The following is a 57,671-nucleotide window of genomic DNA, read 5'->3' on the forward strand; positions in this document are numbered from 1 at the left end:
CTGCGCATCAGCATCAGCGCGGTAAACAGTGAGAGCAGCATAATCAGCACCAGCAGAGGCAGCAATCCGGTCAGCAGCGCGCCGCCAGGATTTGCGCTGCGCCAGACCAGCGCAACGCGCTTGTCACCCACGGAGAGCAGCAGAGCGGGAGAGGCTGGCTGGCCGGCAGGCGAGGTATCCAGATGGAGGTTCTGAATACCATACTCATGACCCAGCTTAAGCAGCTTCTGTGGCGTCAGGCGATCGGTGAAAATCATCAGCGAAGGCGGACCAGGCAGCGCCGTTACGCTGCGGTCGCCTCCTGGGGTGATCCACGCCGCGCTGTAGAGTGTGAGCTGCCCCTTTGCCAGCACGTAGTCGCTGATCGCTTTACCCGCGCTCGCCTGCAGCTGCGTTTTAATCCGGGGCAGGGGATCGGCGCCCAGCCAGAGAGAGAGCGTTCTCTCTTCCGGCTGCCCACGGATTACGCTGTAGCGCGTTTCATCCTGCGGTGAGATAACAAATACCCCCTCATAGGCAAAGGTATCAAACAGCGAGGCGCCAAGATTCTGATTATCCCATGCCCAGCTGCGATTCAGCGTACGATGCAGATTCTGGTACGCCTCGCCCCACTCGGCGTTATCAGAGAGGTGAAACTGCATGACCGCCTGCCGCGTCTGCAGTGCTTTGTCCAGCAGCAAAGATTGCTGGCGATCGGATTGGCGGTTTAAATCGCTGGCGATAAATATCAGGCTGATAAACGCGCCGGCAAATGCCAGCAGGATCAGCAGTACCATCATCATCATAGGCTGACGGATAAGACCACGCATTTGCCCGCGTGTGGGAGAATCGACAAGAGAGGTCTTCGCTATCATAGGCTTAATACGCCAGTTAAAATGACATTACAAAAGTATGTTCAGGTTATCGGCACAGGCTGGCAAAACCTGATGCGTGAACGTGATGTTGCGCTGTGACAGCCCTGCCGGAGAGCTGGTGCATAAAAAGATGCAGGCAGTAAAACTGAATCTGTCGGGTGATATGTAATAAACGGACCTGAATAAATGGGCGTTTCAGTGCTCAGGTTCAAGTATAGCCAGCTCTGAAGGCATAGCAGAGGTATCAAATACCCGGAATGGGTAGCCAGAAATTTTTATAACATTTTGCTGTTTACTTAATATAAATTTAATCTTAATAGGAATAAGCCTTATTGAATGTAAATCTGCGTCAATGTTAATTTGACTTATGTCTATTTATTATTGTCACTGAGAACATCATGCAGGCTCGTATCACTCACCTCGACGGTATGCGCGGTTTGGCTATTCTGATGGTTATCGCCTATCACGCCTGGGCGCGCTGGCCAGAACTGCTGCCTTATGTCGCCACCACTCAGCATCTGCCGCTCTTTTCTTTTGGCTGGGCTGGAGTACAGCTCTTTTTTATGATCTCGGGCTTTGTTATTTTTATGACGCTTGACCGATCGGAGAGCTATTCGGGCTTTCTGCAGAAGCGCTGGCTGCGGCTCTTCCCGGCGATGCTTATTGCCAGCCTGCTGCTTTTTCTGGCCGGCGGATTTTTTCCGGAGTGGTCTCTTATGACCCCCTATGTGAAAAATCTGCTGCCGGGTCTGCTGTTTATTAATCCGGAAACGCTGACGCAGCTGACCGGCATTTCGTTTCACTCTATGGCAGGTTCTTTCTGGTCGCTTTATGTTGAAGCCCTGTTTTATCTGATTATCGGCGCTGTCTATTTCACTGCGGGACGTAAATATTGCCTGCCGGCGCTGATTTTACCGATGCTGTTACTTTCCGGTGCGTCAGTCATTAAGTCACTCGGCTATCCGCTGCTGGTGGATATCATCTCCAAACTGGGATTTATTCATTACGCCTGGTTTATGGTGGGCTGTCTGGTCTACGAGCGTCTGCACGGGCGTGACAGGCGCTACCACTATCTGCTGGTAGCCGTTGCGCTGCTGATCAACTTTAGCTATTACGTGAAAAACAGCGGGGCACTCGCGCTGGTGCCGCTGGTAGCGATGCTGCTGTTTTTCATCGCCAGCTTCAGGCTGCAGCGGATCCAGCACTTTCTTTCGCTGCGACTCTTTACCGCTATGGGCTTTGTCAGTTATGCGCTCTATCTGATTCATGAAAACCTGATGATTGCGATGCTGATTAAGCTTAACCGCTATGTCAAAAGTGACACTGTCATGATAATCATGCCGCCGGTGATGGTTATCGTGCTGGCCGGTGTTGCGTATGTCATTACCCGATACGCGGAGCCGGCGCTGCGCCGGGCGCTGCAGAAAAAACGGCAGCCGGTCGCACCGGCCGCAGGCAGCGGCATAGAGTAGCGGGCGGGAGGCGAAAGCCTCCCGCTGGTTTCAGACATCCAGGCGGTGGATAACGTTAACAAATTCGTGAACGCCGCTGTTAATTTCCCGCAGGCTGCGCGACAGCATGCCGATTTTTTCCTGCTCAGCTACGACAAACTCACGCACCTCATCCAGCTGCTGATACATCTCTTTTATCAGCAGGCTGTTTTGCTGCACCACTTCGGTAATTTGCCGGGTCGCGGCAGCGGTGGAAGCAGCCAGACGACGTACTTCAGCGGCAACCACGCTGAAGCCGCGGCCTGCGTCACCGGCACGCGCAGACTCAATGGCGGCGTTCAGCGCCAGAATATTTGTTTGTGACGCGATGAGATTAATCGTGTTAACCACCTCGCCAATATTTCTGGCAGACGCATTAAGCTGAACGCCAATTTCCGTCGCAGCATTAACCCGCTGGGCCACCAGACCTGAATTGCGTACGGTTTCGTCCAGAACGTCGTTGGCGTTGTCGGTGATTTGCGACGTTTCACCTGACGTGGTGAGGGCTATATCTGCCACACGCTTTGCGGCCTCCACGCGCGCGGTGATATCAGAGGCAATTTTAATAACTTTATAGACCCGCCCATCCGCATCCACTACCGGGTTATAGCTCGCCTCCAGCCAGATGCGCTCACCGCTGGCGGTTTTACGCTCAAAACGACCGACAAAATGTTGCCCGCGCGCCATTTTTTGCCAGAAATCGGGCTGAGCGTGATAAAAATCGTCATAGCAGAACAGTCGGTGATGCTGACCAACAATCTCTTCACTGCTATACCCCATATGCTGCAGAAAATTGGCGTTGGCGCTGAGGATCTCGCCCTCAGGTGTAAATTCAATCACCGCCATGGAGCGATCCAGCGCGGTGATAACCGCCTCTTTATGCTCCAGCTCCTGATGGCGCGCGGTGATATCGCTGGCGACTTTGATCACCTTATACACCCGGCCTTTATCATCGCTGACCGGAAAGTAGGTCGCGCTCAGGTAGAAACGCTGCTGCTGACGATCGAAGCGCTCAAAAATGCCGGTGATTGACTCACCCCGCGCCAGCGTTTGCCAGAAACGGCGATAGCCCGCTGTCTGACTGTAAAGCGGTGAACAGAAGAGGCGATGGTGCTGGCCCTGGATCTCCTGCAGCTGATACCCCGTCAGCGTCAGAAACAGCGCGTTAGCATCAACAATTTCACCATCCGGCGTAAATTCAATCCAGGCAACATGCTGTCTGATAGCATTGATATCACGATGAACGCTGGCGCTGTGGCTGAACGGCAGCGCCAGGCGTGAAGTTTTCACCCCAAACATAGATGACCTCTGTCAGATAGTGTGCAGTTAAGTAGCGCGATCGCCTTACAAAGGGTCGCGTAATTTCATTCAGCGCAGAGCCTGTGCCGCGCCGGATGTTTCCCCCCGATTTCCATGTTGTCCTGAGCGCCGGCAGCCGTTAAGCGTAAACGGGCATCAGTCAGGGGGATTTTTTTGAAGTTCAGATTCCCGGTGCTGGCAATAAATGTGGTGCTGAATATATGTTATCGACGGCGGAAAACAAAAACTGAGTAAATTTTCTAATTAAAACGCAGCGGGGGGATTTTACCGTCAGCGGTCTGAAATCAGCCGGGTGCTGCGCTGTCAGGCAATATGTCGCTGCAGCAGAGTGGATCAGGCTGCTTGTTAAAGATGTAAATAAAATATAGGTTATCTCTGCTACAGAGAGCGGATAAGCAGAATGGCAGCTACTGACGGAGAGCTTTGTGATGACGACATCCCTGTGTAAAGAATTAAATCTGCGCTATCCGATTATCCAGGCTCCGATGGCAGGCGTTTCAACTCCGGAACTGGCTGCTGCAGTCAGCAATGCCGGTGCGCTTGGCTCGCTGGGACTGGGCGCCTCCTCTGCGGAAGAGGCTGCACGCCTTATACGGCAGACTCAGGCGCTTACCCGGCAGCCTTTTAACGTCAATCTGTTTTGCCATCCGCCCGCCCTGCGCAACGACGCAGTCGAAAAGGCGTGGATAGCACGTTTCGCCGATCGTTTTGCTGCTCTCGGCGCTCAGGTTCCCGTGAATCTGGAGGAGATCTATCCCACTTTTTGCGGTCATGAAGCGGTGCTGCAGGTCATTGAGGAAACGCGTCCGGCGGTCGTGAGTTTTCATTTTGGTTTGCCATCGGCGGATACTCTGCGACGGCTGAAAGCCTGCCGGATAGTGACCCTGGCAACAGCCACCAGCGTGGCGGAAGCGGAAGCGATCGCGCAGCAGGAAGTGGATATGATTGTGGCGCAGGGCTATGAAGCAGGTGGCCATCGCGGCAGTTTTGCCGTCGATGAGGAGGATCATCAGCTCTCCACGCTGACGCTGGTACAGGCCATCTGTGCGCGGGTTACGCTGCCGGTGATTGCCGCAGGCGGGATCATGAACGGTGCAGCAATCGCAGCAATGCAGGCTCTGGGTGCCAGCGGCGTACAGGCCGGTACCGCTTTTCTTCTCTGCCCTGAATCCGCTACTGCACCCGCCTGGCGTCAGGCGCTCCGGCATGCCGCTGTAACGGGTACTACCATGACTGCGGCAATTTCCGGTCGTGAAGCGCGCGCGCTGCGCAACGCATTCTGCACTATTACGCGCGATATCCCCCGCACCGAGATCCCTGCTTATCCGCTGGCTTATTCACTGGGTAAGGCGCTGGCTAAGGCTGCGCTGGCGCAGGGCGAGGCGGGGTTTGGGGCATAGTGGGCGGGAGAGGGAGCAGCACTGGTACGCGAACTGCCGGCGGCGGAACTCATCCGGCAGCTGGTCACAGAGTGGCATGCTGCCTCTGGTCAGGGTAGCCCGGCTAATGCGACAGAACGGTCGTCTTTATAACGTGGCAGGAATGCATTATAAACGCGATTGCGTTTCGGACATCTGCTGATTAAATAAAAAAAACGGGTGGGACAGCAAATAAGCGCAGCGATAATTTTACCGCTGCGCTTATTTAGCGCAGGTAAGATATCCGGAGATAAACTATTAACTCATCTGGACTGATATAAATTGAATGGCTTCACCATAAATTTTCTTAACGCCATCAATAGCCTGCGCTTCAGACTCTTGTAACTCCGCCAGAATGGCATATTTTTCAACGGGCACGCCCGCTGCAATAAGGGTAGTCACGGCGCGTCCTATCGCCTGATTAATGTCGTTAATAGGTTGTACATCAACCGGTTTCACCAGGTTTTCTCCACAGATAAAATATGCCAGTCAGCACAAAGCCGCAGGCAGTAATACGTTACAGCAATGATTGCTGGTATATATAATGCCATAGAGAAAATAAATTTTAAATATAGATCTGAGTCATGTTTTATTGCCCGCTAAGGCGTCTTTTTAACTTGGCGGTTCGTTAAAAAAACGCGCTGCTTGCTATCAACGTACAATCGGGCTAGCCTGCTGATCGTTGAAATAATCACGCTAAGTACAGGCATACATTAATGGCAGTTATTCCGAAAAACTACTCGCGGCTGGAGAGCGGCTACCGTGAGAAAGCACTTAAAATTTATCCGTGGGTGTGCGGGCGCTGTGCGCGGGAGTTCGTTTACTCAAACCTGCGCGAGCTGACGGTACACCATATCGATCACGATCATACCAATAATCCGGAAGATGGCAGCAACTGGGAGCTGCTTTGTCTCTACTGCCACGATCATGAACATTCAAAATATACCGAAGCCGATCAGTACGGTACGCGAGTGGTGGCGGGAGAGGATGCGCAGGATGAAGTGGGTGCCGCGACATATAACCCGTTTGCCGATCTAAAATCGCTTATCAGCAAGAAGAAGTAGCAGCGCTGCCACACACATTTACAGGTCAGTAAAATGAGACGGCGGGAAACCTGTGTTATAGTGCGTTTGCGTACTTTTCTAAGTCGCGAATTTCACTGGCGCTTGTGCCAACCCGATACGCCCAGCCGGGTGTCGGGCTCTTTTTAGCCCGGTTACGCGCGCACAAAAAAACCCGCACAAGGCGGGTTTTTTTATCAGCAGCATTTAACTGCTCAGACTACTGTCTTCATCGCTATCGTAAGCGCTGCCGATCGTCAGCGCAGCTTACAGTGCGGTAACGTTAGCAGCAGCTGGACCTTTAGCACCATTCTCGATGGTGAAAGAGACCTTCTGGCCTTCGTCCAGGGTTTTGAAGCTGTCACTCTGGATTGCAGAGAAGTGTACGAACACGTCTTTGCTGCCATCTTCAGGAGTGATAAAGCCGAAACCTTTATCTGCGTTGAACCATTTTACTAAACCAGTCATTTTGTTAGACATAGATACTTCCTTAATTGATGAGCCATAAACTATGGCGATGGTGGCCTGTATCAGAGCGTTACTTATTGGGCACTTAGGAGGAGGCTCATGAAGAAGGGGTATCTGTGGATAACACTTGAACTGAGGACTGCTTTACTAAAACTGCTTCATAAGGTCTGTATTCCAAACCGATGACGCTATTAAGCCACACCTGTTCCGGTTTAGCAACACTTATATTACATCCTCTTTAATGCCTCCGCCAGATAAGCCCTGCACCACGTTTTACCTCCCGGTCATCATTCGGGAGGCGGAAAACCACATAGTGAAAGAGGTATTGTTATACGCCTCAAACGGAATTGTGACAAAGATCACAAATTCATCCTTCAGAAACGCTGATGTAAAATTTACTGAAATTACCCTATTGAATGATAATAATTATCATTTATAATCTCATTCAAATTTTAAGGCCGACTTATACAGGTCTGCCCACGTATGCCAACTGATGGCGTATGTTAATGATATTTATAAATTATTGTTTTTTAGATTTTTGCAGAAGCAACAGAGCCTATGACACCTGTTGTCTTATTTGTCAGCAGGATTTAAAGATTTTTAGTAACAGGAAAGGATTATGTTTACACGTTCATCTGCGCAATCATTACCAATCGTAACCTCTGAGCCGCAGTCAGGCGCGCCGGAGAGCTGGCTTTTTAACGATCGTCAGCTTGATGCCTGGGCCGGACAGACGCAGGAGGTGCTTAAGCTACTGACCCAGACGGTGCAGGGCGTAGAAAAGCCGTTTAGCGGTATTCTGCCGCACGAGCTGGCAAACGAGTTCCGCAGTGTGGATCTTAATTCTCCACTGGGCAATAACGAAGCTGCACTGGCCGAGCTGTCTCAGCTCTATCTGCGCGATGCGGTCTGGTTTCACCATCCTAAATATGTTGCGCATCTGAATTGCCCGGTCGTCCTGCCGTCGCTGATGGCAGAGCAGGTGATGGCCGCCGTCAACAGTTCTGTCGATACCTGGGATCAGAGTGCCGGCGGTACGCTAATTGAGCAAAAAGTTATCGACTGGACGCTGGAGCGTATCGGCCTGCCCGCCGCTGCGGACGGTATTTTCACCAGTGGTGGTACGCAGTCAAACCTGATGGCAATGCTGCTGGCTCGCGACAGCTGGTGCGAGGCGCATCATCCGGGGCATCTGATCAAATATCGCGGTCTGCCTGAAACCGCCGGTAAGTGGCGCGTATTCACGTCTAAATTGAGTCATTTCAGTATCCAGAAATCGATGGCGATCCTCGGCCTGGGCTACGATGCCGTTGTGCCGGTTGACCATGATGCCGATTACCGTATGGATGCGGGTATGCTGGAGCACGAAATCCAGCGCTGCCGCGAAGAGGGGCTGATCCCGATTGCGGTGGTAGCAACCAGCGGCACCACCGATTTTGGCAGCATCGATCCGCTGGAGAAGATCGCCGCGCTGTGTCAGCGCAATGGATTATGGATGCACGTTGATGCCGCCTATGGCTGCGGTCTGCTGGTTTCAGAACAGCACCGCCAGCGTCTGCGCGGTATTGAACAGGCGGACTCAGTCACCGTTGATTACCACAAATCGTTCTTCCAGACGGTAAGCTGCGGGGCATTCTTTGTACGTAACAAAGACCATCTGAAACATGTTACGCACCATGCTGACTACCTCAATCCACTGAGCGCGCAGCAGGAAGGGACGCCAAACCTGGTCAACAAAAGTATTCAGACCACGCGTCGCTTTGATGCACTGAAGATGTGGCTGACGCTGCGCGTCATGGGCCCGGCCGCGCTGGGTGAAGCGTTTGACTCGCTGATTGACCTTGCACAGCGTGCGCATCAGCTGCTGCGCGCGCATCCGGCAATCGAGGTGCTGCACGCACCAGAACTCACCACGCAAATCTTCCGCTTTGTGCCGCGCCAGTCGCTCAGCGGCCCGCAGCTCGACGATATCAACGCTGCGATCCGTAAAGCGCTGTTCCGTTCCGGCAATGCAATTGTGGCAGGCACGAAAGTCGACGGCCGGCAGTATCTGAAATTCACCCTGTTAAATCCTGCCACCACCGCGGCAGATCTGGAAGAGGTGATTAACCTGGTTGCGCATTACGGGCGCGAACAGCTGCGCACGACCGCGCTCCACGCGGCAAATCAGTGAGAACTCTGTTATGAATAACACCGTTTACGATTTTATAGGCATCGGTATCGGCCCGTTCAACCTTGGACTGGCCTGTCTCAGCGAACCGGTAGAGGGACTCAACGGCGTATTTCTCGATCAGAATGCGGGTTTTGACTGGCACACCGGCATGATGCTGGAAAGCGCACACCTGCAGACGCCATTTATGGCCGACCTGGTGACGCTGGCTGACCCCACCAGCCCTTACAGCCTGCTGAATTACATGAAAGAGAAAGGAAAACTCTACTCATTCTACATCCGGGAAGATTTTTTCCTGATGCGTAAAGAGTATAACCAGTATTGCCAGTGGGCCTGCGAGCGCCTCAGTAACCTGCGCTGGAACCGTCACGTTGAGTACGTAAGTTATGATGCGGAGCGGGCGGTTTATCGCGTTCAGGCGGTGAATAGTCAGAGCGGCGCGACCGAAGAGTGGCTGACGCGTCATCTGATCCTCGGCACCGGTCCGGTGGCCTGGCTCCCGGAGTGCAGTCAGCCGCATCGTCAGCGTATTACGCACTCCAGCGACTATCTGAAAAACAAAGCAGAGCTGCAGCAGAAGCGGTCTGTCACCGTGCTGGGCAGCGGTCAGAGCGCGGCTGAAATTTACTATGACCTGCTCAGCGATATCGACCGGTTTGATTATCAGCTGAACTGGATCACCCGTGCGCCGCGCTTCTATCCGCTGGAGTACACCAAGCTGACGCTGGAGATGACCTCACCGGAGTGGGTGGACTATTTTCATGCGCTGCCGCCGGCGAAGCGCGACCGGCTGAATGCAGACCACAAGAATCTCTATAAAGGTATCAACAGCAGCCTGATCAACGATATTTATGATCTGATGTACGTCAAACAGCTCGACGGCCCGCTCGACGTCAATCTCTTCACACACTCAGCGCTGACCGATCTGCGCTGGCTGCCGGCAGGGGAGTTTGAACTCTCGCTCTGGCAGCAGGAGCAGGAGTGCGCCTTTACCCGTCGTACCGAAGGGCTGGTGATGGCAACCGGCTATCACTACCGTCCGCCGATGTTTATCGAAGGCATCAGTCAGCGGCTGCGCTGGGACGAGCAGGGGCGCTACGATGTGCAGCGTAATTACAGCATCGATCATCACAATCAAATCTTTGTGCAAAACGCAGAGCTGCATACGCACGGTTTTGTGACGCCGGATCTCGGCATGGCCTGCTATCGCAACTCCGTTATTTTACGCGAAATTACCGGACGCGAAGTTTATCCGGTAGAGCGGCAGATCGCCTTTCAGACTTTCCCGGCACAGACGGAGCGCTGACATGAGCACAGAGATGATTTACCGCGTTCAGCGACCGGCAGGCACCTTTAGCCTGCGCCCGATGCAGGCCGCCGATGCCGCACTGATCCACAGCTGGGTAACGCGCGACTACGCCCGCTTCTGGGGCATGCAGAACGACACCCTGGAGCAGGTCGCCGCTTTTTATCACGGGCTGACCGCAAATAATCCCCACGCCGCCCTGATTGGCTGCTGTGAAGGGCAGCCGGTGTTTCTGATGGAGTGCTACCGCGCCAGCGAGGATGAAATCGGACGGTTCTATCCGGCCGCGCCCGATGATTACGGGATGCATATTCTGATTGCGCCCGCCAGCACACCCATTCCGCAGTTCAGCTGGCAGGTCTTTACCGTTGCCATGGGATACCTGTTCAGTCTGCCGCAGGTCGGACGCGTGGTGGTGGAGCCTGACGTACGCAATGAGAAAATTCACCGGCTGAATAAACGGGCCGGCTTTCGCTATCAGCACACGCTCGATCTCGGGCATAAAACCGCCTGGCTGGCGTTTTGCCAGCGGGAAGATTATCAACAGGCTCTGGAGCAGGATATTTTGACCATGAACACACCCTCTGCGCTGCTGACAGGATGCCACCTTACGGGCGATAACTGGGCACAGGCAAACCGGATGCTGATCCGCAAAGCGATAAGCGAGTTTGCCCACGAAAAGCTGGTTACGCCCGTTGAAAACGGCGCAGGCTGCTATACGCTGGCCGTACCGGGCGGCGAAGCACATTATCAGTTCCGCGCAGAACGTCTGGCGCTGGACCACTGGAATATCGACGCCGCGTCACTGCTGAAGCAGGAAAATGGCCGGCCGCTGACGCTGGATGCGCTGCAGTTTATCGTGGAGTTTAATCAGCAAATCGGCATTCCGCAGGCGCTGCTGGCAACCTATATGGAAGAGATCAGCAGCACGCTCAGCAGCAGCGTCTATAAGCTGCAGAAGCAGAATCCGGATGCGCAGGCTCTGGTGCACGCTGATTTCCAGACCATTGAGGCGGCAATGACCGAGGGGCACCCCTGTTTTGTCGCCAATAATGGCCGCATTGGTTTTGACGCCCGCGATTATCTCGCTTTTGCGCCAGAGGCCGCCGCACCGGTCCAGCTTATCTGGGTTGCGGTACATCAGCGCAACGCCCATTTTTCCAGTCTGAGTACGCTGAGTTATGAGCAGCTGATGCGTGATGAGCTGGGCGCGGAGACTCTGGCGCGGTTTACAGAGCAGCTGAGCGCGCGCGGGCTGAATGCGGATGAGTATATCCTGATGCCGGTGCATCCGTGGCAGTGGCAAAACAAACTGCTGACGGTATTCGCGGCCGATATTGCTCAGCAGGATATCGTCTGGCTCGGCGAGGGCGACGATCGCTATCAGGCGCAGCAATCGATCCGCACCTTCTTTAACCGCAGTCAGCCCGCGAAGCGCTACGTCAAAACCGCGCTGTCGGTGCTTAACATGGGCTTTATGCGCGGTCTCTCACCCTATTATATGGCGACCACGCCCGCGATTAACGAGTGGCTGGAACAGCTGGTCAGCAGGGATGCGTGGCTGCAGCGCTGTGATTTCCGTATTTTGCGGGAGGTTGCGGCGGTGGGCTATCACAACCGTTACTACGAACAGGCCATCAGCGGCGATTCCGCCTATAAAAAGATGTTTGCTGCGCTGTGGCGGGATAATCCGGCAGCCCGCCTGCAGCCGGGTCAGCGTCTGATGACGATGGCCGCACTCCTGCATGTTGATCACCACCAGCAGGCGCTGTTACCAGCGCTGATCGCTGACTCAGGCCTGCCGGCAAAAGAGTGGGTGGCGCGCTATCTGAACTGCTATCTCAGCCCGCTGCTGCACTGCTTCTACCAGCACGATTTAGTGTTTATGCCCCACGGCGAAAACCTGATCGTGCTGCTGGAGAACAATGTGCCGGTCAGCGCCTACATGAAAGATATTGGTGAAGAGATTGCCGTCATGGATCCGGACGCGCAGCTGCCGGAAAAAGTGAGCCGACTGGCAGTGGATGTTCCGGACGATCTCAAGTTACTGTCGATTTTTACCGACGTATTCGACTGCATTTTCCGCTTTATCAGCGCCATTCTGCACGACGCCGGTACGCTGTCGCAGGATCAGTTCTGGCAGGCGGTAGCGCAGTGCGTGAAAGAGTATCAGCAGGCGCATCCGCAGCTGGCAGCTAAATTTGCACGCTTTGATATGTTTACCCCGGCGTTTACCCGCTCCTGCCTTAACCGGCTGCAGCTGGCGAATAATCAGCAGATGATTAACCTCACCGACCCGGCGGAAAATCTCAAGTTTGCCGGTACGCTGGATAACCCTATTGCCCGCTGGCGCTGATAAGGCGTTCGCTGGCTGACATCTGTGACGCGGTTGCTCCGGCAACCGCGTTTTTTATCATTCTGCAACGGGTAAGGATCGGTAATGGCCCTGTATGAACCGGTGTCGCAGCTCACGCGCCGCCGCATAATTTTTCCGCTCTCGCTGGTACTGTTTGAATTCGCCACCTATATCGCGCATGACATGATCCAGCCCGGCATGCTGCTGGTCACTGAGGAGTTTGGTGCCGGACCTGAGTGGGTTTCCGCTTCGCTAACCGCCTATCTGATCGGCGGTATGATGCTGCAGTGGCTGCTGGGGCCGCTTTCCGATCGCATCGGGCGGCGTCCGGTGCTGCTTAGCGGCGTCGCTTTTTTTATGCTGACCTGCATTGCCACTCACTGGGTGCAGAGCATTGAGCAGTTCGTACTGCTGCGCTTTCTGCAGGGAGTCAGCCTGTGCTTTATCGGCTCTGTAGGCTACGCCGCTATTCAGGAGGCGTTCAGTGAAGCGCTGAGCGTGAAGATCATGGCGCTGATGGCAAACGTCGCGCTGCTGGCTCCGCTGGCCGGGCCGCTGGCCGGGGCCGCTTTTCTGACTATCAGCGACTGGCGCACCCTGTTCTGGCTCTTCGGCGGCGTGACGGCGCTGGCCCTGCTGGGCCTGTGGTGCACTATGCCGGAAACCGCAGGGGATCGTACGCGCTCGATCTCACCCGGCGCGCTGGGCAGGGGTTACTGGCAGCTGCTGCGCGATCGCCAGGTTATGCGCGGCTCGCTGGCAATCGGCCTGGTGACCATTCCCTGCCTCGCCTGGGTAGCGCTGTCGCCGGTTATTCTGATGCACGATGCCGGCCTGAGCCGTATGGAGTATGCGCTGCTGCAGCTGCCGGTGTTTCTGGCGATGATCGCCGGTAACCTGACGCTGGGGCGCCTCAGCAGCCGGCTGCCGATCCAGCGACCGCTGCAGCTGGGAGCCTGGCCGGTGGTAGCCGGTCTTGCGCTGGCGGCAGTCGCGACCATAGCCGATCGGCACAGCTATCTGTGGCTGACCGCCGGCCTCAGCCTTTACGGTTTTGGCACCGGACTGGTTAATGCCGGACTCTATCGTATGACGCTTTTTTCCAGCCAGGCGGGCAAGGGCAGCGTGGCAGCGATGGTGGGTATGGTAACAATTCTGATTTTTGCACTCGGCATTGAAGCGGCAAAATACGCCTATTTCAGCTTTTACAGTACCGGCTTTAGCCTGATTAATCTGGCCTGCGGATTGCTCTGGCTGGGGCTGATCCGCGCATTTCTGCGTGAAAACCGGCGGCGGCAGCCCGCGCTGCAGCAGGCCTGACGCATTTATCTAAAGCGAGCTGCGGCTCGCTTTTCAGCCATTCCCCCACTTTTTAACCGGTTTCCGGCAGAAAATTTAACTGCAGACACATCTTGAAATGCCACTATCAAAAAGATAATAATTCTCATTAATATTAGCATTACCATTGCCTCTGGCATCCATCGGCTCTCCGGCTGCACCGGAGAGAACTGCGTGTTTTTAAGGGAATTAACCATGCGAGTGCCTTTTACTCTGAAGCGTTCTGTTCTGTTCTGCTCCGTCGCATTATCTGCATCACCGCTGCTGTATGCAGCTGAGACTCTGGTTGTCACCGCGCAGCCGGCTGAAACGGCTACGACTCCCACCACCGGCTATACGGCGAAAACCAGCCAGGGCGCGACTAAAACCGATCGCCCGCTGATCACTACCGGTCAGGCCGTTTCAGTGGTGACGCGTCAGCAGATGGAAGATCAGGGCGCGATGAGCGTAAATCAGGCGCTGAATTATACCGCAGGCGCCTTTACAAACTTCGCCGGTGCGGCGTCGCGTTACGATACGGTATCACTGCGCGGTTTCCACGGTGGCGATGTCGATAATGTCTTCCTGGATGGCCTGCGGCTGATGAGCGATCCCGGCAGCTATAACGTGCTGCAGGTTGATCCCTGGTTCCTTGAGCGTATCGATGTGATTAAAGGCCCTTCATCTGCGCTTTATGGTCAGACGGTGCCGGGCGGGCTGGTGATGGAGACGTCAAAACGTCCGCAGTTTCGGCAGGAGGGGCATTTCCGTCTCTCGGCGGGTAACAACAACACCACTTCAGCCGCCTTTGACTACACCGATGCGCTGAACGATCAGCTGGCGTTCCGCCTGACCGGTATTACCCGCAACAGCGACACCCAGTACGAACACACGCGGGAGGAGAAATATGCGATTTCACCCTCGCTGCTCTGGCAGCCGTCGGAAGATACCTCGCTGCTGCTGCGCGCCTATCTGCAGAAAGATCCCTCAGGCGGCTACCACAGCGCGGTACCGGGTGAGGGCAGCATCACCGAACACAACGGCTATAAGCTGAGCAATGGCTTCTACGACGGCCAGAGTTCACTCGACCAGTTCAAACGCCGCGAGCAGATCTACAGCGCCGAATTTGCGCACCGCTTTAATGACACCTGGGCGTTCCGCTCTAATGCCAGCTACTCTCACTCAAACGTCGATCTTGATCAGGTGTATCAAATCGGCTGGACAGGGAACAGTTCAGATCTGCTGAACCGCTACTACTCCGGCTCGCGCTCATCGCTGAAAGCGTACGCGATCGATAATCAGCTGGAAGCAGATTTCGCCACTGGCGCAGTAGACCATAAAGTGGTGCTGGGCGCGGAATACCATCAGTATAAAAACGACCTGCATGACGCAAGCGGCAACGCCAGTCAGCTGAATGCGCGGACCGGGGCCTCCGTGGGTGCCAACGACGTGTATACCTTCGAGCGCTCGCAGCGCTACTACTATCAGACCGGCGTCTACCTGCAGGATGAGATGGTCTGGGATAAGTGGCATCTTGACCTGTCGGGCCGCTATGACCGCATTGTGTCGCAGACTGAGAACTACGATCAGGCAACCAAAAACCGGCGTCAGGATGACCACGTGGGCGGTCGTGCCGCGCTGCTTTATGCGTTTGACAACGGTGTCTCACCTTATGTGAGTTACAGCCAGGCTATTACGCCGCAGTCGCTCTCGGGCCAGAACGGCAACCTGCTGAAACCCACTACCGCAGAGCAGTATGAAGCGGGCGTGAAATATCAGCCGCCGGGGACCTCCGATCTCTACACCGCAGCGGTGTACGATCTTACGCAGAAAGATGTCGGCAACCGTATTGTGCAGGGTTCTTATTTTGTGCCTGCCGGTAAAGTGCATTCACAGGGGCTGGAGCTGGAGGCGCATACCCAGCTGACGCCGCGTCTCAGCACCATCGCTAACTACACCCTCAGTCACGTACGGTATAAAGATTCGGTGGATGGCAACGATGGCCACACGCCATATGTCACCCCCAACTCTATGGCTTCGCTCTGGAGTAAATATCAGTTTGACTATGGTCTGAGCGTGGGTGCCGGCGTGCGTTACATCGGCAAACAGTGGGCTGATAATGAAAATACCCGGCGCCTGCCTTCCGCCACTCTGTTTGACGCGTCGGTCCGCGCCGATCTCGGTGCCTGGAACAGCCAGCTGAAAGGGGCTTATGTACAGGTTAATGCCAATAACCTCACCGACCGGGAATATGTCGCCGCCTGCTACGGCACGGGCTACTGCTACTGGGGCGCTGAGCGCTCAATTGTTGCGACCGTGGGTTACGATTTCTGATCGGATAATAGGTGGCCGGCGTACAGCCTGACGCCGGCAAACATACAGCCCGTAAGCTGGTTTATCCGCTTACGGGCTTTTTTCTGGTCGGCGCAGGTTAAAAGCTTTCCCAGCTGGCGTCCGCTGTGGACACAGGCCGGGGTTTAGCCGGCGACGGCGTCAGCACGGGCTTCGGAGCAACCCGGGCGGCATTTTCCTGTTCCGCGGAAAGACGGAAGATGGCCACGGTTTTCTCCAGTTCAATCGCCTGCGACTCCAGCGAGCTTGCTGCGGCAGAAGACTCCTCAACGAGAGCCGCATTCTGCTGGGTGGTGGTATCCATCTCCGACATCGCCTGCGCAATCTGCGAGATGCCCCGGTTCTGTTCATCAGAGGCGGCGGCAATCTCACCCATAATGTCGCGCACCTGCGTCACCGACTGCACAATATCATTCATTGTCGTACCGGCACGATCCACCAGCGCTGAGCCGTCGCTGACGCGATCCAGTGATTCGCGGATCAGCGTCTCAATCTCTTTTGCCGCCACGGAGCTGCGCTGCGCCAGGTTTCTGACTTCGCCCGCTACCACGGCAAAACCGCGTCCCTGTTCTCCGGCCCGCGCCGCTTCAACCGCTGCGTTCAGCGCCAGGATATTGGTCTGGAACGAGATACTGTTGATGACATTGATGATTTCACCAATTTTACCGGAGCTCTGACTGATACCGCTCATGGTAGCGATCACGTCGCGAACAATCTCGCCGCCGCGGCCAGCATTGCCGGAGGCGTCGGCCGCCAGCTGGCTGGCGTGATGCGCATTCTCAGCGTTCTGCTTCACCGTAGAGGTCAGCTGTTCCATACTCGCGGCGGTCTGCACCACGGCAGCACTCTGCTGCTCGGTGCGGGAAGAGAGATCGGTATTGCCGGCGGCAATCTCTGCGGAGGCGCGCGCCACGCTGCTGACGCCGCTGCGCACGTTAGCGATAATCGTCTGCAGGCTATGGTTCATGCTGTCAACCGCCTGCATCAGCTCTCCCAGCTCATCGCCACGGGTGGTTTTCAGCGACGTGGTCAGATCGCCTGCGGCAATGCGCTGCGCCGCGCTGAGCGTTTCACGCAGCGGGTGCGTAATGCTGCGCGTAATGCGCCAGGCAATCAGCAGGCTCAGCACCACGCAGATCGCGGCAGCGATAGCGATGCGCCACTCAGCGCCTTTGATAAACGAGGCAGAAAGCTGCGACTGATAGCTGAACATATCTGCCACGCCCGCATTCAGCCGCTCCGCCGCGCCCGTCAGGATGATGGATTCACTTTTCTCGCTGTTAAAAGCGTTCAGGTAGGGCGCCAGGGCGGGGCGCTGCTGATTGACCGCGGCCAGCACGGCCTGCGTTGCGGTAGTGATATCCCCCTGATTAAAACTGTCGAGCAGTTCGGTCAGGGTGGTGATGGTGATAAATTTATCCGCTATGGCGTCTCTGCTGGTTTCGCCGGGATTTTTCAGGAAGTTCTCTTCAATATTAGCGGTATCGTAGAGGGTCGCCGTAAGCTGCATAACCGGCGGCGCGGTCTCTGGCGTCAGGCCGCGATTCAGCGACTCCAGCTGATGTGCCAGCTTAATCAGCGCGGCAGGCGTAATTGCACTGAAGGCCGTGGTGGTTTCTTTAGCGGCGGCAATAAATTTTTCGCGCTGATCCTGATAGCTGTGCATCAGTTCACCCAGCTGGTTCACTTTCTGCAGCCCCTCTGCGTTCCAGCTAAAGCTTTCCAGACGCTGATAAAGCGCGGTAAATTCTTTCAGCGCCTCAACGTTCCGCACGGCAAACTGCTCATCTTTCGTGTACTGATACAGAGTGCGATTCAGCCGTGCTTTACTGAGCGTATTCACCATCTCAACCGTCACGGTGCGCCGGGCTGAGTTATCTTTAATGCTGCGAAAACAATCAAATGCGATAACAGTGATTGCCAGTGAGGCGGCTATCACAATAATAAAACCGGCTCCCAGTTTCTTTCCGATTTTAATATTTGAGAGGGAGTGAGCAAGGCCCATAAAATTCACCTTTAGTGAGATAATGAAATGCAGGTCAGAGGGAGGCGGAACGCATGCTCTGCCGTCAATTTACTATCGTCACGGCTCACAGAAGCTTGATATCTATTTTTAACGTTCGTCTTTTTATAAATAAATAAATGATGATCCAGAACAATATGGCGTCGGGGAAAACAGGATCGCGCTAAATAAGCGGATCCCCGCCACCGGATACGGCAGCGCCTGGTATCAGGCGGCGCTGCCTGAAAAGCGTCGGGTCAGAATGGCCCCCAGTTGATAGCGACCCCTGTCAGCAGCATCACCACACAGATCACAAACCAGATTGCGATGACCGGGGCAACAAAGCGCAGCCACTGACCGAATGAAACGCCTGCCGTGGCGAGCACCGCCATCAGCACGCCGGACGTCGGGCTCATACAGTTGACGATCCCTTCACCCAGCAGTACCGACTGCACCATCACCTGACGCGTCAGGCCAAGGTTATCGCCCAGCGGTGAGAAAATAGGGATCAGAAGCGCCGATTCTCCCGAGCCGGATGAGATACCAAAGTGGATCAGTGCGGCGCTGATAAACATGCCAATCGTTGCCAGCCAGGCGGGCACCGGCTCCAGCAGATCGGAAAGAAATCCGACGATCGGGTCGAGGACATTGCCCTGCTGCAGCACGAGTGAAATGGCAGCGGCCATCCCCACGATAAACGCCCCTTTGACCAGCGTGGCGCAGCCTGCCAGGAAGGTGTTGGCAATGTCCGATCCTGAGAGACGGCCCATCAGTCCGACGATAATAGTCAGCAGAATAAACATCGCTGACATCTCACGGGTGCCCCAGTGATAGCGCACCGTACCGGCAATAAAGAGCAGCAGCGCCAGCGCCGTGGTCGCCAGAATCAGCTTATGTCGTCCGGTTACCGGAGCAATACTCTCCGCAGCGGCAGACATAGCGGGCCGGCACTCACCGTTTTTACGCGCACGGCGCACGGCGTGGATCAGATAAAGCGCGGCGCTGACCACAAACAGCAGGCAGGTCAGGGCGCGCAGCAGCATGCCGGAGAACAGCGGCAGCTGCGCCAGATGCTGCGTCAGCCCGGTGGTGGCCGGATTCAGGATCGCGACGTTATATCCGGCGGCGCAGGTCAGATAGACCAGCGAGGCCCCAAGCATAGGGGAGAGTCCGAGTGAGCGCCCCACCAGCAGTCCGATCGGCACAAAGGCGACCACCGCATTGACGACCACGCCGGTGGTGCCGAGCAGCGAGAAAATCACGGCGAAAATAATGATGATGCGCGTATCACTCAGCGTGCTGCTGCGCGACAGCGCCTGCAGAGCCGTCGCTATCGCCCCGGTTTTCTCGATTACCGCCAGTACGCCTCCGGTAAACAGGATCAGAAAGATAATGGGGGCCTGTTTAACCATGCCCGCAGCGATCGCCATAAAGATCTCCAGCGGCAGCACACCGCTCTGCGGCACCGCATGCAGACTCTCTTTGACGGCAAACTTAATGCCGTCGCGCGTCTCATAATCGTAGACGCCCGCCGGTATAATCCAGGTCGCCACGGCGGCCAGCGCCAGAATAATAAACAGCAGCAGGTAGGGGCTGAGGCCCTCCCGCTGGCGCACAGCCCTGTCCGGTTTTTCCAGCGATATTTGTGTCATGGCGTCTCTCCGCTCAGCAGGCCAGCCAGCAGCGCCGTACGCTGCACCACCTCCGCAACAATAATATGCTCATGCCGCGCGTGAATACCGGCACCGGTGGCGCCCAGCCCATCCAGCGTGGGCAGCCCGAGTGCGGCGGTAAAGTTGCCGTCGCTGCCGCCGCCCACGGAGGCGCCTTCCAGCGTCAGGCCCAGCTGACGACCGATGTGCGCCGCGCGGGCAAACAGTGCGCGTGATGCCGCGCTCTGGCGCATGGGCGGGCGCCCCTGTTCACCGCTGATATGCAGGGTCACGCGCGGGTCATGCGGCTGGAGCTGCATAATTGCCGCGTGCAGGCGGGCCGCCTCCTCTTCAGAGGTGACGCGCGTATCCACTTCCAGACGCGCGCGATCCGCCACCACGTTCGCCCGGCTGCCGCCGCTGGCAACGCCGACGTTGACCGTAGTGCCACGTTCGGGCGCGTTGAGCGCGTGCAGCGCCAGAATCTGCTGCGCCATCTCCTGCACCGCGCTGGCACCTTCTTCCGGATTGTTGCCGGCGTGCGCCGCCAGGCCGGTCAGCGTAAGGTCATAGCGGCCGGTGCCTTTGCGGGCGACCTTCAGCGCGCCGCTGCCCGCTACCGCTGGCTCGACAACAAATACCTGGGCGGAGCCTCGGGCGTGGGTTTCAATCCACTGCTGCGAACCGGGGCTGCCCAGCTCCTCATCACTGTTGCAGAGAAACACCACATTTTGCCAGCCTGGCAGATCAAGCTGCTGCAGTGCGCGTACTGCCCAGATCGCCTGCACCAGGCCCGCTTTCATATCGAGAATGCCGGGGCCGTACAGGCGTCCCTCTTCTTCACGCAGCGTAAGCTCGCCTTTATTCCAGACGGTATCGAAATGGCCAATAATGGTGCTCTGCGGCGTTTGTCCGCCCAGCGAAAATTTCAGGTTATTACCATAGTGCTGCTGCGGTGTTATTTCCGCACGCACGTTAAGACGCTGCTGAAATAGCTGCTGCAGCACTTCACCGCAGGCGTCAACGGCAGATTTGTCATCAGAGGGAGATTCAGCCGCCACCAGCGTTTTTATGTCCGCCAGAATATCTGCGGCATGCTGTTCCAGATAAAGAGTAATCGCTTTCATTTTATAGTTTTCCTGTCTGTCGGGTTTGCACAGGCAGTATGCGCAGAAAAAACACGGTAGAAAAATAAGCTGCGCTGGCTATTATTGTTGCTCTCAGATCAACAGATAAGCGGAAAGTATGACATTATCCAGCTATCCCGAAAAATCGATAAGCTACCTGTATGAGGTCGGAATGCACGGCGGGATCCGCCGCGCTGCAGATGCGCTGGGCGTCAATGCTTCCGCCATCAGCCGCCAGCTGGCGCAGCTGGAGCGCGCGCTGCAGCTGCCGCTGCTGGAACGACGCGGCAGAAATGTGGTCCTGACCGATGCGGGTAAACTGCTGGCAGAGGATTATGCGCTGACCAGTCAGCGCCGCCGTCAGCTGGAGCGGCAGCTGCAGGATATGCGCCATATGCGCGGCGGCAGCGTTACGCTGCGCGTGGGCCAGGGGATGGCAGACGAAGTGATCCGTCACGTTATTGCCGAGTTCTCTCAGGCTTACCCGGCGGTTTTTGTGAATATTCAGTCGGGAGATATGCAAACCACGCTGACGCTGCTGGCAAAAGGTGAGGTGGATATGGCGGTGAGTTTTGGCCCCTCCGGCCCGCCCGGACTCCGCTGTAACAGCTTCAGGCGCGGTCCGATCTGTGCGGTCGTGCCCCCCTCACATCCGCTGGCCGCGCTGGATAAAGTTACGCTGTCACAGCTGGCTGAGCACCGGCTCATCGGCATGGATGAGCAGTTTGGTCTCCAGCGCTATCTGAATGCCATGTTCAGGAGTGAAGGACTCATCTTTACGCCCGCCTGTAGCTGTAACCTGTTTACCAGCGCCGTTTCTCTGGCGCTGGCCGGGCAGGGCGTGGCGTTTATGACGCCGCAGACGCTGAGAAGCATTCACGATTGCGATCGGCTGGTCGCGATACCGCTCGATCACCGCATTGCGCGCGAGAGTCAGTGTCAGCTGCTGCACAGCGCCGATCACCGCATGACGCCCGCTGCGCACTATCTCTGGCGACTGCTCAACAGCTATTTTGCGCGCTCCGCTAACGGATTACCGGCATAAAAAAAGCCGGACAGTGTCCGGCTCGGGATTCAGGGCTGGTCGCGATTAGAGCGCCATATCCTGTTTAGCAGATTCTTCGCGCGGCTTAGCCTGCATCGGCGCGGCCTGCTGCTCGCTCATATTGATGACAGGTGGTTTGGTCAGCTGCAGTACAGACGCGGTGTTATCCCACACCTGCTGCGTCAGCGCGGTATTGCCATTTAGTTTCTGGCCAAAGCTCGGCACGATAGTACGGATTTTTTCCTGCCACTCCGGTGAAGCAAACTGCTGCGGGAACAGCGATTTCATTACGTTCAGAGTGATAGGCGCAGCGGTTGAAGCACCCGGTGACGCGCCCAGCAGGGCCGCAACGGTTTTCTGCTGATCGGTGACAATTTCTGTACCGAGTTTCAGCACGCCGCCTTTGTCCGCATCTTTCTTGATGATCTGTACGCGCTGACCCGCCTGGATCAGTTTCCAGTCCTCTTTACGCGCGTTCGGATAGTACTCTTTCAGCGCGGCAAAGCGGTCGTCATCGTTCAGCATTACCTGACCAATCAGATATTTCACCAGGTCAAAGTTATCGATGCCCACGTGGGTCATCGGCATAACGTTGCTGGTGGTGGTCGCGCTCAGCAGATCGAACAGCGAACCATTTTTCAGGTATTTGGTTGAGAAGGTGGCGAACGGCCCGAACAGCACCACTTTTTTACCGTCGAGGTTACGCGCATCGATATGCGGAACCGACATCGGCGGTGCACCTACGGAAGCCTGACCATACACTTTCTGCAGGTGACGGCTGGTGATCTCCGGGTTTTCGGTCATCAGGAATGAGCCGCCTACCGGGAAACCGCCGTAATTATCCGCTTCCGGAATGCCGGTTTTCTGCAGCAGCTTGATGGCCGCGCCGCCGGCACCGATAAAGACATACTTCGCATCAACGCTGCGATCTTTACCGCTCTTCACATCTTTAATCGTGACGTGCCAGGAGTTATCACCGTTACGTTTGAAATCGGTCACTTCAGACGACGTTTCCAGCGTGAAGTTCTGATCTTTTTTCAGGCTGCCGATCAGCTGACGGGTAATTTCACCGTAGTTGACGTCAGTACCGACCGGTGTCCAGGTCGCAGCAACTTTCTGTGCCGGATCGCGGCCTTCCATCACCAGCGGTGCCCACTGCTCAATCTGCTTGTGGTCGGTTGAGAACTTCATGCCCTGGAACAGGGTGGTTTTCTGCAGCGCGGCGTAACGTTTAGTCAGATACTCAACGTTCTTATCACCCCAGACAAAGCTCATGTGCGGCGTAGAGTTGATGAACGAACGCGGATCGTGCAGCACACCGCGCTCAACCTGGCTGGTCAGGAACTGGCGGGTGATCATGAATGATTCGTTGATCTCCAGCGCTTTGCTAACGTCGATTGAACCGTCTGCACGCTCTGGCGTGTAGTTCAGCTCCATGTTAGCAGAGTGACCGGTACCGGCATTGTTCCAGCCATTGGACGACTCCATCGCCACGCCGTCGAGACGCTCAACCATCAGCTGTTTCCAGCCCGGTTGCAGCTCCTGCAGCCAGGTGCCCAGAGAGGCACTCATGATCCCGCCGCCAATCAGCAGCACGTCGGTTTTTTCTGGTGCGTTCTCAGCGTGAACCGCTGAAGAAACAAGCAGTGCGGTCAGCGAAAGCGCGGACACAATTTTTTTGGTCTGATTCATGCCAGTCCTGTTCTTTATTCAATGCAGATGAACGTTAAAAATTCGGATGGCAAATTAAAATATTGTTACGGAAAGATTAACCTGTTTTTAGTTATTTAACTATTTACGTGGATTAATTAAGTTACATAATTATATTCAGGTTAAATAAGCAGCAAATAAGGCGGGAGAGGCAATGTCAATATCAGCAGGATAACCGCTTCTGTTGCGCGGTTATTCTTTATAACCACAGGCTGAACTTAAAGCAAATAAAAGTGCGGATAATTGCGCCCGCCGGTTATTCAGCAGGCGCAGAGCGTTAGCCGTTTAGCGCAATCTCATCACCGGTGTGATAGAGCGTCGCTTTCGCCGCCAGCACCGGGTGCCCGTCATGCGCCGGCTCATGCGACTCCACATCACTGATATGATATCCCGCCGCCCCGGCAGCCAGCGTCTTTTTAACCACCGCATCGGTCAGATCTTCCATTGAGGTTGCCCAGCTCACGCTGGTTACGCTGGTGGGGCGCAGCGAAGCGATCTGCTGTGGCGTCAGATCGGCACGCACCAGCACCGGCTGAATATCCTGCGGGGTAAAAATAGAGATAACATCATTGATTAACGCTTTCATAGGCCTGCTCCTGAGAGAATTGCACGGTATGGGTTCGTTATGCATTTTTCTGCCCGGCTTAAAAAGCGCGGGCGACAGAGTGACTAAACACTCTGCCGCGCCGTCTGGTTTAGCTTTAATTGCTAATAAGTTGTTAAGAAAAATTCTGCCACAACTTTGTCACTCTTACAGCAACCTGGTTGCATCTGCTTACAGGTTTATGCTGTGTTTTGGTGCACTTACCCGATCAAAACTCGCGCTGACCACCCAGTTCAATGACGCGGTTGGGCGGGATATGAAACTGTTCATGAGCGCGCAGCGCATTGCGCTGGCAAAAGTGAAAAATGCCGCCGCGCAGGCGCGCCAGACCACGACGCTGTTTCATCACCAGCGTGTCGTGGGAAGTAAAGAAAGACGCTTCATTGACCGAGCAGCCAAAGCCCTCCAGCCCGCACAGGTGCAGGATCTCAGCCATCGACGGCGTTTCACGCCAGCCATAGGCGGCAGTGACCTGCCAGAAGGAGGCGGAAAGCGGCGTCAGCGTTATACGCTGCTGGTTATGCACGCGCGGCGTGTCGACGGTGCGGATATGCAGCAGCACGACGCGACGGTGCAGCACGCGGTTATGTTTAAGGTTGTGCAGCAGCGCCTGCGGGATCTCAAACTCTTTACGCGCCAGAAACACGGCGGTGCCCTCCACGCGGCTGGGCGGGCTTTTTTCCAGCGAGCTGACCAGCGCCAGCAGGCTGGCCTGACTGCTGTCGAGACGCCGGATCAGCCGGTTGCGCTCGCTGCTCCAGATAAGCATCAGCGCCATCATGGTCAGCGCCAGCAGCACCGGGATCCAGCCGCCTGACAGCAGCTTCATCAGGTTTGCGATAAACAGCGGCACGTCGATGCACAGCATCATCAGCAGGAACAGCCCCGCCAGCGGCAGCGGCCAGCGCCAGTTGCGTTGCGCCACCACGCCTGCCAGCCCGGCGGTGATCACCATTGTACCGGTCACGACAATGCCGTAAGCAGAGGAGAGCGCCGACGACTCACGAAAGGCCACTACCACCAGCATCACGGCGGTAAACAGCAGCCAGTTCACGACCGGAATGTAGATCTGACCTGACTCGGTATGCGAGGTAAAGATAATGCGCATCGGCGGCAGAAAGCCCTGCCGTATCGCCTGATGCGTCAGCGTATAGACGCCCGAAATCACTGCCTGCGCGGCGATAACCGTTGCCAGCGTCGAGAGCACAATCAGCGGGATCTGCCCCCACGCCGGCGCCAGCAGGTAAAAAGGATTACTGATCGCGGCGCTGTTCGCCATCACCAGTGCGCCCTGACCAAAATAGTTAAGCACCAGCGCCGGCATAGCGATAACCAGCCAGGCGAGGCGGATAGGGGTTTTACCCAGATGCCCCATGTCAGCATAGAGCGCCTCGGCACCGGTGACGGCCAGCACCACCATGCCGAGCGCCGCCAGCGACAGCGCAGAGTGGCTCAGCAAAAAGTCGAGCGCATAGTGCGGACTCAGCGCCTGAAGCACCTGCGGGTTAAGCAAAATGCCGCGTACGCCGAGCAGCGCAATGGCGGCAAACCAGACAAACATTACCGGCCCGAATATGCGGCTGACCTTTTCAGTGCCCTGGCGCTGAATGACAAACAGCAGCGTCAGAATAACCAGCGCCAGCGGGACCACAAACCGCTCCAGCGCCGGTGAAACCACTTCAATGCCTTCAATGGCGGAGAGCACCGAAATCGCCGGGGTGATCACCCCGTCACCATAAAAGAACGCGCCGCCGATGAGACCGGCCAGCATCACAGCGTGCCCCGCTTTGCTGCTGACGCCGCGTCGCGCCAGCGCCATCAGCGTCAGGATGCCTCCCTCTCCGTCATCATCCGCGCGCATGACGAAACAGACATACTTCAGGGTAACAATCAGCGTCAGCGCCCAGAAGATGAGCGATAAAAAGCCCATGACGGCAGCCGGTGTGACGCTGCCGTCGGGCAGAATCGACAGGCACTCTTTCAGGGTATAAAGCGGGCTGGTCCCGATATCACCAAAGACGATACCGGCAGCAGCCAGCATGCCGGCAGGCAGCGAGGCTTTGTGCGGGTGTTTCATGAATTTCCTGCTCAGGTTAACAGAGAGGCGCGGTCTCTTCAGCGCCGGAGTTATAGCGGCGAAGATAGCGGTTTTCGGCGCAGGCAGGGAGAGGGTGGTGAATATTTACACACCATTTTTACGCCGGGAGCGCAAATTTTTACGCGTTTTTTATATCGCTGCGCGTTTAACAGCCAGATAAACAGCGTGCTGACTCAGTCAGCCTGGAGAGCAGGTACAGGGAGACACGGGACGACCTGTCGGGAGCGTCCTGTGTCTCCGGCCGGTTCAGAACTGCCAGCGTACGCCAGCATTGTAGCGCCATCCTTTGGCACCGTTCCCGTCGAGCGCTTTACGGTAATCCGCTTCGGCATAGAGCGAAACGTCATTGCGCAGCGTCATCGTGCCGCCCGCGCCCGCTTCCCACATCTGACCAAAACGCCCGCTGGTAAACGTCGCGCCCAGCGCCGGATTATCTGCAGCAGCGACCGATGTCCGCGCCGCGCCGCCCCAGCCTTTGTAATAATTTGCCCGCAGCCAGGGCGTATACTGGCGCTGATGCTCATCACTCCAGGTGCGAGCGAGGCGTGCGCCCAGCCGGCCAATCGTCTGGTCATAATCGCCGTAGCGCACTTTGCTGCCATCCTTGTCGGTAAAATCATTCATGTTTAGCTGCATATAGAGCAGCTGCGCCTGCGGTTCCAGCTGATAGCCGTCACCCAGAGCAAACGGATAGCCGCTCTCCAGTGAAGCGGTCCAGCCGTCTCCTTTCAGCTTAGCCACCTGTTTTTGCCGCGCGATGTTGGTGTCACCACGATGCCGGTCAAATGACAACACCCCATCCAGATAAAAGCCGTTATCACGTTGCCAGGTGCTGTAGAGCGCCAGGCTGTCGCTGTTAAAGGTGGTGCTGCTGTAGCCATCCGCTGCCTTCGGGCGCAGGCGCGTATTGCCGCGCGTATACGCTATACCGCCGCGCAGGGAGTCGCTATCGCCATCAAGCCGCAGCAGATTGCCACCGAGCTGGACTGCGCTGTAATCGAGATCAAAATCGTATCCGTAATTGCGGAAGCTGCGATCGCTCTGGTATTTCAGGTCAGAACCAATGTAGCGGAGAAACATCTCGCCGCCGTTGTCGTCAGCGCGCCGCTCTCCGTGGCGCAGCTCACCCAGACGTTTATGCAGGTCATCAACAATGGCAGCGGTATAATAAGCCAGCCCCACGGGCGCTGAAACATAAGAGGGCACCTGTGGTACCACGGCCGGACGCGCGTCATAAGTTTGTTCGCTACCAAATGCATCGGTAATCAGCGCAGGCTGGCAGCTGCTGCTGTTCTCGCAAATGAGATAGTTTGCCAGGCGATAATCCCAGTAGCGGTTCCCGCTGCCGCTGACCAGGCGCTGCGCCGGATCGCTGCTGCCCGGTGCGAAAGTGTATAAACGATACTGCCACGGTCCGGCCCCAAGATAGCCGTCCGCCAGCGCAAAGCTGCCGGCAGCCGCGTTACCACCTACCTGCGCCAGCGAAATACCTTCATTGCCTTCCACGCCACCGTTGCGATTGAGATCGGTCAGCGCACCGCTGCTGGCTGCGTCCGGCTGCACATTCAGCAGCGTGGTACCGCTGGCGTTGCCGGTCACGTTAATGCGATCGGTAAATTGATTGCCAGGCGCTCCCCCTTCGTTCAGTCGGGTGATCAGGTTGGCCTGACCGCCCGCCGACACCAGCGAGCCGTTGATGTCCAGCGTATTGCCCGGTGAACCGGCACCGTTGGTGAGGTCCAGCGTACCGCTGTTATTAACCACCAGCGAGCTGGCCGTACCGCCAGCCAGCAGCGGATGTACATTATTACCCGCGTACAAGGTGGATGCCCTGTCAATGTTGATGGTGCTGCGTGCCAGCTGCAGATTATCGGTCAGAGTCCAGCGCGCATCCGCAAAGTTAATGGTGCTCCAGCCGGTGCCGAGATTGACGCCCTTGCTGCGATCGTCGGCGCTAAAGCTGCCGCCACGCCCGTCAATCTGGCTGAATGTGAGACTGTTGCCGGCTCCGCTGCCGCTGGTGAGATGGTAAGTGGTGCTGAGGCTGACGCCGCTGACGCTGGCCTGATTGTTGTTACCATCGCCCATTGTCAGGCTGCCGTTGAGCGAGCCGCCGCTCCAGCGAAAGGTGTCAGATCCGCCGCCGGGATTGATATCGCCGCGCACTTCGCCTTCGGTCAGCAAAATAACGTCATCGGCATTGCTGCCAGCCACCGCCTGAGTTTGCGGCGTGGCGGTAATAATCGTGCCGAAGTTTTCGAACACCGTCTTACCACCGCGTAAATCCACAACCGGTGCACTCAGGCTGGCGGAGCGGAGCGTTCCGGTGTTCACAATGGTGCCAGCCGTACTGGAGATCAGCGCCGATCCGCCTGCGGCATTATTAATGTTCACGCTGGCAGCGGTGAAAATATCACCGGTGGTATTGGCCCGAATCCCGCTACCGCCTGCGCCGGTGACGTTGAACACGTAGCCCGAACCCAGCGTCAGATCGCCACGCGTCGTGCTGCCGTCGGCATTCACAATGTTCAGACCGTTGCCGTTGCCGCTGACGTTTGCCGTGACGGTGGAAGCGGGATCAAACGCCACGCCGGTACGAATGCCGTTGCCGTTGCTGACGTTAAGCGTCAGGTTGCTGAGCGTGACATTACTGAGTTCTGCCCGGTTCTCTATGCCGTTGCCGCTGCCGGAGACATTGATGCTGGCATCGCGGGCGCTGAGCGCGGCGGCCCCCTCGTCCAGTAAAATGCCGTGGGCAGTACCGCGCGCGGTAATTGCGGTATTACGACCGGTCAGCGCCAGGCTGGCCCCCTCGCTGATACGCACACCGGCTACGCCGTTTTCAACAGTGATGATGCCACCCTGCGCGAGCGTACTGCCGCGACCGGCAACATCCAGCCCGGTGCCGCGGGTGATTGTGACCACACCGTTATTGGTTAAGGTACTGCCGGCACGGGAGCGGATGCCGATACTGTTATTTCCGCTCAGACTAAGCGCACCATTGTTGATCAGGGTAGCGCCATTGGTGATATCGAAACCCGTGGCACCAACGCCGGCACCTCGGATACTGGCGTTGCTGGTAACCCGCGTTGCGGCAGCGCTGCCATCCAGCGCATTACTGAGGTCGCTGCGCAGCGTATTCGCCAGTACGCCAACGGCATTCTCGCCGCTCAGGTTAAGCGTGCTGCTGCGGTCCAGCGTGGCTGTCGCGCCTCCCTCGATGCGAACCGCCGTACTGCCTGCGCCGCTGGCGGTAAAGCTGGCGTTCGTGCTGTTTAGCGTGCTGCCATTGCCGGAAACAATGACGCCGGTGGCGTTTGCTGCACTGGCGTTGAGCGTACTCGCGGCGGTGAAACCGAGCGCTGCCCCCTCGTCAATGCGGTAGCCGGTGGAGCCCGCAGTCGTGATGTCCAGCGCACGTGTTGCCGAAGTGATACGAGAGCCGCTACCCGCTGCGTGGTAAGCGATCTGATTGCTATTGTTAAAGATCGGCGTTGATCCCGCGGCGATATTAACCTGTGCACCGCTGAGCGCTTCAGCACCCATTGCACCGACACCATTCAGGGTAAGCGTGCCGGCATCAAGCGTGGCTACGGCCAGTGCGCCGCTGGCCGTCACGCCGCGCGTGCGATTACGTACGCTGCCGCCATTGACATCAATGTTACCGCTATTGCTGGCGGTGGTAGCAAACGTGCTGCCCGCACTATTAACCACGATGCCGCTGCCGCCTCCGCTGATACTGATATTGCCGCTGTTGCTGCCGCTGGCACCGCTCTCCACGCGCATCCCGGTGGTGCTGGCGCCGCTGAAGATGATATTGCCGCTGTTGGTAAGCCGGGCGCGATTACGCGCCAGATAGCCGGTAATAGCGTCCTGCGCCGAATCAAGCTCTGCCGCTGAAATAAGTCGCGTATCGGCAACCGGAGCGCGACTGCTGGCACCGGTCAGCGTATGTTTTTGTCCGTCGGCGATCGCCCCGATGGCATTGCTGCCGGTGAGATTAATAGTGGTTGCAGCATCAATATTGCCCAGCGCACCGCCTTCGATATTTACGCCCGTCGCACCGATCCCGCTGACGTTCAGCGTGGCGTTACGGGTGTTAACCGTGGTGCCGTCAGCACCGGTGCCGTTGATCGCCACGCTTCCCGCGCCGGAGGCGGTCAGCGTGGTATCTGAACCATCAAATTCGGCACCCTGTTCGATACGAAACAGCGTGGAGTTGCGGGTGGTGACGTCAAAAGCATTGTTATCCGCTACGTTAATCAGCGCATTCGGACCATAGGCAAAGAAGCCGATTTGCTGACTGCCGGTACTGAAAGCCGGGATCGCATCCTCGGTAACATTCACGGTGGCATTACCGCGTGCGTGTACGCCAATTGCACCGTTGCCTGTCAGATTGATGCGCCCATCCACATTAGCCTGTGCTGTGCCGCTACCCTGTCCCTCTACCCAGACGCCAAAGTTGCGTGTGCCGCTGGCGGGATCGGCACCGCCTGCCACGTTGATCGTACCGGTGGAACTCGCTGCCGCCGTACTGCCATTGCCAGCCAGTACTTTGAGGCCGGTGCCGTTAACACCGTTGAGATTGATAGTGCCGCGATTCTCCAGTGTACCGCTGCTGTTACTGACCAGCATGCCGGTGTTTTCGCGCGGCACGTGCGCCGCACTGCCGTTAACATCAATAGTGCCGCTGTTGATGAGCGTGGCGTTGTTCGCACTGCTGACGGACATGCCGGCCGCATTCTGCACGCGGGAACCCAGTACGATGCTGCCTTCACTGATCGCGCTGCCATTCGCCAGCAGGGCAATACCGCTGGTCAGACCGCTCTGATTCATCGCGGTTTCCGCCACGCTATCGCTCAGGCTGTTTTGCGGACCGCGTCCGATGTAAATGGTGCCCGCGCTGTTATTAGTAAAGCGGCTGCTATCGGCCGTGAGCAGAACGCCAGAGGTGGTGCCGCGTGCGGCCGAGCCATTAACGCCAACGTTAATATTCCCGCTGTTACTCGCCTGCGCGCTGGAATCCAGCCGGATACCAGCGACGCCATTGGCAAGATTGCTGCCGGTGGTGCCGAGGTTCAGCACGCCATTATTGGTAAAGCTGCCGTTGTTTTGTACCGTAACCGCCGTCGCGTTGCTGCTGGCCGCGCCCACACCGGTGCCGTCAATCCGGTTGAGAAAGCCGCCGTTGATCACCCCGCTGCTGCTATTAGTTGCGCTGGCATCATCCAGCGAGAGTGCCGTACCCCGGCTGGCCAGCTTGCCATCGATGGTGGCGCTGGCACCGGATGCAACCCGCACGGCACCGCCGTTCGCGCCGACCGCCTCAAGCGTTTTATCTGCGGCAACAGTAATCTGTGAACCGGCACCCTCAGCATTGATCACGATACGGTTACCCAGGGGCTGTGTGATCTCATCCGGCGGCGTGGCGCTGACGCTGTAAACAATTTGTTCATCAGTGAGGGTGACGGCTTTATTAAATTCGCTGAGGTAACTGGCCGTGGCGAGATTGCCGTTTTGCAGCTGACTCACCAGCCAGTTGTTATAGCGCTGCAGCTGACTGGCATTGGTCACGTTAAAAGAGGTGCGCCTGCCATCCAGCGTTTGTACGCTGAAGCTGCCGTGGTAAGTGGCGAGGTTTTGCACGCTCAGACTGTCAGTTGCGCCACTTCCGGCTACATCTGCTGCTGAACCGGTGAAGGTGATACGGTTATTGCTGTTCCAGTTAATCACCCCGCCATTACTGGCCTGAAACAGCGTGGTGTTTTTTGCCGCCATGCTCCAGGCATTGGTACTGGCACTGCTGCTGGCATTGCTCTGCCCGATAGCGACATCCAGCGAGCTTCCGCTGCCGGTTACATCCGCTACGCGCGCGTTAATATACTGATTGTTATTCACGTTTTGCAGGTCTGGCACCACGGTGGTGCTGCTAACCGGTGCCAGTGCTACCAGACTGGCTGAATCGAAAACCTGAAAGGTCGTATTGCCGCCTGTGGTGAGATCCGGCACGGTAATAGCAAAATTTTGCGGGCCGGTATCAAGTCTCGCCCCATCGATAAATCCGGCGCCAGAGACGATGCTGACCTGCCCGAGCGTCGTATTTGTTGCGCCATCAATGCCTGTTTCAAATGCCTGATTGCCGGTCAGGGTCTGGCTGCCGCTGGTGACAATCAGCGCGCCGTTTTGTTGATCGTTATCGCGGGGATTGTAGGGACCAAGAGCGGCAGCCTGGCTGGCAAATGGGACGCAGAGCGCGGTCTGTACTGCCACTATTCCTAACGCAATGGGATTCAGGGTGAATCTCATACATCCTCCGGTAAACGATTTTTCAGCAACATGATGAATTCACCGCGCTAAAAGAGCGGACAGCACGAAGCGCATAATGTTTTTCAGCATGAACTAAGTGCCTGGCTTTATGTTCAGGCAGAGCAGGCGTGACGATATTTAAGGCAAATTCTGTTGGTTTTATAGACGTTGCGGGCGCAGAAGGCAAAAAAGCGAGGTGGCGATTTTTAACAGGATAAAATAACAGCGTGATCAAAAACAGGAAAGCATAACCCTGTTCTTTATCAGGTTTAAAAGTTAGCCGACTGTTATGACACTTATTTAATTTCCGGGCTTTACTATTGACTGGATCAGAATTCAAAAAACAGTTACAGGATTTAACCGGAGGATTATTTACCGTAACTGTGAAGCAATGCACAAAGCCGGATGCTGCATTTATCATGCCTGCTAATTAAAAAAGAGCGTGGCGGCCCGGACGGGACGCCACGGCAGATAGTTCAGAAGAGCAGTAAAACGTAATAATGACGCGCTCTTCTCTTTCTCCGGAGAAGAGGCGTGGAGCAGGCAGCGTTTACCAGCCTTTGATAATATCGCCTTTATAAATCTCGTTGGCTTTATCCAGTACCGGCTGCGAGCGGAAGGCCTCTTTCAGTTTCTGCACGTTCGCACTCTCTTTATTATCTTCACGCGCCACAATGGCATTGACGTATGGCGATGCTTTACCTTCCATAAACATACCGTCGCGTGAGGCGGAGAGATTTACCAGCGCCGCAAAGTTGTTATTGATGATGGAAAGATAGACCTGCGGATCGTCCAGCGTGCGTGCCAGCTGCGGCGTATCAACTTCAACAAACTTCAGCTTTTTAGGATTAGCAGTGATATCCAGCGTGGTAGGCAGCAGACCCGCTTCAGGTTTCACTTTAATCAGGCCCTGCGCCTGCAGCAGCAGCAGGCTGCGACCCAGCGTGGTGGCTTCGTTTGACAGCGTGATCGTCGCGCCATCCGGCAGTTCGTTCAGGCTTTTAATTTTGCGGGAGTAGCCGGCAATCGGGAATACAAAGGTATTGGTGATTACCGCAAATTTATAACCGCGCTCTTTTGACTGCATCTCAAGATAGGGCAGACTCTGGAAGGCGTTTGCATCCACGTCTTTATTGTAGAGCGCCTCGTTGGGCTGCACATAATCGTTAAACGCAATCACCTCAACATCCAGCTTATATTTGTCATGGGCGACCTGCTTCACTGTCTGCCAGAGCTGTTCATCCGGGCCGCTGTTGATCGCAACTTTGATTTTTTCGTCGTTATTATTGTCGCAGGCGCTAAGCAGCGTAACAGAAGCGGCCAGCAGCGCGGTCAGTAAATGTTTTTTCATGTTTGCAGCATCCTTATTCTTGTCAGCCCCGGACTATAATATGCGTCCAGACGTCTGTACATCCATAATTAACAGGTGGCTTATGCTTTTACTGCATAAGTTATGCGCTACTTCAGGCAGTTGAGATAGCGCTGCGCGGAACGTGCGACGGCGCTATCGGCATCCTGCAGGATCTCACGGCCGTCAAATGCGCCGTAAAGCTGGGCAAAATGCCGGTTCTGCAACCGCTGCATCATGTCGCGCACCACCCGGGCAGAGAGCGGCAGCATATTGGGATAGCTCCACATAAACGAGACGGCATCCGCGCCTGGCGTTACCTGCAAAATATCGCCACTCAGCATTACCCCCGAATCACGCTGCCAGTGCAGCACCGTGCCACCGGCAAAATGGCCGCCAAGACGCAGCAGCGTGATGCCTGGCAGCAGGGCATGCTCCTCCTCCTGCCATAAACGGATCCACGGGCTGTCGCGCATAATCCACGCTTTGTCGCTGGCATGCAGCCAGATCGGTGCGCTGAATGCGGCGGCCCAGTCCTGCATCGTGGTGTAGTAGTGGGGATGAGAGATGGCTATCGCCTGCAATCCTCCCAGCGCATGGATCAGCGTTTCGGTGGCGTCATCCAGATGAGCGATGCAGTCCCAGAGAATATTGCCGTGCGGGGTACAGAGCAGAAAAGCGCGCTGATTAATACCAAATGCCGGCAGGCTCTGCAGCGAAAGCAGTCCGGGCAGGTGCTGCTGCCATCGGTTGGTATGTGCGGCGCGTAAATCCGCCTGCGCTATCCAGCGCTGTCCGCCTGGCGGAATAAACTGGCGCTCATCTTCACAGACGGGACAGCGCCGGGGAGCCGGTTCGGCGTAAGAGGTGCCGCAGGCAGTACAGAGCGTAATCATAATCTCTCCTTATCAGCTGATCCGATAAGGATAGTTACTCTGTCGCGGGCTGCAGCTCGTAAACCCAGGCGCTAATCTGCTCACCCCGGTCGGTGGTCACGGCGACCGGCACGCGATCGTATCCCTCTTCAAACGCGTCGAGCATCGGCCAGTGCGCGTCGAGATGCGGCGAGAAAAACAGATAGCCCGGTACGCGCGCGCCCTCCGGTGAGAGCACCACGCCGGGAAAGTCCGCGGCAGCGCCCCAGCCCCGCGCATAATAGGTGCCGCTGACGCTGCCGGCCAGCCATTCGCCGCCTATCTGCTCCAGAAGCCAGGCGTTATCGTGCCCGGGCTGCAGCGTACCGTAGACAAACAGAGGTTTCATACCACTCCTGTAAAGGGTTGCGTTATACGAACCGGCTATTGTGACGCAGCGGGCGGGGCCGGTAAACGTCACGGGCGGGAAAAATTTCGCGCCGATTAGACGAAACGCCAAATGTGACATTTACTCATAGGAAGATTCAGGTCCCTGCAGGTAAAAAAGGGGGACATTACGACGGAGCAATTCATGTATCACCTTGATGTGCAGGTTCTTGAAACCGCGCAGCACTGGGCAGAAGCACATCCGGTATGGCTTTGTACCGTACTGAGCACCTTTGGCTCCTCGCCGCGTCCGCCGGGCGCCATGATGGCGATCCGCGCCGATGGACACTTCTGCGGCTCGCTCTCCGGCGGCTGTGTGGAGGAGGATTTTCGCCAGCGCATAGCAGCAGATGCTTTCAGCGAGGCGAGCGCTGTTGTGCGCTATGGCGATGGCGGGCTGACGCCTGACCGGGCACTGCCATGCGGCGGCGTGCTGGATATTCTGGTGGAAAAGCTGCCGCAGGGAGCGGCATCCATTCACTATCTGCGTCAGATGCACGATGCGCTGGTTCGGGCCGAAGCCATCAGTAAAACGCTGCTGCTGCCGCACCCCTGCGCCGGCATAGAGACGCACCCCTATACGCAGCAGACCGCAGCGCACATTACTGGCAACCAGGTTACGCTGACGCTCTCTGCGCCGCCGCGCCTGATTATCGCCGGTCTCTCCAGCGTAGGCATTTACTGCGCCAACTTTGCGCAGGCGCTGGGGTTTGAGACGCTGGTCTGCGAGCATCGCGATGAGGTGCTGGAGAATATGGGTGCGGAGTTACAGGCTGGCGTGCGGATTATACGCTGTTTTCCGGCCCGTTATCTGGAGCGTGAGGGGTGTCACAGCGCAACGGCGATTCTGTCACTGACCCACGATCCGCGAATCGATGACCTGACGATGATGGAAGCGGTGATGCTGCCGGCATTTTACCTCGGTGCGATGGGCTCGAAGCGCAACAGCAGCCGGCGGCTGTCGCGTCTGGCGGAGATCGCCGGATTGACCCCTGAGCAGCTGACGCGCATTCACGCGCCGGTGGGGCTGGATATTGGCAGCAAAACGCCGGCAGAAATCGCACTATCGATTATGGCGGACATTGTGCGCCATAAAAATGGCCTTGCAGCACGCCAGTAAGCCCGTTCCGGCAGCCATAGCCCTTTGCGCTATGGCATTTTTGCGCTAATCCCTCACAAAGTTTGTCCTTTTTTCTGACAACGCCTTCCGAAATGCGCTCAGCGTCTAGACTTAGCGGGTGCGCACGCTATTAAGAGATCCTAAACGCGCATCCCGATCGATTCTTTCACTATTGGAAATGAGCCATGTCAGAAAACATACAACTGCACCTCGAAGTCAATGGGCAGCCCATTGAACTTAGCGTCGACCCGCGCGTGACGCTGCTGGACGCGCTGCGTGAACACCTGACGCTGACCGGTACAAAAAAGGGCTGCGATCAGGGCCAGTGCGGCGCCTGTACCGTGCATATCAATGGCAAGCGGGTGCTGAGCTGCCTGACGCTGGCTGTACAGGCCAACGGGCAGCAGGTCACCACTATTGAAGGTCTGGCGCGACCTGATGGCACGCTGCATCCGGTTCAGGCGCGTTTTCTGGAGCATGACGCGTTTCAGTGCGGCTACTGCACGCCGGGGCAGATCATGTCTGCCGCCGCCTGCATTGCCGAAGGACATGCCGGATCTGCCGATGAGATCCGGGAATATATGAGCGGTAATCTTTGCCGCTGCGGTGCTTATCCTAATATCGTCGACGCTATTCAGCAGGCCGCCGCCGATCTCAGTTCGGAGGCGCGATGAATCCGTTTGACTACCTTGCGGCGAGCAGCCCTGAACAGGCGCTGCAGCAGAAGCAGCGTGCCAGCAGCCGGTTTCTGGCAGGGGGCACCACGCAGATTGACTTAATGAAATGTGACGTGGAACAGCCTGCAGCGCTGGTGGATATCAGCGGCCTGCAGGAGATGCGTGAAATTGCGTTCAGCTCTGACAGCCTGCGCATTGGCGCGCTGACGCGCATGAGTGAACTGGAGCATCACGCAGAGTGTCAGCGTGAAGCGCCGGCGATTTATCACAGCCTGTGGCAGGCGGCGTCGCCGCAGCTGCGTAACATGGCCACCATCGGCGGCAACCTGCTGCAGCGTACCCGCTGCGTTTACTTCCGCGATCCGCATACGTTCAGCGCCTGTAATAAGCGCAATCCGGGCTCGGGCTGCGCCGCGCTGGAGGGCATTAACGGCAACCACGCCATTCTGGGTACCAGTGACAGCTGTATTGCGGTTTATCCGGGCGATCTGGCTGTCGCACTGACCGCCTTTGATGCCGTGGTTATCGTGCGCAATGCCGCACAGCGGGAGCGCCGTATCCCGATCGATCAGTTCTATCTGCTGCCCGGCGATACGCCGCATCTCGAGCACGATCTCGCCAGCGATGAGATGATTATCGCGGTGGAACTGCCGCGCACCGCCGCGCTTAAACATTCGCACTACCTGAAGGTGCGCGATCGCAGCTCGTATGAGTTTGCTGCCGCCAGCGCTGCTGTCGGTATTGAGCTGGATGGCGACCGGATCCGCGACGTGCGTATCGCCGTCGGCGGCGTGGCGACAAAACCCTGGCGGGCGCAGCAGGTGGAAGGGGCGCTGCGCGGCCAGCCGTTTGATGAACAGACGCTGCGTCGTGCCGCAGAGCGTATCGTGCAGGATGCGAAAACCCTGCCGCAGAATCAGCACAAAAAAGTGCTGACACCGCGCGTGATTGCACGTGCACTACTTCAGGCTGGCGGCAAGGCGTAACGGGGAAATTGTATGGACAAGCAGGAACAGAACTATCAGGCACTCGGTGCCGGACGCAGTCGGGGCGACGGCGTGGTGAAAGTCACCGGCGCCGCGCGCTATGCGGCGGAGTATCAGCCTGAGAATATGCTGTATGGCGTGGTGGTGCAGTCCACTATCGCCAGCGGCCGGATGACGGATATTGACACCGCAGAGGCGGAACAGCAGCCTGGCGTAGTGGCGATTTATACCCATCTCAATCCGCTGAAGATCAACAAGCCCACCGCCATTGCTGACGGCGGCGCGGCGCAGTCTACCTACACACCGCTGCAGGATGACAAAATCATTCATAACGGTCAGAACATCGGGCTGGTGGTGGCAGAAACGTTTGAGCAGGCGACCTGGGCTGCCAGCCTCGTGAAAGTGCGCTATGAGGAAGCGAAGCCGCTGGTCTGGATGGACGATCCGGCAGCAGAGCGCCAGGAGAGCGCTACCGTTGAAATGGGTAATGCGCAGCAGGCGATGGCGCAGGCAGAAGTGAAAATCAAAAGCTGCTACGCCACACCGCGTGAATATAACATGCCGATGGAACCGCACGCCTGCATCGCCTCATGGCAGGATAATGCGCTCACGGTATGGGAGCCAAGCCAGTGGGTGATGGGAGCACAGACTGAAATAGCTGAATGGCTCGGCATTGAGCAGCAGCAGGTTCGGGTGATTTCTCCCTATGTGGGCGGCGGTTTTGGATCAAAACCTGTGCCCTATACCCATGTGGCGCTGGCCTGCGTGGCATCGCGCGCGCTGACGCGTCCGGTGAAAGTGGCGCTGTCGCGCCCGCAGACCTTTACCGGACTGGGCGGTCGTCCGGCGACGCAGCAGACTATTGAGATGGGTGCCGCACAGGATGGAAAACTGCTGGCGATCCTGCATGAAGGACTGAGCGATACCTCGCTCATTGACACGTTCGCGGAAGGGACGAACAAAGTCACCGGACGTATCTACGATGTGCCAAACGTCTATTCGCGTCATTATGTGGCTGCTATCAACACCGTTACGCCAGGATGGATGCGTGCGCCCGGCGAGAACCCGAGCGCGTTCGGACTTGAGGTGGCGATGGATGAGATGGCCTATGCGCTGGGTATCGATCCGCTGGAGCTGCGTCTGCGCAACTATGCAGAACAGGATCCGCAGGAAAATCTGCCGTGGAGTACGCGCCGTCTGAAAGAGGCTTACAGCGCAGCGGCTGAAGCGTTCGGCTGGAAAGATCGCACTATGGCACCGCGCTCAATGCGCGAAGGCCGCGAGCTGATAGGCTGGGGCATGGCAACGGCAACCTATCCGGTAAACAAAGCCCCGGCTGAGGCGCGCCTGATCCTCAACAGTCAGGGTGAGCTGGTGGTGCAGAGTGCAGGTGCTGATATCGGCACCGGAACCTACACCATTCTGGCGCAGACTGCGGCAGAAGTGCTCTGTCTTGACTCTACCCGCATTAAAGTTGAACTGGGTGATACCCGGCTGCCGCGTGCCGGCGTGGCGGGCGGTTCGCAGCTGGCCGGCAACCTGACCGGTGCCGTGCATAAGACGGCGGTGGCGCTGCGTGACCGGCTCTACGCGCTGGCAGGTGCTTCTTCAGATGCGCCGTTCCCGCAGACCGACGCTGAACAGCTGACGCTCTGCGCGGGAGGCGTGTGCCTGAAAGGTCAGCCGGAGCGTGCGGTGTCGCTGGGCGATCTGGTGCGGCTGAGCGGTGAAGAGACGCTGGCGGTAACGGACGGTACCTTTAAGCCGGACGAAAGTGCAGAGGAGCGTGATAAAGCGGTGCACTCGATGTCGAGAATGACCACGCCGGAAGAATTTTCTTCACACAGCTGGGGTGCCCAGTTTGTTGAAGTGCGCGTTGACGAGGATTTCGGTACGGTGCGCGTCAGACGTATGGTCTCTGCCTTTGACAGCGGACGGCTTTATAATCCGAAACTGGCGCGCAGCCAGTGGATTGGCGGAATGGTGATGGGGCTCGGGCAGGCGCTGCTGGAGGGTGGAGCGGTCGATCCGCGTAACGCCCGCATCGTGAACAATAATCTCGCCGATTATCTGATTGCGGTTAACGCTGACGTACCGGACATTATCACTATCGACGTGGGTGAGCCGGATCATCACGCCACGCTGATGGGCGGAAAAGCTGTGGGCGAACTGGGTATTGTGGGTATGGCTGCGGCCATCAGTAATGCTGTTTATCACGCAACCGGCAAGCGCATTCGCGATCTGCCGCTTTCCCTGGAGAAGTTGATCGATTAATGCAGGCTGGCGGCGTCAGGAGGATGCCGCCGCTTCATCCCGTGGGCGCTCACATGGCTATTCCCTATCTCAGGCCTGGTGAACAGGTAGTGCTTTACGACGGCGTGTGCAAACTCTGCAATGGCTGGGTGGCATTTTTGCTGCGTCACCGGCTGGATCGGCGGGTACGGTTTGCCACCGTGCAGAGTGAGGAGGGCAAAACGTTGCTGCGTCATGTCAGCATGCCCGTCGACGATATCCGCACCATCGTGCTGATTGGTGAAAACGGACACTGGCTGCGCGCCCAGGCAATCTGTCGCGTAATAAAAAACCTTCACAGTCGCTGGCGTATTTTTGCGCTGCTGCGTTATTTCCCCGATGCGGTAAGCAACGCTATATATAACCTTATTGCCCGCAACCGCTATCGCCTTTTTGGCCGCTATGACGACGTTAAGCACCTCTCTCCCGACTTCCCCGAAAGGTTTATTGCACGCTAAAGCAGCGTTATTGCTTTGATAGCAGAAAATGAAAATCAGAGATGCAGGTAAATAAATTTCCTGCATCAATCCCTTTTGTGCACTACATCAGGCTGGTGCAGCAGCATCTATTTATATTTTTGATTTTAAAGTAAATTAATTAACTTTCTGTTTCATTAAACCGCAATTGTCTATTTTGTATACTCTTCTTTACATAAAAAATTACATTTTATGCCTGATTAAAAACAAATAATGTCCCGCGGAGGACGATACTTTTTGCCAGTTCTTTCTCCTGAAGACCATCATGGCTTTGAATAATGGCACAATACAAATAGCACCATATACTTTAAGCGTATTCTCTCCCGGAATATAACATTACCTTTTAATTTTCTATGGCAGCGCAGCGGGCGTGATAATGACGCCGCTGTACAGGAGCAATCAACATGGATCAGACTGCATTTCTCATTGGATTTTCAGTGATGGCGCTTGCATCACTGGCGATTTACGCCACCGGCAGTAAAACGTTTCCCTCCCGTCACCACACCCTGATGCATGCATCAGTGCCTTTTATTGCCGCTACGGCGTATCTGGCAATGGCGTTTGGCTATGGCAACCTTACCCTGGACAGCGGCACGACGGTCTATATGGCGCGTTATGCTGACTGGTCTGTGACCACGCCGATTCTGCTGGCGGGGCTGGTTATGCTGGCCTTTCATGAGCATGGCAAGCCAGGCGAGATGGGCGGCTTTCTGACCGCTATTATCGTGCTGGATGTGATGATGATTGTGACCGGTCTTGTCTCCTCTCTGGCGGAAACCGCAGTAGGAAAATGGGTCTGGTATTTCTGGTCCTGCGCTGCATTCCTCGGCGTGATCTATCTGCTGTGGGGACCGCTGCGTACGATGGCGGCGGAGCGGGGCAGCGCACTGGCAGGCGCCTACAACAAAAACGTGGCGCTGCTGACGGTGGTCTGGTTTATCTATCCGGTGGTATTTCTGATCGGGCCGGAAGGGCTGAAGATCATTTCTGATCCTGCTTCAATCTGGGCATTTCTGATTCTCGATATTATCGCCAAAGTTTTCTACGCCTTTTACGCGGCGGCGAATCTGGAAAAAGCGTTGCGCTACGCAAAACGCGATGGTGCCGTGCGGGTATGATCCTGCGGCAGCATACCGGCTGGCTGACGCTCTGGGGGGCAGCTCTGGCTGCCTCTTTCAGCCCGCTGCCGGTTCAGCTGCTGTTTGCCGTCGTGGCCATTGGCATTATCGGCATGGCGCACGGTGCAAGCGATCTTGAGATTGTCAGGCGCGAACAGCAGTGCGCTTTTCTGGCAGGTTACGGCGTAGTGATTGTGCTGTGCCTGTTCTGGTGGCACTGGCGTCCGGCAATCGCGCTACCGGGCTTTCTGCTCGCCTCTGCCATCCATTTTGCGCTGGAAGATGCGCCGCACGGCTCTCTGGCTGAACGACTGGCGCGCGGCATCAGTCTGATTGCAACGCCTGCCGCACTGCATCTGACAGCGTACAGAACGATTTTACATCAGGCCGGGCTGGCATCTGCTATGCCGGATAGCGTGACTGCGGGTCTGGCTATAGCGGGCGGCTTTACCGCCGCAGCGCTGTTGCTGACAGGCATTGTACGGCGCGACAGGCGTCTGCTGGCCGGGACGCTGGCATTGCTGCTTCTGCCGCCTTTTGTCGGTTTTTCTGTAGGCTTTCTGATCCTGCATGCGCTACCGCAGACCCGCGAACGGCGCGATTTGCTGGGGTTCAGACATTACGCTGACTACCTGCGTGCCGTCTGGCCGGTGCTGACGGCAGCTATTTTGCTGGCGGTACTGATCATGTTTATGATGCAGCCCACCGATACCGCCGGCGTGCGTTCACTGTTTGCCGCGCTGGCCGCGCTCGCTATCCCGCATTTACTGATCACGCCGTGGTTTGAGAAACCGCCGCACCGTAAATAATGCGTGCCATTCATTACGCTATCTTCTATTCAAATATAAGCAGGAAATGGCAGGTGAGATAATAATAATTCCCTGCCCGAATAACTGTTTTAATTAATAGCGTATCACTGTGCGACATTGTACTATCAGTTTGCGACATAACGCGGATATTTCAAAATTAATATATTTATCTACATGTATTTAATGGGTTTTCCTGTATAGCCACTTGTTGCATTCATGAAGCCAGTCACAACTCCGGCACGCGTAATCCATTCCCTGTTTAATTACGCACTATTGCGTATTAGATTTAACGCGTCATCACTCTTTATTATCTTACGGTTTCGTAAGTGTCCGGCAGTTAATGTGCATATCAACATATAATGGAGATTTTATGGGCGCAAATTCCAACCGCGGTGTGGTGTATCAGGGGCCAGGTAAAGTCGAGGTGCAGGATATTGCCGATCCGGTCTTTGCTAATCCGGCCGGCAAGAAGATTGGGCACGCCGTGATCCTGAAAGTGCTCTCCACCAATATCTGTGGCTCAGATCAGCATATGGTGCGCGGACGTACCACCGCGCCTGCGGGTATGGTGCTCGGCCATGAAATTACCGGTGAAATTATCGAAAAGGGCGCTGACGTTGAGATGCTTAACGTCGGTGATATTGTCTCTGTGCCGTTTAACGTTGCCTGCGGGCGCTGCCGGTGCTGCCGTGAACTCGATACCGGCGTCTGCCTGACAGTCAATCCGGCACGCGCGGGCGGCGCGTTTGGCTATGTTGATATGGGCGGCTGGGTAGGCGGGCAGGCGAAATATGTGATGGTGCCCTATGCGGACTTTAACCTGCTGAAATTCCCTGACCGTGACCAGGCACTGGCGAAAATTCTGGATCTGACCATGCTGTCAGACATTTTACCGACCGGGTTTCACGGTGCAATCAATGCGGGTGTGGGCGTCGGCTCAACCACCTATGTTGCAGGCGCCGGTCCGGTTGGTCTGGCCGCGGCGGCATCAGCACAGATCCTCGGTGCGGCGGTGGTAATGGTAGGTGACTTCAACAAAGAGCGTCTGGAGCACGCCAGGAAAATGGGGTTTGTGCCGATCGACCTGAGTCAGCATGACCGCCTGGGAGAGATGGTTGCGCAGGTCACTGGTACGCCGGAAGTCGATTCAGCTATCGACGCCGTCGGATTTGAAGCGCGCGGCCATTCCGGCAAGGAGCAGCCGGCGGTGGTGCTGAATCAGATGATGGAGATCACCCGCGTGGCCGGTAATATCGGCATTCCGGGTCTGTATGTGACGGAAGATCCGGGCGCGCACGATAAATCAGCACAGGAAGGCTCCCTGAGCCTGAAGTTTGGTCTCGGCTGGTCTAAAGCGCAGTCGTTCCATACCGGGCAAACCCCGGTGGTACGTTACAACCGGCAGCTGATGAACGCCATCCTGCACGATCGTTTGCCGATTGCGAAAATCGTTAATGCCAAAGTGATCCCGCTTGAAGAAGCGGCGCAGGGGTACGCTCAGTTTGACGCCGGCGTTGCCGCCAAATATGTGCTGGATCCGCACGGCATGCTGACGGCAAAATAGTCTGGTGCAGATAAACTTATCCGGCAAGGTGTAAGGCACGCGCGAATATGCGCTGTGCCTTACACGCGTTTAAGTGCGCATAATCATGATTATGTTAAATGAACTATCTTTTTAGTTCATCTGTAGCCCCGCTAGTCCAGACAATTATTCTCCCTTTTTATCTTAACGTTCATCTCTTAAATTACACGCCATGAGATGTTGCTTACCATGCAACACATGCTATAGTGTTCCCTGTTAAGCAACACTGGGATACAAGGATGATCAAAACCTGGCTACATAAAGGACTTGAAGAATTTTATACAACCGGCCCTACCCGCAAGATTAACGCAGCTCATGAGAAGCGGCTACGTATGCGCCTGAGGGTAATTGACCTGGCTGAGAAAATTGAGGATATGAACCTTAGTGGCTACAGGTTGCATCCTCTTAAAGGTGACAGACAAGGTATCTGGTCTATCACGGTGACAGGAAACTGGCGAATCACTTTTGAATTCAAAGATGGTGACGCCTATATTCTGAATTATGAGGATTATCATTAATGACTATGCACAACCCCCCGCACGCGGGTGAAATCATTGCCGATATTATGGAAGATCTTCAGATCGGTATCAGAGAACTGGCGCGTGCTTTAGCTGTAGCCCCCTCTACCGCTTCAAGAATAGTATCGGGAGCAACGGCGGTAACGCCAGAGATGGCGATCAAATTATCGGCCGTGATTGGCAGTACGCCTGCGATGTGGCTGCGCATTCAGGCCGCTTATGATTTAGAGCGGGCAGCCAAAACTGTTGACCTCTCGGTTCTGAATACCAGCTTCAAGCCTGACCCGCTGCAGGGTGTCAACTGAAGCCTGTGGGCAACGTGAGCAGCTGGTGTTAATTGCTCATTACACTCCGTTATCACGCGCGCCGTTTCACTGAAGGCAAGAGCTTAAGCAGAACGATATATGTGGAACACGATATCTTTCTTCAGTTGCCACCTGCCTGCGGATGAACGCTGCAGGGAAAATCATTCGCGCGCGGCGTGTGTGTCCCGATACCTTACCGATTATGTTTGAATACTCCCCGCGTAGTGCTCAGTGAGAACAACGGCTGTCACTGCTAATGATCTTTTATGTACATAAGTTCATATAATGGGACTTATATGAACTTATAAAGAGGGTATTGACGGGAGTTGTGATGATGGGCGTGGTGCTTCAGCTCAAAAAACCGGCGTCGCTACGTGAATTCTGCAGGTATTGCAGCACTGGTTACCCTGCAGAATTCACCCAGCGTTGCCGGTTTTATCAGCAAAAAACAGCACCGGAGTGCTGTGTAGTTTGTCGGGTTACCAGAAACGTACGCCGGTAAGATGCAGCGTACGGGCGATGCCGCCTGCTGCAATCAGCGAAAGCGCGATTCCCAGCATAGCCATTGCGTTAAAGCCAAAGTGCCGGAACAGCAGATAGCCCGCCACGCAGCCGGTAAGAAAAGAGAAGATGGTTACAAGGTGGGTATAAAGAAGCTTACGATGCAGATGGCGCTCCCCCGCTTCGCTGCTGCTGAACGTTGCCCGCAGAAACGAGCCCAGCGCAATACCGGCATCGGTCAGCGTACCGGTTACGTGCGTTGAGCGTACGCGACCAGACGAGAGCTGTGTCGAGGTGGAATTATGGATCCCCATCAGCAGGCCGAGCGTGACAAGGATTTCACCGTTGTTACGTTCTGAGTACCACAGGATCTCCACCACTGACGTCATCAGCAGAAGCAGTCCCTCAATGAAAAGCACCTGACAAAAAATGGTCCTGATATTGCGTTTAAGCCCCCAGGCAACCGTCAGGCGCGCGATCATTGAGCCGGTGACAAATGCCAGAATTAAGCCGGCCAGAAACAGCAGATCCTGCAGATCGGAACCTGAAACTTCAGCAGAGATTTGGGAGGTGTTACCGGTCATATGGGAGGGGAAAAAACCAAAAGCACCGAATGCCATGGCGTTAAGTATACCTGCAGTGGTCGCCAGCGTGAGCGCCAGCAGGCGATCTTCGCTGTGCGAACGTAACTTCTTTTTTCTCAGCAGCATCCTTCTCTTACCTCGCAGCGTTAAGGCACATAATATTAGCGTAGCGCACTATTCAGCATAGCGAAGTCTGGCCAGGACGCATGTAACTAACTGCTTTCAATAGTTAATAATGTCAGAAAATGCAAATTCAGAGTGAGAGCCGGAATAACCCGCTTTCAGTGACGTTGTCACATAATACGGGCGATTCCGGCTATGGCGTTACTTATTATCAAAATAATCAGTCGGCATCTGTCCCGGTGCCATGTTGATCACCTCGTCATTGTCTGGCCCCTCATTTTTCATATAAGTGACCTGAGCAAATTCCGGGATAATAATATAGGGATAGGCCGGTCCCTCGTCACGAAAACGCTGCATATCTTCAATGAATTCATTCTGATAACAGATCGTTTTTTCCGGATGCTGCCCCTCCCCGGCGATCCACTGCGGGAAAAAAATCGTACCGTGAATAAGTTTACGTTCGAGATCAAACAGCAGGCTTACGCAGGTGCCGGTGGGTTCATGCCAGTCAACCTTATAGATACCGGGCGCAAACTGCACCGCATGCATCTTCTGATGAGTAACCCAGCGGCCTCCTACCAGCCCCTGATGAATGCGGTAGTCGCAGGTGGTTGCATTGCGGGCATACCACTCATATTTCCAGCCGTTGTCGTAGGTATAAACAAAGTGGGTTCCGATAAATGCAGACAGATCGCTGGCCTGTTCTGTCGCTGATGCGATTGAACTCATGCTTCACCTCACCAATGGGTAAAAAAAGCGTACTGGTAAGGTATAGCGCGTAATACGGGATTGCGTATCGCTTAACGACGTTTACACATACCCCATTAGTCTCAACATCGACCGCGCTTCGTGCATGGCTTCATTGCGATGGGTCACTCCCAGCTTCTGATAGAGGTTGCGGATATGGGTTTTGATGGTGGTAGCGGCGACATCAAGCTCGCCGGCAATCTGCTCATTGCTGTAACCGGAATAGATCAGACCCAGCACCTGCCATTCGCGCTGCGTCAGTGGGCTGGTGCGGACCAGCTCCGGAACATCGGGGTGGTTGAGTAAACGGCTGACAAAGCCCTCATCAAAATGGGCAAATTTATGCCGGTGATACTTATTAATTTCGTGCAGGATGCGGCGGGCGCGATGTTCATCTATCTCTTCCAGCACCGAAAGCTGCAACAGCTGCCGCAGCTGCTGCGCCATGATCTCGCCCTCAATCACAAACTGACTCATAAACCCTGTACTGCGCGCCAGCTTCAGGGCGGCAATCAGCACCCGCTGTGCATCGGGTTTACGATTAGTCTGCCAGTAAAGCTGATTAAGCAGCAGCAGGTTGCTGTTAAAATCGCTGGTGAGCTGAAGCGTCCGGGCATTCTCATTCAGCTCATCCAGAATCACTTCCGCCTGAATCAGATCGCCCGCCAGAAGCTGTGCCCGCGCCACGTTACGCCACTGCTCCTGTAAGAAGTGATTATTGGCGCTGGCCGGCCGGGAGGTAACGCGCAGCCACTGACTGGCGCTGGCGCTATCCCCGGTCAGCTGCCAGTAAAGGATACGCGCTTTATCCGCGTTGGCGATCCAGTCGATATGCAGCGTGCCATTATTGAGCAGATTCTCCAGCCGGGTAATGTGCGACCGGGCATTATCCAGATTACCCCGCGCCAGCGAGCACTGGATCAGCAGTCCCAGACACTGGATCTGCTGCTGCGGAGGAAAGCCGCGCAGTACCTGCATACCACTGCGAGCCGCCTGTTCAGCTTCATCAAGCCGACCCCAGGCCCAGAATAGCTGCGCGCGAATGCGTAACAGAAACTCATGCAGCGGAAATTGTGCGAGATGCTGTTCGTGAACCAGACGAAACGCCTTTTCCTGCATCTCCCATGCCGATTGTAAAAATCCCTGCGCAAACAGAATCTCGCTCTGCTGGATCAGGCTCCAGAGAACGTAGTGCCAGGTCTCTTCTTGCCGCGCCATCTGCTCTGTCTGACGCATCAGCGCCAGTGAATCAGCCAGCTCTCCTTTACAGTGCATGACCTCACCGTGGACAGAGGTCGCGACAATGCGGCTGTAGCTTTTCGACGCCGGCAGCAGCTGCAGAGCAAGACGCGCCAGCTGCGCGGCCTCTTCCGCATTGCCATCGTTAATGGCCACCTGAGCGCGTATTGCGTGCAGCTCGCCCTGCAGAGAGGCATCCATCTCACAGCAGCGCTGCTGTTCAAACTGCGCCAGCAGGCTGTTAACTTCGGAAAAACGATGCTGGCTCTGCATCAGCCACGCCTGCAGCAGCACCAGCTCCGGGTTTTCCAGCAACAGTGGCCATGGCAGAACCCGCAGGGAAGACTCCAGCAGCGCCAGTTCGCTTTGATTAAACAGGGTCCAGGCGTGCTCCAGCAGCACGTCGCGCAGCATATCGGTATCACCCGAGGCCAGGGCATGGTGGATCGCCTCGCCCGGGAAGCCCTGCCTCATCCAGCCTCGCGCCGCCGCACGATGCAGGGCCGGCAGCTCCGCGCTAAGCTCCCACTGACAGCGCTGGCGCAGAAAACTGCCAAACAGCGGATGGTAGCTGAACCACTCGCCCGCATTATCCATGCGCTGCAAAAACAGCCCCTGCCGCTCAATCTCCTCCAGCCGCATGCGGCCATTATCTTCACCCGTGACTGACGTCACGAGGGCATCATTCATCGAGCGCAGCAGCGCACTCTTCAGCAGGAACTGGCGGGTATCGGCATCGACAGTATCCAAAACCTCCTCAACCAGATAATCGGTGAGATGGCTGGCGTTGATGCCTGATAAACGGCGCGCGGAGTCCTGCGCTGAGCCTGCGCCCTGCCGGGCTGAGATAGCAATCAGCTGCAGTGCGGTCGCCCAGCCAGCCACATCATCACACAGCTGGTCGCTCTCTTCACCGGGCAGTGGCGCCTGCAGCCGGTTATCAAAAAATTGTTTAGCTTCATCGTGCGTAAAGGCGAGCTGCTGGCTGCTCAGCTCCAGCAGCTGTTCACGCACGCGCAGATTGGCGATGCCCAGCTGTGGCAGACCGCGCGACAGCACCACCAGGGTCAGATTTTCCGGCTGATGCTTCAGAAAAAAGCGCATCGCCTCATGAATAACCGGATTGGTAATATGATGGTAATCGTCAATAACCAGCCAGGCCGGACGCTGATAGTCAGCCAGCTCAATAAACAGCTGCGAGAAAAGCGCATTGAGATTAACGTAGTGCCGCTTTTGCGCCAGTGATTCACTGCGGCTGCAGCTGCCCTGAGTGGCCTGCTGCAGCGCAGCAATCAGATAGTCAGCAAACCGTTCCGGCTGATTATCCCCCTCATCCAGCGAATACCAGCCCAGGTCGCGCTTTTCTGCCGCCCACTGCGAAATCAGCGTGGTTTTACCGTACCCTGCGGGACTGGTAATCAGCACTAACCGGTAAACGGCGGCGGCATTCAGTTTCTGCAGCAGACGGCTACGGACCACCATGGCGTCATGGCGCACAGGACGACTCAGTTTTGACGGGATCAACATCGACGCACGCTCCTCCGTTAACGTCTGCGCAGTATTATTTTACGCTTCGTAATTATTCGACATACACGTTATCCATACGCCATCTTAATGCAAGCGAACTCAGCAGCGCGGCTTAACAAAAGCGAGGGGTATCACACTCCTGTCACGCTTTCGGAGTTTCCTTACCCTCTCCTCCCTCTCTATCCTCCTGCCTGAATAGTGCCGGGGAGGAGGAGATACACAACCGGCGCAGGCAAAATGCACGCTGACCTCTTCCTCTGACGGATGCTTAAGCCATGACCCAGTTACCTTTTGATTCCGACCGTTTTTCTGCTGCCCTGACGCGACAGTGGCAGCGCTTTGGCCTGCCCGACGCGCAGGCGATGAGCCGGCAGCAGTGGTGGCATGCCCTGAGCGGTGCGCTTGCCGAACTGCTGGCTGAACTGCCCGCGCAGCCGGCAGCGGGACCGCAGCGCCACGTTAACTATATTTCGATGGAGTTTCTCACCGGCCGTCTGACCGGCAATAACCTGCTTAACCTCGGCTGGTACCCGGCGCTGAACGATTTGCTGCAGCAACAGGGGCAGTCGCTGAGCGATGTGCTGGAACAGGAGATCGATCCGGCGCTGGGAAACGGCGGTCTGGGCCGCCTGGCCGCCTGTTTTCTCGATGCGATGGCAACCACGGGTCAGCCCGCTATCGGTTATGGCCTCAATTATCAGTACGGACTGTTCCGGCAGCATTTCAGCGACGGCGCGCAGCAGGAGCGGCCGGATGACTGGGGGCGAAATCGCTACCCCTGGTTTCGCCATAATGCGGCGCTGACGGTAACGGTTAATCTGGGCGGCAAGGTGAAAACTGAGCAGGGAAAAAACCGCTGGATCCCGGCGTTTCAGCTGCAGGGTGAGGCCTGGGATCTGCCGGTTGTGGGTTACCAGAACGGGGTGGTTCAGCCGCTGCGCCTGTGGCAGGCGAGCCACGCGCAGCCATTTGACCTGCAGCGGTTCAATAACGGCGATTTTTTGCGGGCGGAAAAGCAGGGCATTGATGCAGAGAAGCTGACTAAAGTGCTCTACCCTAACGATAACCATCAGGCGGGTAAGAAACTGCGCCTGATGCAGCAATATTTCCAGTGCGCCTGTTCGCTGGCGGATATTCTGCGCCGCCATCAGCAGGCGGGTCACGCTATTGACACGCTGGCCGATCGCGAAGTCATTCAGCTCAACGATACGCATCCCACTCTGGCGATTCCGGAACTGATGCGCCTGCTGCTGGATGAGTATGATTTCAGCTGGGAAAGCGCCTGGCAGCTGACGCAGCGCACCTTCGCCTATACCAACCACACGCTGATGCCGGAGGCGCTGGAGTGCTGGGATCTGACGCTGTTCCGTACCCTGCTGCCGCGCCACATAATGATTTTGAATGCCATCAATGCGGCACTTAAGCAGCAGGTTGAGGCGCAGTGGCCCGGTAATGCTGCCATCTGGGCCAGACTGGCGGTGGTGCATAATCATCAGGTGCGTATGGCTAACCTCTGCGTGGTGACCTGTTTTGCCGTTAACGGCGTTGCTGCCCTGCACTCAAAACTGGTGACAGAGGATCTTTTTCCGGAATATCACGCGCTCTGGCCAGCGAAATTCCACAATGTGACAAACGGCGTGACGCCGCGCCGCTGGATCAACCAGTGCAACCCGGCACTGGCTGCACTGATCGACCGCTCGCTGAATAAACCCTGGCTGACCGATCTCGACGCGCTGCGCGCGCTGGAGCCGCTGGCAGAGGACGCCTCATTCCGCGCAGAATATCGCGCCATCAAACAGCAGAACAAACTCGATCTGGCACAGTGGGTGGAACAGAAAACCGGCATTGTGATCAATCCGGACGCGCTGTTTGATGTACAGATAAAACGGCTGCATGAGTACAAGCGTCAGCATCTGATGCTACTGCATATTATTGCGCTGTGGCAGACGCTGGTCAGCGATCCGCAGGCCAACCTGGCGCCGCGCGTGATGCTGTTTGGCGCAAAAGCTGCACCTGGTTATGCGCTGGCCAAAAATATTATCTATGCCATTAACAAAGTTGCCATGACGATAAATGCTGACCCGCGCGTGGGCGATCGGCTGAAAGTGGTGTTTATCCCGGACTATAACGTCTCGGTCGCAGAAAGGCTGATCCCGGCAGCCGATCTCTCGGAACAGATCTCCACGGCCGGCAAAGAAGCGTCAGGCACCGGCAATATGAAACTGGCGCTGAACGGCGCCCTGACTATCGGTACGCTGGATGGCGCTAACGTGGAGATTGCCCGCGAGGTTGGCGACGAGAACATCTTTATCTTTGGCCATACCGTGGAGCAGGTCAGCGCGCTGAAGAGCGCGGGCTACGCCCCGGCAGTCTGGCGCAAAAAAGATAAACAGCTGCATCAGGTGCTGACGGCGCTGGAGGATGGGACGTTTAGCGACGGCGATTGCACGGCATTTGATGCGCTGGTGAAAAGTCTCGGGGCGGAGGGTGGCGATCCTTATCTGGTACTGGCCGATTTCCGTCACTATCTCAATGCGCAGCAGGATGCAGAAAAACGCTGGGCCGATAGTGAAGCCTGGACCCGCGCGGCGATCCTGAATACCGCACGCTGCGGCATGTTCAGCGCCGATCGCGCTATTCGTGACTATCAGCAACGAATCTGGCAGGCGGTGCGCTGAAGATGACAATGACAACGCTTACTCCGGCAGCGCTGATCGCGCCGGAATATATTGATGCTCACGGCAGACCGCGCCGCATTCCGGCCGCCACCGAGCAGTGGCTGCACACGATCATACAGCCGCCTCTCGCTACACCGTCAGCGCTGCCCCCGGTAGCAATTTTTCGTGGCGGAGAAGCCGTGGTAGTAGAGCCAGCGCTGAGCGGGGCGGCAGCATGGGAGCTGACCAGTGAAGCGGGCGAGCGCTGGTCAGGTGAGTGCCAGCCTGGTGAAACGCTGCGGTTGCCGGCACTGCCGGAAGGCTATCATCAGCTGACCCTGACGCAGCCGGCGCTGCTGTCGCGCTGCAGCCTGATTGTTGCGCCACCGCGCTGCTATGAGCCACCGGCATTGCTGGCCGGCGACAAGCTCTGGGGCTGCTGCGTGCAGCTCTATACGCTACGATCGCAGCATAACTGGGGCATCGGCGACTTTGGCGATCTGCGCCAGATGGCGGCAGAGATCGCGCAGCGCGGCGGCGCATTTATCGGGCTTAATCCGCTGCACGCCCTCTTTCCGGCTAATCCTGAGGGTGCCAGCCCTTACAGCCCCTCCTCGCGCCGCTGGCTGAATGTGCTCTATATCGACGTCAATAGCGTGGAGGATTTCAGACTCAGTGAGGCGGCGCAGGCGTGGTGGCAGCAGCCTGATACCCAACAGCGGCTTGCGGCCGCGCGTGACAGCGAATACGTGGATTACGCCGCCGTTACCGCGCTAAAGCTGGAGGGCTTACGCCTTGCCTGGAGACAGTTCAGGCGACGTTCGCCGGATGAACCGGTAATGCAGGAATTTGATGCGTTTGTTAAAGCGGGCGGACAGAGCCTGCTGAGTCAGGCGTTGTTTGATGCGCTGCAGGCGCACCAGCGCGCCAAAAATCCTGCGCTGTACGGCTGGAAAAGCTGGCCGGAAGCGTATCAGCATCCCGACAGCGCCGCCGTGCTGGCGTTTCGTATTGAACATAGCGACGAAGTACGCTTTTACCTCTGGCTGCAGTGGCTGGCTGCCTCTCAGTTCGCAGCCTGCTGGTCCGTGTGCTGCGCGCAGCAGATGCCGGTTGGCCTCTACCGCGATCTGGCGGTAGGCGTCGCGCAGGATGGCGCAGAGACCTGGCGCGAACGCGATCTCTATTGTCTGCAGGCCAGCGTGGGTGCGCCGCCCGATATTCTGGGGCCGCTGGGGCAAAACTGGGGGCTGCCACCGATGGATCCGCAGATCCTGACAATGCGTGCGTTTACCCCGTGGATCGATCTGCTGCGGGCCAATATGCGCGACTGCGGCGCGCTGCGCATTGATCACGTAATGGCACTGCTGCGCCTCTGGTGGATCCCGCAACATGAGAAGGCCGCTGAGGGCGCCTACGTTCACTATCCGGTTGATGCCCTGCTGGCCATTCTTGCGCTGGAGAGCCAGCGCCATCGCTGTATGGTGATAGGTGAGGATCTGGGCACCGTACCGGAAGCGATTGTCGCTAAGCTGCGCGACAGCGGCGTCTACTCCTACAAAGTGCTCTACTTTGAGCAGACGGCAACGCGCGCGTTTCGCGCGCCGGAAGCCTGGCCACGGCAGGCGATGGCGGTTGTCACCACGCATGATATGCCTACCCTGCGCGGCTGGTGGCAGAGTGATGACTTAACGCTGGGCAGCAGGCTGGGACTCTATCCGGATAAAGCGATCCTGGCGGGTCTGTACCGCGAGCGCGCGGCGGCAAAAAAGGCGCTGCTGCATACGCTGCAGCAGCAGGGAGCGCTGGCGCACCGCTATCCGCTTCAGCGCGGCCGTGCGCCCATGCGCCGCGCGATAAACCGTGCGGTTCACCGCCTGGTGGCGGCCAGTAACAGCGCCCTGCTTGGCCTGCAGCCGGAGGAGTGGCTCGATATGGATCGGCCGGTAAACGTGCCCGGTACGGTGGACAGTTACCCTAACTGGCGCCGCAAGCTCACGCTGTCGCTGGAGGCGATGTTTACGGATGAAGGGATTACGCACCTGCTGCAGGAGGTCAGTCACGTGCGTCAGCGGCACCCCTGATCAGACGCCCCGGACCGGGGCGGTTTCTGCAATAAAAAAGGTGCGCCGGAGCGCACCAGGTGCTGCAACTCAGCACTGTCGGGGCAGGTTCACCCCTTGCCTTTTACACTGCTGATAAACGTTTGCCGCGCTGAGGTGGACCCCAGTCGCTCGGCCTCATTCAGAAGCTTCAGCGCTTTATCAATGTTGCCCTGGCTGACCGCCTGACGGATATTCTGATTGAAGTAACTTTCGGTGTCGTTTTCCAGCGGCACCGGCTTCACGGCAGAGGCGGGACGCACGGCAGCGGGCGCAGGCGCCTGAGTATTGCCGATCACAACCGGAGCCGATGCCGATGAACCGAACAGCGGGCCGACCAGAATAGAGGACGCGGAACTGGTAGAGACTTTCAGCTTCAGCCTGCCGCTCTGGCTGTGTGTGGCAACCGGATCGGGAATATCAGGAACCGCATGGCCGGTGCCTTTCGCGTAAGCTTTGGCCGGATCGACCAGCGTGGTGGTCTGGGTCAGATCCCGGTCGGTGGTAAAGACCAGCAGATAAATTTTCTGCTGTCCCGGCACCGGCGTCAGTTTCATTACGCCTTCAAGACGATCGGCGCTCATGACGCCCGGCTGCTGGTAAGCAAAGAACTGCGACGGGAACCACGCTGCCGGACGCAGGTTTTCATCGAGCACCAGTACATTAGGCGCGAACACGCGGTTGTCAGCAACCTCACTGCTCAGCGTAACGGTCAGCTCACCCTGACTGGCTGGCAGACTATACGCCGCAACCGGACCACGGATCCCCGGCAGAGCATCTCCGGTGCCGCTGTCGCGCAGCTGAGTGGTTACCGCACGCGACGTGTCAGCAGGTTGCCAGTTCAGGCGCTGCAGAGTTTCAGGTGAAACGGCGGGTGCGGTGGAGAGATCCTGCGGCACCAGATTAATATCAGCGACAGCGGGCAGCGTAACGCCGGTCAGCAGCGCAGCGCTCAGGCAGAGCGCGGTAAGCGTTTTTTTCATCGTTTTATCTCTGATAGCTGGAGGCAGCGCCGGCACCAGGCAATGGCCAGCGCTGCCTAATCGGTGAGCCGCATCGGCGGGTGCGGCCATTCTGTTACAGGGTAACGCTGAGGCTTACCACCAGATTTCCATCTGTGCGCCAAAGCTCCACTCATCATTGTCGCCCCGGCTGTTGGTGAACAGGCCATTACCGGTGCTGTCAGCAGCGGCCAGCGTGGTCAGGTTGCCATCGGCATTTTTGCTATAGCCCCACTTCTCATCCCATTTGGCATAGGTTGCAAACAGGCGCAGCGCCGGACGGGACCAGATGCTGTCGCCCGCCTGCCACTGCTGGGCCAGGGTAATTTTGTACTGCCCGTTGCGATCGCCGACCTGCTGCGACTTCACGTTGTCGTAGCCCAGCTCAAGCAGCGTGCTCATGATAGGCGTCCATTTGTACATCGGGCGCACGCCCACGGTGTACCACTCGTTGCCGCGATTATTATCGAGGTCGGTGTTCTGATACATCGCGACGTACATCAGGTCCCAGCGCTCGGCCAGCGAGATGGCACCGTGATCCAGCACGCGGTACATTTTGCCGTCGTTATTGATATTCGTGCCCTGCGGCAGCCCTTTGCCCTGCGAAGTCAGCGCGTCCGTTGCGTACTGAAGTACAAACTTGTTGTAGCCTTTCAGCATGCTCTGCGTATGTTCGGCGGTGAAGAGCCAGCCATCTTTGGACGCGCCATCCTCCAGACGATACCCGTCGCGCGCGTTAGCACGGCCATAGTCGACGCCGAGTTCCAGCACGCCATCCGGGTTGGTTTCCAGACCCGCCAGGCGCACATCAAACACGTCGTTCGCGGTGCTGGTTGCGTAGTCGCGGATGCGATCGCTGGAGAAGGTGTAGGAGCCGCCCGCTTCTGATGAGCGCGTGGCGGCGAAAGAGAGTTTGCCGAAGCCGAGGTCAACATCTTCCAGGCCTGCGCCGGGACCGGAGATATCCCAGTAGTAGAAGTCGATCATATGCACGTCGTGACGCTGATAAAAGCGCTTACCGGCCCAGATAGTAGAGCCCGGCAAAGCATCAATCAGGTTTTTGCCTTTAACGTTGGCTTCGCGGAAGGCAGGTGAAGTTGCCTCCCAGTCATTCTGCTGCGATACGGAGTAGGCAACGTTGGTGTCAAAATAGAAACTCTTATCGCCCTCCTTCCAGACTTCCTGTCCCAGCTTAAGCTCGGCGTAGGTTTCACATTCGTTACCCAGACGGTACTTACTTTGTGCGCCGGTCGCCTGGAAGCACTGTTGTTCACCGCCGCTGCCGGTCCAGCCAATGCCGGAACGGGCGTAACCGGTGAAGTCCACCGCCATAGAGGAGGCGGACAGGGTACCCGCAGCGATAGCGATCGCCACGGGGAGTTTGCGCAGAGTTATCATTTATTTATCTCCTGAGATCATTGCTTTTATTGTTTTGCAGGGTACACACCAGGCTCCTGATGCAGCCTGCGACAGGCGCTGCCATCTTCACGAAACAGATGGCAGCGTTCCGGCGGCAGGCCGATGCCCATCAGGGCGCCCTCTTCTGCCAGCACCACGTCCTCCTGGCGATAAACCAGGTTTTGACGGATGGCGGGGATTTGAATGTGGATTTGCGTTTCATTGCCGAGCTGCTCAACGACCTGCACCTCTCCCTCCAGCGTGACATCGGCGATGTCGCTGGAGAGCAGATGCTCAGGCCGGATACCCAGCGACATGTTGCTGCCGATCTGCACGCCGGTGCTCTCGACCGGCAGCCAGACCAGCTGATTGTTGGGCAGACGCACCTGAACCTGATCGATTGCGGTGGCGGTTACTTTTACCGGAAGGAAATTCATCCGCGGGGAACCGATAAATCCGGCGACAAAGCGATTGGCGGGGTAATGATAAAGTTCCAGCGGTTTGCCAATCTGCGCGATGCGTCCTGCTTCGAGCACCACAATTTTGTCGGCGAGCGTCATCGCTTCTACCTGATCGTGGGTAACGTAGATCATGGTGCGCTTCA

General features: G+C 56.7%; 40 protein-coding genes and 1 pseudogene (1 of these 41 running past the window's edge). 21 read left to right on the plus strand and 20 right to left on the minus strand.

Features of this window, described 5'->3' with window-relative positions:
- Positions 1-809: CHASE4 domain-containing protein (locus C1Y41_RS13865; protein WP_304485924.1), on the minus strand; the 809-nt coding region annotated here is incomplete at its 3' end.
- 443 nt (positions 810-1,252) lie between these two features.
- On the opposite strand from C1Y41_RS13865, the gene C1Y41_RS13870 reads away from it, so the two are divergent.
- Entirely contained in the window at positions 1,253-2,326 is a 1,074-nt protein-coding gene (locus C1Y41_RS13870) for an acyltransferase (protein WP_104085641.1), read from the plus strand.
- A 30-nt stretch (positions 2,327-2,356) separates the two neighbouring features.
- Here the strand turns inward: C1Y41_RS13870 and C1Y41_RS13875 are convergent, their stop codons facing one another.
- Positions 2,357-3,643 (minus strand): PAS domain-containing methyl-accepting chemotaxis protein, encoded by a 1,287-nt coding sequence (locus C1Y41_RS13875; protein WP_040113520.1) that lies wholly within the window; start codon positions 3,641-3,643, stop codon positions 2,357-2,359.
- A gap of 431 nt (positions 3,644-4,074) precedes the next feature.
- Here C1Y41_RS13875 and C1Y41_RS13880 point away from each other — a divergent pair.
- Positions 4,075-5,196: pseudogene (locus C1Y41_RS13880) on the plus strand (NAD(P)H-dependent flavin oxidoreductase).
- Positions 5,197-5,340: 144 nt separating this feature from the next.
- Here the strand turns inward: C1Y41_RS13880 and C1Y41_RS13885 are convergent.
- Positions 5,341-5,541, minus strand: a complete 201-nt coding sequence (locus C1Y41_RS13885; protein ID WP_094111613.1) for a hypothetical protein — start codon at positions 5,539-5,541, stop codon at positions 5,341-5,343.
- 257 nt (positions 5,542-5,798) lie between these two features.
- On the opposite strand from C1Y41_RS13885, the gene yajD reads away from it, so the two are divergent.
- Complete coding sequence (gene yajD / locus C1Y41_RS13890) at positions 5,799-6,146, plus strand: HNH nuclease YajD (RefSeq protein ID WP_065647414.1); 348 nt, start codon at positions 5,799-5,801, stop codon at positions 6,144-6,146.
- A gap of 264 nt (positions 6,147-6,410) precedes the next feature.
- On the opposite strand, the gene cspA is transcribed toward yajD, so the two are convergent.
- Positions 6,411-6,623, minus strand: coding sequence for an RNA chaperone/antiterminator CspA (gene cspA / locus C1Y41_RS13895; RefSeq protein WP_071668354.1), 213 nt, complete (start codon positions 6,621-6,623; stop codon positions 6,411-6,413).
- Positions 6,624-7,230: 607 nt separating this feature from the next.
- On the opposite strand from cspA, the gene C1Y41_RS13900 reads away from it, so the two are divergent.
- From C1Y41_RS13900 to C1Y41_RS13925, 5 genes are all read left to right on the plus strand, one after another.
- Positions 7,231-8,784 (plus strand): aspartate aminotransferase family protein, encoded by a 1,554-nt coding sequence (locus tag C1Y41_RS13900; protein WP_094111612.1) that lies wholly within the window; start codon positions 7,231-7,233, stop codon positions 8,782-8,784.
- Between the two features lie 10 nt (positions 8,785-8,794).
- Positions 8,795-10,087: a lysine N(6)-hydroxylase/L-ornithine N(5)-oxygenase family protein gene (locus C1Y41_RS13905; RefSeq protein ID WP_104085642.1), complete on the plus strand. Its 1,293-nt coding sequence runs from the start codon at positions 8,795-8,797 to the stop codon at positions 10,085-10,087.
- Between the two features lies 1 nt (position 10,088).
- Complete coding sequence (locus tag C1Y41_RS13910) at positions 10,089-12,443, plus strand: GNAT family N-acetyltransferase (protein WP_104085643.1); 2,355 nt, start codon at positions 10,089-10,091, stop codon at positions 12,441-12,443.
- Positions 12,444-12,527: 84 nt separating this feature from the next.
- A complete protein-coding gene (locus C1Y41_RS13915) occupies positions 12,528-13,763 on the plus strand; it encodes an MFS transporter (RefSeq protein ID WP_094111609.1) in 1,236 nt (411 codons plus the stop codon).
- Positions 13,764-13,976: 213 nt separating this feature from the next.
- Positions 13,977-16,094 carry a TonB-dependent siderophore receptor gene (locus tag C1Y41_RS13925; RefSeq protein WP_040113511.1) on the plus strand — a complete coding sequence of 706 codons (2,118 nt, stop codon included), beginning with the start codon at positions 13,977-13,979 and terminating at the stop codon, positions 16,092-16,094.
- A gap of 97 nt (positions 16,095-16,191) precedes the next feature.
- On the opposite strand, the gene C1Y41_RS13930 is transcribed toward C1Y41_RS13925, so the two are convergent.
- The 3 genes from C1Y41_RS13930 to C1Y41_RS13940 all read right to left on the minus strand — a co-directional run bounded on the left by C1Y41_RS13930 (position 16,192) and on the right by C1Y41_RS13940 (position 20,893).
- Entirely contained in the window at positions 16,192-18,117 is a 1,926-nt protein-coding gene (locus C1Y41_RS13930) for a methyl-accepting chemotaxis protein (RefSeq protein ID WP_104085644.1), read from the minus strand.
- 254 nt (positions 18,118-18,371) lie between these two features.
- Positions 18,372-19,766: a YfcC family protein gene (locus C1Y41_RS13935; protein ID WP_040113509.1), complete on the minus strand. Its 1,395-nt coding sequence runs from the start codon at positions 19,764-19,766 to the stop codon at positions 18,372-18,374.
- Entirely contained in the window at positions 19,763-20,893 is a 1,131-nt protein-coding gene (locus C1Y41_RS13940) for a M20 family metallopeptidase (protein ID WP_071668348.1), read from the minus strand. The genes C1Y41_RS13935 and C1Y41_RS13940 overlap by 4 nt, the downstream gene beginning before the upstream one ends.
- Before the next feature lie 118 nt (positions 20,894-21,011).
- Here C1Y41_RS13940 and C1Y41_RS13945 point away from each other — a divergent pair, with 118 nt between their 5' ends.
- Positions 21,012-21,938 (plus strand): LysR family transcriptional regulator, encoded by a 927-nt coding sequence (locus C1Y41_RS13945; protein WP_040113507.1) that lies wholly within the window; start codon positions 21,012-21,014, stop codon positions 21,936-21,938.
- A gap of 45 nt (positions 21,939-21,983) precedes the next feature.
- Here the strand turns inward: C1Y41_RS13945 and mqo are convergent, their stop codons facing one another.
- The 7 genes from mqo to C1Y41_RS13985 all read right to left on the minus strand — a co-directional run bounded on the left by mqo (position 21,984) and on the right by C1Y41_RS13985 (position 35,267).
- Positions 21,984-23,630: a malate dehydrogenase (quinone) gene (gene mqo / locus C1Y41_RS13950; RefSeq protein WP_040113506.1), complete on the minus strand. Its 1,647-nt coding sequence runs from the start codon at positions 23,628-23,630 to the stop codon at positions 21,984-21,986.
- A 295-nt stretch (positions 23,631-23,925) separates the two neighbouring features.
- Entirely contained in the window at positions 23,926-24,234 is a 309-nt protein-coding gene (locus tag C1Y41_RS13955) for a DUF1471 domain-containing protein (RefSeq protein ID WP_040113505.1), read from the minus strand.
- A gap of 226 nt (positions 24,235-24,460) precedes the next feature.
- Positions 24,461-26,329 (minus strand): low affinity potassium transporter Kup, encoded by a 1,869-nt coding sequence (gene kup / locus C1Y41_RS13960; protein WP_104085645.1) that lies wholly within the window; start codon positions 26,327-26,329, stop codon positions 24,461-24,463.
- A gap of 267 nt (positions 26,330-26,596) precedes the next feature.
- Positions 26,597-32,656, minus strand: a complete 6,060-nt coding sequence (locus C1Y41_RS13970; RefSeq protein ID WP_104085647.1) for an autotransporter outer membrane beta-barrel domain-containing protein — start codon at positions 32,654-32,656, stop codon at positions 26,597-26,599.
- Between the two features lie 550 nt (positions 32,657-33,206).
- Positions 33,207-34,007 carry a MetQ/NlpA family ABC transporter substrate-binding protein gene (locus C1Y41_RS13975; protein ID WP_040113501.1) on the minus strand — a complete coding sequence of 267 codons (801 nt, stop codon included), beginning with the start codon at positions 34,005-34,007 and terminating at the stop codon, positions 33,207-33,209.
- 107 nt (positions 34,008-34,114) lie between these two features.
- On the minus strand, positions 34,115-34,900 hold the full coding sequence (locus C1Y41_RS13980; protein ID WP_071668344.1) for an MBL fold metallo-hydrolase: 786 nt from the start codon (positions 34,898-34,900) through the stop codon (positions 34,115-34,117).
- A 34-nt stretch (positions 34,901-34,934) separates the two neighbouring features.
- On the minus strand, positions 34,935-35,267 hold the full coding sequence (locus C1Y41_RS13985; RefSeq protein WP_040113499.1) for a gamma-glutamylcyclotransferase family protein: 333 nt from the start codon (positions 35,265-35,267) through the stop codon (positions 34,935-34,937).
- 183 nt (positions 35,268-35,450) lie between these two features.
- On the opposite strand from C1Y41_RS13985, the gene C1Y41_RS13990 reads away from it, so the two are divergent.
- The 10 genes from C1Y41_RS13990 (at position 35,451) to C1Y41_RS14035 (ending at position 45,188) form a co-directional block, all read left to right on the plus strand.
- Positions 35,451-36,425, plus strand: a complete 975-nt coding sequence (locus C1Y41_RS13990) for an XdhC family protein (protein ID WP_040113498.1) — start codon at positions 35,451-35,453, stop codon at positions 36,423-36,425.
- A 185-nt stretch (positions 36,426-36,610) separates the two neighbouring features.
- Complete coding sequence (locus tag C1Y41_RS13995; RefSeq protein ID WP_071668343.1) at positions 36,611-37,099, plus strand: (2Fe-2S)-binding protein; 489 nt, start codon at positions 36,611-36,613, stop codon at positions 37,097-37,099.
- Positions 37,096-38,088 carry a xanthine dehydrogenase family protein subunit M gene (locus tag C1Y41_RS14000; protein ID WP_040113496.1) on the plus strand — a complete coding sequence of 331 codons (993 nt, stop codon included), beginning with the start codon at positions 37,096-37,098 and terminating at the stop codon, positions 38,086-38,088. Before C1Y41_RS13995 ends, C1Y41_RS14000 begins: the two co-directional genes overlap by 4 nt.
- A 12-nt stretch (positions 38,089-38,100) precedes the next feature.
- Positions 38,101-40,362, plus strand: coding sequence for a xanthine dehydrogenase family protein molybdopterin-binding subunit (locus tag C1Y41_RS14005; RefSeq protein ID WP_104085648.1), 2,262 nt, complete (start codon positions 38,101-38,103; stop codon positions 40,360-40,362).
- A gap of 53 nt (positions 40,363-40,415) precedes the next feature.
- On the plus strand, positions 40,416-40,838 hold the full coding sequence (locus C1Y41_RS14010) for a thiol-disulfide oxidoreductase DCC family protein (protein WP_104085649.1): 423 nt from the start codon (positions 40,416-40,418) through the stop codon (positions 40,836-40,838).
- A gap of 422 nt (positions 40,839-41,260) precedes the next feature.
- Positions 41,261-41,974 (plus strand): bacteriorhodopsin, encoded by a 714-nt coding sequence (locus C1Y41_RS14015; protein ID WP_104085650.1) that lies wholly within the window; start codon positions 41,261-41,263, stop codon positions 41,972-41,974.
- Positions 41,971-42,783, plus strand: coding sequence for a beta-carotene 15,15'-dioxygenase, Brp/Blh family (locus tag C1Y41_RS14020; RefSeq protein ID WP_104085651.1), 813 nt, complete (start codon positions 41,971-41,973; stop codon positions 42,781-42,783). Before C1Y41_RS14015 ends, C1Y41_RS14020 begins: the two co-directional genes overlap by 4 nt.
- 370 nt (positions 42,784-43,153) lie before the next feature.
- A complete protein-coding gene (gene fdhA / locus C1Y41_RS14025) occupies positions 43,154-44,347 on the plus strand; it encodes a formaldehyde dehydrogenase, glutathione-independent (RefSeq protein WP_071668338.1) in 1,194 nt (397 codons plus the stop codon).
- A gap of 257 nt (positions 44,348-44,604) precedes the next feature.
- Positions 44,605-44,883 (plus strand): type II toxin-antitoxin system RelE/ParE family toxin, encoded by a 279-nt coding sequence (locus tag C1Y41_RS14030; protein WP_071668337.1) that lies wholly within the window; start codon positions 44,605-44,607, stop codon positions 44,881-44,883.
- Complete coding sequence (locus C1Y41_RS14035; protein ID WP_040113493.1) at positions 44,883-45,188, plus strand: HigA family addiction module antitoxin; 306 nt, start codon at positions 44,883-44,885, stop codon at positions 45,186-45,188. The genes C1Y41_RS14030 and C1Y41_RS14035 overlap by 1 nt, the downstream gene beginning before the upstream one ends.
- A 479-nt stretch (positions 45,189-45,667) precedes the next feature.
- Here the strand turns inward: C1Y41_RS14035 and C1Y41_RS14040 are convergent, their stop codons facing one another.
- The 3 genes from C1Y41_RS14040 to malT all read right to left on the minus strand — a co-directional run bounded on the left by C1Y41_RS14040 (position 45,668) and on the right by malT (position 49,909).
- On the minus strand, positions 45,668-46,399 hold the full coding sequence (locus C1Y41_RS14040) for a YoaK family protein (RefSeq protein WP_104085652.1): 732 nt from the start codon (positions 46,397-46,399) through the stop codon (positions 45,668-45,670).
- A gap of 198 nt (positions 46,400-46,597) precedes the next feature.
- Complete coding sequence (locus C1Y41_RS14045) at positions 46,598-47,125, minus strand: phenolic acid decarboxylase (RefSeq protein ID WP_104085653.1); 528 nt, start codon at positions 47,123-47,125, stop codon at positions 46,598-46,600.
- An 81-nt stretch (positions 47,126-47,206) separates the two neighbouring features.
- Positions 47,207-49,909, minus strand: coding sequence for an HTH-type transcriptional regulator MalT (gene malT, locus C1Y41_RS14050; RefSeq protein WP_071668334.1), 2,703 nt, complete (start codon positions 49,907-49,909; stop codon positions 47,207-47,209).
- A 275-nt stretch (positions 49,910-50,184) separates the two neighbouring features.
- Here malT and malP point away from each other — a divergent pair, with 275 nt between their 5' ends.
- Positions 50,185-52,587 (plus strand): maltodextrin phosphorylase, encoded by a 2,403-nt coding sequence (malP, locus tag C1Y41_RS14055; RefSeq protein ID WP_104085654.1) that lies wholly within the window; start codon positions 50,185-50,187, stop codon positions 52,585-52,587.
- A gap of 8 nt (positions 52,588-52,595) precedes the next feature.
- Positions 52,596-54,650 (plus strand): 4-alpha-glucanotransferase, encoded by a 2,055-nt coding sequence (gene malQ, locus C1Y41_RS14060; protein WP_104085823.1) that lies wholly within the window; start codon positions 52,596-52,598, stop codon positions 54,648-54,650.
- Between the two features lie 89 nt (positions 54,651-54,739).
- On the opposite strand, the gene malM is transcribed toward malQ, so the two are convergent.
- The 3 genes from malM to malK all read right to left on the minus strand — a co-directional run.
- On the minus strand, positions 54,740-55,651 hold the full coding sequence (gene malM / locus C1Y41_RS14065; RefSeq protein WP_040113488.1) for a maltose operon protein MalM: 912 nt from the start codon (positions 55,649-55,651) through the stop codon (positions 54,740-54,742).
- Positions 55,652-55,765: 114 nt separating this feature from the next.
- A complete protein-coding gene (locus tag C1Y41_RS14070; protein ID WP_040113487.1) occupies positions 55,766-57,067 on the minus strand; it encodes a maltoporin in 1,302 nt (433 codons plus the stop codon).
- Between the two features lie 26 nt (positions 57,068-57,093).
- Positions 57,094-57,671 carry the 3' portion of a maltose/maltodextrin ABC transporter ATP-binding protein MalK gene (malK, locus tag C1Y41_RS14075; protein WP_040113486.1) on the minus strand. The gene runs 547 nt beyond the window's last position, so 578 of the gene's 1,125 nt are visible here — the last part of the coding sequence; its start codon lies off the right edge, out of view — the gene reads right to left on this strand; the stop codon is at positions 57,094-57,096.

Origin of the sequence: Pantoea sp. ICBG 1758 (assembly GCF_002928325.1) — a bacterium.
GTDB classification, from domain to species: Bacteria; Pseudomonadota; Gammaproteobacteria; order Enterobacterales; family Enterobacteriaceae; genus Pantoea; species Pantoea eucrina.

Bases quoted from the DNA above. Each gene is read 5' to 3' on its own strand.
- C1Y41_RS13870 (WP_104085641.1), top strand. From the start codon at position 1,253: ATGCAGGCTCGTATCACTCACCTCGACGGTATGCGCGGTTTGGCTATT.
- C1Y41_RS13875 (WP_040113520.1), bottom strand. From the start codon at position 3,643: ATGTTTGGGGTGAAAACTTCACGCCTGGCGCTGCCGTTCAGCCACAGC.
- yajD (WP_065647414.1), top strand. From the start codon at position 5,799: ATGGCAGTTATTCCGAAAAACTACTCGCGGCTGGAGAGCGGCTACCGT.
- cspA (WP_071668354.1), bottom strand. From the start codon at position 6,623: ATGTCTAACAAAATGACTGGTTTAGTAAAATGGTTCAACGCAGATAAA.
- C1Y41_RS13900 (WP_094111612.1), top strand. From the start codon at position 7,231: ATGTTTACACGTTCATCTGCGCAATCATTACCAATCGTAACCTCTGAG.
- C1Y41_RS13905 (WP_104085642.1), top strand. From the start codon at position 8,795: ATGAATAACACCGTTTACGATTTTATAGGCATCGGTATCGGCCCGTTC.
- C1Y41_RS13910 (WP_104085643.1), top strand. From the start codon at position 10,089: ATGAGCACAGAGATGATTTACCGCGTTCAGCGACCGGCAGGCACCTTT.
- C1Y41_RS13915 (WP_094111609.1), top strand. From the start codon at position 12,528: ATGGCCCTGTATGAACCGGTGTCGCAGCTCACGCGCCGCCGCATAATT.
- C1Y41_RS13925 (WP_040113511.1), top strand. From the start codon at position 13,977: ATGCGAGTGCCTTTTACTCTGAAGCGTTCTGTTCTGTTCTGCTCCGTC.
- C1Y41_RS13930 (WP_104085644.1), bottom strand. From the start codon at position 18,117: ATGGGCCTTGCTCACTCCCTCTCAAATATTAAAATCGGAAAGAAACTG.
- C1Y41_RS13935 (WP_040113509.1), bottom strand. From the start codon at position 19,766: ATGACACAAATATCGCTGGAAAAACCGGACAGGGCTGTGCGCCAGCGG.
- C1Y41_RS13940 (WP_071668348.1), bottom strand. From the start codon at position 20,893: ATGAAAGCGATTACTCTTTATCTGGAACAGCATGCCGCAGATATTCTG.
- C1Y41_RS13945 (WP_040113507.1), top strand. From the start codon at position 21,012: ATGACATTATCCAGCTATCCCGAAAAATCGATAAGCTACCTGTATGAG.
- mqo (WP_040113506.1), bottom strand. From the start codon at position 23,630: ATGAATCAGACCAAAAAAATTGTGTCCGCGCTTTCGCTGACCGCACTG.
- C1Y41_RS13955 (WP_040113505.1), bottom strand. From the start codon at position 24,234: ATGAAAGCGTTAATCAATGATGTTATCTCTATTTTTACCCCGCAGGAT.
- kup (WP_104085645.1), bottom strand. From the start codon at position 26,329: ATGAAACACCCGCACAAAGCCTCGCTGCCTGCCGGCATGCTGGCTGCT.
- C1Y41_RS13970 (WP_104085647.1), bottom strand. From the start codon at position 32,656: ATGAGATTCACCCTGAATCCCATTGCGTTAGGAATAGTGGCAGTACAG.
- C1Y41_RS13975 (WP_040113501.1), bottom strand. From the start codon at position 34,007: ATGAAAAAACATTTACTGACCGCGCTGCTGGCCGCTTCTGTTACGCTG.
- C1Y41_RS13980 (WP_071668344.1), bottom strand. From the start codon at position 34,900: ATGATTACGCTCTGTACTGCCTGCGGCACCTCTTACGCCGAACCGGCT.
- C1Y41_RS13985 (WP_040113499.1), bottom strand. From the start codon at position 35,267: ATGAAACCTCTGTTTGTCTACGGTACGCTGCAGCCCGGGCACGATAAC.
- C1Y41_RS13990 (WP_040113498.1), top strand. From the start codon at position 35,451: ATGTATCACCTTGATGTGCAGGTTCTTGAAACCGCGCAGCACTGGGCA.
- C1Y41_RS13995 (WP_071668343.1), top strand. From the start codon at position 36,611: ATGTCAGAAAACATACAACTGCACCTCGAAGTCAATGGGCAGCCCATT.
- C1Y41_RS14000 (WP_040113496.1), top strand. From the start codon at position 37,096: ATGAATCCGTTTGACTACCTTGCGGCGAGCAGCCCTGAACAGGCGCTG.
- C1Y41_RS14005 (WP_104085648.1), top strand. From the start codon at position 38,101: ATGGACAAGCAGGAACAGAACTATCAGGCACTCGGTGCCGGACGCAGT.
- C1Y41_RS14010 (WP_104085649.1), top strand. From the start codon at position 40,416: ATGGCTATTCCCTATCTCAGGCCTGGTGAACAGGTAGTGCTTTACGAC.
- C1Y41_RS14015 (WP_104085650.1), top strand. From the start codon at position 41,261: ATGGATCAGACTGCATTTCTCATTGGATTTTCAGTGATGGCGCTTGCA.
- C1Y41_RS14020 (WP_104085651.1), top strand. From the start codon at position 41,971: ATGATCCTGCGGCAGCATACCGGCTGGCTGACGCTCTGGGGGGCAGCT.
- fdhA (WP_071668338.1), top strand. From the start codon at position 43,154: ATGGGCGCAAATTCCAACCGCGGTGTGGTGTATCAGGGGCCAGGTAAA.
- C1Y41_RS14030 (WP_071668337.1), top strand. From the start codon at position 44,605: ATGATCAAAACCTGGCTACATAAAGGACTTGAAGAATTTTATACAACC.
- C1Y41_RS14035 (WP_040113493.1), top strand. From the start codon at position 44,883: ATGACTATGCACAACCCCCCGCACGCGGGTGAAATCATTGCCGATATT.
- C1Y41_RS14040 (WP_104085652.1), bottom strand. From the start codon at position 46,399: ATGCTGCTGAGAAAAAAGAAGTTACGTTCGCACAGCGAAGATCGCCTG.
- C1Y41_RS14045 (WP_104085653.1), bottom strand. From the start codon at position 47,125: ATGAGTTCAATCGCATCAGCGACAGAACAGGCCAGCGATCTGTCTGCA.
- malT (WP_071668334.1), bottom strand. From the start codon at position 49,909: ATGTTGATCCCGTCAAAACTGAGTCGTCCTGTGCGCCATGACGCCATG.
- malP (WP_104085654.1), top strand. From the start codon at position 50,185: ATGACCCAGTTACCTTTTGATTCCGACCGTTTTTCTGCTGCCCTGACG.
- malQ (WP_104085823.1), top strand. From the start codon at position 52,596: ATGACAACGCTTACTCCGGCAGCGCTGATCGCGCCGGAATATATTGAT.
- malM (WP_040113488.1), bottom strand. From the start codon at position 55,651: ATGAAAAAAACGCTTACCGCGCTCTGCCTGAGCGCTGCGCTGCTGACC.
- C1Y41_RS14070 (WP_040113487.1), bottom strand. From the start codon at position 57,067: ATGATAACTCTGCGCAAACTCCCCGTGGCGATCGCTATCGCTGCGGGT.